This is a genomic window from Virgibacillus indicus, assembly GCF_002266285.1.
Lineage (GTDB): Bacteria > Bacillota > Bacilli > Bacillales > Amphibacillaceae > Virgibacillus_K > Virgibacillus_K indicus.
The window spans coordinates 115344-173014 of the sequence record NZ_NPMS01000004.1 but is presented as its reverse complement, the minus strand read 5'-3'; the positions used below and the strand labels follow the sequence as shown (position 1 = coordinate 173014).

The following is a 57671-nucleotide window of genomic DNA, read 5'->3' as shown; positions in this document are numbered from 1 at the left end:
AACCTTGTTATTGTAAACAAATCGAAAGGATGATTCACTATTAATAGTGGTATAAGTTTGAATTACACTCCCGAAATGGAGAAGGCAATGCAACAATCGCATAAGGTTTGTTATGCGGAATATGGAAGGAAATTAGATACACGCATTGCTGTTGAAAAGAAAAGACAAAGGGAATATGAACAATGCAAACATTTAACCGCTGAACTTGAAAATAACTTACAAAAATAATAGATAAATAACGATACTGGTGCCCATGAAGAGCACCAGTATTTTTTAATGAGCTGGTTCGGGAATATCCGTCATTTCAGATAAAATTTACGGTTTAAGCTAGGTGTCCAGCCAAGTTCCATTATCTGCATTTAATACTTTCCGACCCCTTGTATTACCTATCTTTAACAGCAATCCTAAAAAGTTGATATTAGATTCGAAATGCTTTAAGATTGTAATGAGAATAGATTGAGAATGAATATCCCATTCATTTGAAATAATAATTATAGTATTTGGAGGTATCATAATGGCAGGATCAGTACTGGAAATTAAGAATCTTCATGTTCAAATTGAAGGAAAACAGATATTAAAAGGTGTAGACCTTACGATAAAGGGTGGCGAATTCCATGCAGTAATGGGACCGAATGGAACAGGTAAATCAACACTGGCTTCAGCAATCATGGGTCATCCTAAATATGAAATTACAGAAGGAACTGTCCATCTGGACGGAGAAGATGTTCTGGAAATGGAAGTTGACGAGCGTGCACGTGCAGGGCTATTCCTGGGAATGCAGTATCCAAGCGAAATCAGCGGTGTTACTACATCTGACTTCTTACGTTCATCTATCAATGCACGACGTGAAGAAGGCGATGAGATCCCACTAATGAAATTCATCAAAGAAATGGATTCAGCTTTGGATTTCCTTGAGATTGATAAAAATATGGCACAACGCTACTTAAATGAAGGATTCTCTGGTGGAGAGAAAAAGCGCAATGAAATTCTTCAATTAATGCTTCTGAAACCTGAAATTGCAATCCTTGATGAAATTGATTCAGGATTAGATATTGATGCATTAAAAGTAGTTTCTAAAGGAATTAATAAATTGCGTGATGAAAACTTCGGCTGCTTGATTATTACGCATTATCAGCGTTTATTAAATTACATCACACCAGATCATGTTCATGTCATGATGCAAGGACGTGTTGTTAAATCAGGTGGTCCAGAATTAGCACAACGCTTAGAGGCTGAGGGCTATGAATGGATTAAAGAAGAATTGGGTATTGAAGACGAAACAGTAGGACAAAACGCTTAAGTAGTTAGGAGGGGTAATATGACTGTTGAAATAAAGCTTCCATACGATAAAGATTATATAACTCAATTTTCCAGTGAAAAAAATGAGCCAGAATGGATGAAATCATTACGCCTTCAAGCTTTGGAGCAAGCTGACGTACTTGAAATGCCGAAGCCGGATAAAACAAATATCGGCAAATGGAATTTCAGTCGGTTTAAGCATACAGCAGAAGGGGAAGTTATTTCGTCTTTAACAGATTTACCAGCTGAAATTCAGGACTTCCTTGATCAGGAAAATCCACCGGAAAATTTATTTATTCAGCGTAATCAATCTGTGGCCTATGCAACGTTAAATGAAGAATTAAAGCAAAAAGGTGTTATTTTCACCGATATATTTACTGCATTAACAGAGCATGAAGATTTAGTGAAACGTTATTATATGAAAGACGCTGTTTCGATTGACGAACATCGTTTGACCGCTTTACATGTTGCATTAATGAACGGTGGAATCTTCGTTTATATTCCAAAAAATGTCCAAGTAGAAGAACCTTTGCAAGCTATCTTTTGGCAGGAAGATCCTGAAGTAGCATTGTTTAATCATGTGTTAGTAGTAGCTGAAGAAAATAGTTCACTAACTTATGTAGAAAATTATGTTTCACAGAATCAAGAACAAGAAACGATTTCTAATGTTGTTACAGAGGTTATTGCACAAAATGGTGCGAAAATCTCGTTTGGCGGGGTTGATAACTTTGCAGCTGGAACAACAAACTACATGAACCGTCGTGGTATAGCATATCGTGACGCTACAATTGATTGGGCATTGGGACAAATGAATGATGGTCATACTGTCTTTGAAAATGCGACACATTTAGTTGGAGATAACTCATCAGCTGAAGCAAAAGCAGTTGTTGTAGGCCGTGGAAATCAAATTGAAAACTTTACAACAAAGAGTGTACATTTTGGAAAAGATACTCATGGACACATTCTTCAGCATGGTGTGATGAAAGAAAAAGCTACATCCATTTTTAATGCGATCGGTAAAATCGAGCATGGTGCAACACGTTCAAATGCAGAGCAAGAATCACGTGTTCTTATGTTAAGTGAGAAAGCACGCGGTGATGCTAACCCGATTTTATTAATTGATGAAGATGACGTTACTGCAGGCCACGCAGCATCTGTTGGCCGTGTCGATCCACTGCAATTGTATTATTTGATGAGCCGTGGGATTTCTCAGCTTGAAGCAGAACGCTTAATTATTCATGGATTCCTGGCTCCGGTTGTTACTCAATTACCAATTGCTTCTGTCAGGGAGCAATTGACGAAGATCATTGAGAGGAAAGTTTACTGATGGATGTAAAAGCCATTAGAGAGCAATTTCCGGTATTACATCAGGAAGTTAATGGTCATCCGTTAGTATATTTGGATTCATCTGCAACCTCACAAAAGCCATTGTCTGTTATCCAAGCTGTTGATGAGTATTACCGGCAGCATAATTCCAATGTGCATCGCGGGGTTCATACACTTGGCTCGCGAGCAACTGATTTATATGAAGGTGCTCGTGAGAAAGTACGCCGTTTTATCAATGCGGACAGTACTGCGGAAGTGATTTTTAATCGAGGAACAACCACTGGAATAAATACCGTTGCCCAAAGTTATGCCCGTCAGAATTTAACAGCCGGGGATGAAATTGTGATAACACCAATGGAACATCACAGTAATATCATTCCATGGCAGCAGGCGGCAAAAGCTACTAGAGCAACATTGAAATATATACCATTACAAGCAGATGGTACAGTAGCACTGGAAGACGTGCGCAATACGATTACAGCAAACACGAAGGTCGTTGCTGTTACACATGTATCCAATGTACTCGGAACAGTCAATCCAGTGAAAGAAATTGCGCAAATTGCCCATGAAAATGGTGCAGTTATCCTTATCGATGGTGCGCAAGGTGCACCGCATATGAATGTGGATGTTAAGGAATTAGATTGTGACTTTTATGCTTTCTCCGGTCACAAAATGTGTGCACCAACAGGGATCGGCGTATTATATGGAAAGAAAAAACTACTGAACGAGATGGAACCAGTTGAATTTGGTGGCGAAATGATAGATTTTGTAAATTTATACGATTCAACATGGAAAGAACTTCCTTGGAAATTTGAAGGCGGTACACCAATTATTGCAGATGCCATTGGTTTAGGTGCAGCAATTGACTTTTTGAATGAAGTTGGAATGGACAACATTTTACATCATGAAAAAGTATTGGCTGATTATGCAATGGAAAAAATGAATGAGATTGATGGACTGACAATATATGGCCCGGAAAGCCGTGCTGCACTTGTTACTTTTAATCTAGCCGATGTACATCCACATGATACTGCAACAGTACTTGATGCAGAAGGGATTGCAGTCCGTGCGGGTCACCATTGCGCACAACCGCTAATGCGCTGGCTGGATGTAACAGCAACAGCCCGTGCCAGTTTTTATTTGTATAATACGAAAGAAGATATTGATCATTTAGTTGATGGACTCTTGAAAACAAAGGAGTATTTCGGTGATGTCTTATAACCTGGATACACTATATCGGCAAGTAATCATGGATCACTATAAAAATCCCCGCAACAAAGGGGCAATCGATGGTGATGCATTAACCATCGATATGAATAACCCGACATGTGGTGACCGGATACAATTGCACTTGCAAGTTGAAGATGACATTGTAAAAGATGTTAAATTTGATGGGGAAGGTTGTTCCATCAGCATGTCCTCAGCATCAATGATGACCCAGGCAATCAAAGGAAAAAAATTAGACGATGCATTGAAAATGTCGAAGCTTTTTTCTGAGATGATGATGGGGGAAGATATTGATGCAGGCGACCTGGAACTGGAAGATATTGAGGCACTGCAAGGTGTTTCTAAATTTCCTGCACGAATTAAATGTGCAACCCTAGCATGGAAAGCGATGGAAAAAGGGGTTCATAAAGAATAGTAATGAGAGCCAACGGATTAAAGTACGTAAATGGACAGTTGTTAACGATATGTACAGCTGTTGGGGTACGATTATCTTATAGGAGGTTTTAATAATGGCGAAAGAAATACCTGAAATGGAAGGTTATGAATATGGCTTCCATGATAAAGACGTTTCCGTTTTCCGTACTGAGAGAGGCTTAACAAAGAAAGTCGTTGAGGAAATTTCACGGATGAAGGAAGAACCAGAATGGATGCTGGATCAACGCCTTAAAGCGTTAGATCTGTTTTATAGTAAGCCAATGCCTCAATGGGGCGGCGATTTGTCAGAACTTGATTTTGATGAAATCGTATATTACGTGAAACCTTCCGAAAAGCAAGGAAGAACGTGGGACGAGGTACCTGAAGAAATCAAAGCAACCTTTGATAAACTGGGTATTCCGGAAGCAGAACAGAAATATTTAGCCGGGGTATCTGCGCAATATGAGTCAGAGGTAGTATACCAAAGTTTAGAAGAAGAATTGGAAAAGCAAGGAATTATTTTTAAGGATACTGATTCTGCACTGAAAGAGCATGAAGAACTATTCAAAGAATACTTCGGTAAAGTGATTCCAGCTTCCGATAATAAGTTTTCTGCATTAAACACTGCTGTTTGGTCTGGAGGTTCATTTATCTATGTACCAAAAGGCGTGCAAACAACGTCCCCATTACAAGCTTATTTCCGAATTAACTCGGAAAACATGGGACAGTTTGAAAGAACTTTAATCATTGTTGATGAAGGTGCATCCGTTCACTATGTTGAAGGTTGTACAGCACCAGTATTTACAACGAATTCCTTGCACAGTGCTGTAGTAGAAATATTTGTTAAAAAAGATGCATACTGCCGTTACACTACAATCCAAAACTGGGCAAATAACGTATATAATCTGGTAACAAAACGTGCAACAGTAGATGCCAATGGTACGATGGAATGGATCGATGGTAATATGGGCTCTAAGCTTACAATGAAATACCCATCTGTTCTTCTAAGAGGAGAAGGTTCACGTGGTATGACCATCTCCATTGCACTTGCAGGAGCAGGCCAGCACCAGGATGCGGGGGCAAAAATGCATCATCTGGCACCAAACACTTCATCATCGATTATTTCAAAATCTATTTCCAAAAAAGGCGGTAAAGTATCCTATCGCGGAATTGTCCACTTTGGACGTAAAGCAGACGGCGCCCGCTCAAACATCGAGTGTGACACATTAATTATGGATAATGAATCAACATCAGATACGATTCCATACAACGAAATTTACAATGACAATATCTCATTGGAACACGAAGCGAAAGTATCTAAAGTTTCCGAAGAACAATTATTCTACCTGATGAGTAGAGGACTTGGAGAACAAGAAGCAACAGATATGATCGTCATGGGCTTTATCGAGCCATTTACAAAAGAACTTCCAATGGAATATGCAGTTGAAATGAACCGTTTGATTAAGTATGAGATGGAAGGTAGTATTGGATAAAACGCTACAAGCGTTGATGCTACAACATTTTTAAGCATTTTATAAAGTAAGGAAAACAGCGCGTGCCGATTTCGTGCCGATTCAGATTTTCCTTTTGGTGTAGGAGGCGAACTTTTTAAGTTCGTCTTCTTCTATTTTTTTTGTTATATGCAGGTAAGTATCAGCCGTTGTTTTAATCGATTTATGGCCGAGCCTTCCTGATACATATTTTATATTTGCTCCAGCTTCCAATAAAAGTACAGCATGCGTATGTCTAAATCCATGTGTACCTTTATAGTCCACTCCTGCCTTTTTGCAATAATCTCTAATCGAATCCCGAACTGTAGATGGGGTAAGATAGTTACCCAGATAGTTTTGAAAAATAATATTATCCGAACTTCTCTTAAATGCCTTATATTTTAAAAACATTTCACTCTGGACAATCTTAAACTTCTTCAGCTCATTCAAAATATCCTCTTCCAGTTTGATCGTTCTGTAGGATGAAGTATTTTTGAGTGTTGTTAATTGCAAATTGTTATTGTCATCCCTACTGGTCTGTCTCTCAACAGTTAACCTGTTGCCATTTATATCGGACCATCGAAGCGCCAAGGCTTCGCTTATTCTTAAACCTGTTTGGCTTAAGAAGTACATCAAAACAAAGTAAATACGATATTCCTTGAATCGCTGATGTTTATAAGTCTCCATATAATCGAGCAGCTTATGAACTTTATCAAGTTCATAGAATTTTATCTTTTTATTTTTAATATCAATTTTGTCTTTTACTGGCACCTCTAACTTACTGGAAGGATCTTTGTCCAAAATTTCCATTTCATGAACTGCGTAATGAAAAATACTTTTAAGAACGGATAGATATTTAAGTCGTGATCCAAAAGAATATGAAGCTTCGCCATTTCTATCTTTTATTTCTACATACTTAACTAACCATCTTTTAATTTCTGGGCGTTTAATCCTCATTAAGCGTTTATGCCCGAAATATGGAAGAATATGAAGACGGACAATCACTTCCAGTTGTTCAAAGGTTGAATCTTTAACAGATTCTTTTTTGTGTTCAAATAGCCATTCATTTGCCACTTCACTAAATAACATTTTCCGATCGTTCAAAGTTTGACCATGATAGATTCTTTCTTCGATTTTTCCGGCTTCAATTTCAGCTTCTTTTTTGGAACGAAAAGTTCCAATACTGAATTCCTTCTTGTCATCAGAAACTCGAGCTTGCCATTTTCCGCTTTTTAATTTTCTGAATGTAGCCATTTTACTCCTCCTTGTAGCTTAATTGATAGTTATGGTAATATACCTCCTTTTTTTTGGATGACATTACATTTAGATTATATAATACTCCATTCGTTTTGTTTTGATTTATGGATTTCCAACCTTCTTCTAGAAAACTCATATTCAACATTAAATAAACGCATGATGTTGTGAATGCTGCAATTATATAAATTCTCCAGCATAAAAGTTGGTACACAAAAGTGGTAAGCAAAATAGTCGGCTTGGTATTCTTGAAGTTCAATAAATAATGGGTGCATGCTTGTTTGATTTCCAGAATGGCGTAAGTAATGACACATTTCATGCCCAAATTGCTGCCACTCTCTTTCTTCTGTGGATTTAGTAAGAAATATTGTTTCGTTATAACTCATACTAAAATTAGAGTAATTGACTTCAACACCTAATTCTTTTGCGATTTGTTCTACTGATAGTTGATCCCAACTATCTATAGATAATAATTTGTATAAGTTAAAAATATACTCTTCGATGTAGGTGAAATACATTATATCCCCCTTAGTACGAATATATGTTCTATTATAGGTTATGATAATAGGTGTACAAAATTATGCACACCCTAATATATTTTACTTATTTTTTTTGCTTGCTTTATATTTAATAAAATCATACACTTCTTCAAGTTGTTTTTCACTTAAACTTGCCAAATCATTAAACATTAAATCGGCATCTGGAAACTCATTTGCAATCTTATCAATATATTTTTGACGACTGTCAGTTTCGTTATTATCTATATAACCTGCATGTAACAATAAATCAGCATATGATGTTTTTAAACCTTTTGATAGTTTTCTAATTATTTCTGGTGAAGGAACTCCACGTTTTCCATTCTCCAACTGGGAAAGGTATGAATTAGATACACCCGAATATAATTCCAATTGTCTTATAGAAAGGTCTTTTTCTTCTCTAATCTTCTTAATATAAACACCAAACTGTTTTGCTTCCATTTGTAATCACCCTAAACCTATTTTAAAAGAGTTCTTGATAAAAATACATACAATTTCATAAAAAAGTGCTTGCAAATGTAATTTTATTGATATATAATGATTGCAAAAGCAAGCAAAATAATATTAAACTTACGGAGGTGTTCCAATGAAAATTAAATTAAAAGATGTTTATTTGTTCAAACTAAATCTGATTAATGCTGGTCTTTCACAAAGAAGTTATGCAAGAAAAATAGGTATTTCTGAATCATACGCCAACCAAATTGCAAATGGTAATCGTAATCCATCTCCCTCGGTTGCAAAAAGAACAACGGAGTTACTGGGTCTTGATTTTAATGATATTTTTTTTATTGAAATTGCTTGCAAAAGTAATCATACTATATGATTCAAAATATTGCTATCAAAGATACTTAGTGTAAAGAAGGAGGAATGACATCTTGATTAAAGTTCAAGTCGATGAAGATATGATTAAGCAAATGTATCAGGACGCCATCAATGATCGTATAGAAAAATTGGATGAAGAGTTAGTGTATTGGGATTCCAATGAATTAAAGAGACGTACATGTATGTGTTGGAATACCATTCAAAACAATTTCTTTTTCGATAATAACTTCCCTAAAATTAAAATCGGAGGAAAATGGTACTTTCCAGCAGAGGAAACGAAGCAATTTCTCAAAGAATGGCTAAAAGATAGATAAAGAGGGAGAAGGTATATGGCTAAAAAATATTATTGGTTAAAACTTAAAAAGACTTTTTTTAATCAAAAGGAAATCAAACGATTAAGACGCTTAGCCGGTGGAGACACATTTACAATAATTTATTTAAAATTATTGCTTCTTAGCTTAGAAAATGAAGGGAAAATCTATTTTGAGGATATAGGAGACGATTTTGTCGATGAATTGGCTTTAGAAATTGATGAAGATGATGACAACATAAAAATGACGCTTTCTTACTTGTTTTCAAAGGGATTAATCGAGACTGTGGATGATAAAGAGTATTTTTTAAATGATATCCCTGAAATGATAGGTAGTGAAAGTGAGTCAGCTAGAAGGGTGAGGAAGCACAGACAAAGAAAAAAGCAACAAACGTTACAATGTAACAGCCAAGTAACGAAACGTAACACAGAGATAGAGACAGAGGAAGATAAAGATTTAGATAAAGAAAAAGAACCAGATAAAGAAACAGCAGAAATTATTCAATTTTGGGATGAAAATGGATTTGGTGTGAATAACATTCATGCAAAAAAACAGTTGTTGTTGTGGTTAAATGATTCTTCATTTAAAGAACCCAGAAAAGTTATTTTAAAAGCATTAAATATTGCTTGTGGAAATGGTGCTAGAAGACTTAAATACACTGAAGGAATATTAAAGAATTGGGAAAATGAATCTTTGTTGACCGTTGAAGAAATAAATAATAGTCAAAATAAGCGACAGAAACAAGTAGAGTCCATTAGTAATATTATTGATTATGACCCTGAGCGAGATAGATTCTAGGAGGTGCTGCATGTGAAAGCTATTGATTCGATTTTAAAGACTTCTTTCCCTCTTAAAGAATGTAGTGAAAAGGAATGTGAACAGTGTGGAAGGATATTCAAATTATATGAAACACCTAAAGGCATTAAGGGAGCATGTAAACATTGTATTGATCAACAGCTTATGAGGGATTTAAACATACCAGAAAAAGAAGAAAGAGAAATGCGAAAAGAAAAGAAGTTTATTGCAACCTTTGAGCGAGTTACAAACGATTTGAAGGATGCAACGGTTGAATCTTATATTCCTAAAGAAAAATCACAAAAACAGGCTAAAGAAGCTGCAATGAATTATATCAAATGCTTTGACGGGATAAAGTCACTTGTTTTTAGTGGTGCATGTGGATTGGGAAAAAGTCATTTGTCTTTTGCAATCACAAAGGAACTACGACAAAAAGGATATAAGGCACTGTATATAAAAGTTACTGATTTATTCGATTATATCAAGAACACCTATAATCCCGAGGCGAGAATAAGTGAAACACAGATTTTTAAAATGATAGATACATTGGATTTGTTAGTGCTTGATGATGTAGGTTCTGAATATGTAAAAACTAATGAATATGGTTATGAAAGCTGGGCTTCCGATGTTTTATATAAAGTATTTGACATTCGACTGAATAAAGCCACTGTATGTACGACTAATTATACGGAAACAAAGCTAATTCGAAAATATGGAAACAATGGACAACGTATTATGGATCGGATGATGGATTTAGCAAAAGCTATACGACTTGAAGGTGAGAGCTATCGAAAGGAGAGATTTTAAGTGTGGCATGGAATGAAAAGCGTAATGGTGTTTGATCCAAAGGACAGTCAAAAAGAGACGGAATGCAAGTGGGTTGAGTGGAACCAACATAAAAGTGCTGTTGGCGATAAATATGTACCAACAGCAGAAGAAACAAGAAAATATTTAGCAGTCCAGAAAAACGAAGGTAGAAGATATGCCTAGTATCTTCTGACCTTTTCTGACTTGCTTTATACTATTATAGCATTTCATAAAATGGATAGAAAGTGAATGTTTTTAAGCAGTTTTAAGCGATGGAACACGATTAATATATTGAAATCGATATTAGGGTCTTATATGAATTTTAAGGAGGCAATTTTTATATGAAAGCAACAAATAGCGGAAAGAATAAGCAAATTATAATACATGCAGGCTATTCAGAAGCGAGTATTATCTGTGAAGCACTTTCATCTTATCAACTAGCTATGCAACAACTATACGGAATAAACAGCGAGGAAGAAAAATATATTGGTGAACTATTGCATGCAATTCGAAATCCAGAAGTAATAAAACAGGAGGCATGTGAAAGAGAAAGATAATATTAGATAGATTGAGTGATTGAAGGAGGGACAACATAATTGGTGTGAATGAACAAACTCAAGTTTATGAATATCTTGGTAAAGAAAATGATCCTCTTTATAACAACATAATGCATTTGAAGCTGAATCAATCTTTATCAATTCCGGAAACAAACATACAAATAACGAAAACAAGGTATGAGATGTATGAAATTGTATCTGATGAATATCACGAATGCTATTCATCTCCACAATCTTTATATGAAAGGATTAGTGCTTTATTGAATGCCATTCACTTAGGAGGTAAGAAATGACGTCAAGTATGAAAAGATTTGAGCAAAAAAAGTGGGATCTTTACGATACTAATTTAGGTCAGGCATTAGAATCAGTTGAAAAGGGTGATTTACAATGTGCTTTTGAATGCTTTAAACGAGTAGCTTGGGTACTTCATTCTTTATCTAAGTATCAACCACCTATTGAAAAGGAACAAGAAGTTGAAATGAAACAATATATAAATTTCCATTTATAAGAAAGGATGATGATAAATGAATTTTGCTGCTGAAATAGAAGGGGTTTTTACGAGAGAAGAAATTGAATCGTTTCTAAAAGATGAACAACAATTTTATATCGAATATGCGGAAGAAAACTGGTTAGACCGTTATTTTAAAATAAAGGCAATGTCGCAAAAAACTCATGTTCCTAGTATTACTTCCGTCATATCGGATACACCAGGTGGATCAAATCTTAACAATAGTAAAACAGAACAATTTGCTCTAAAATCTGTTCAAGCGAGTGAATGGCTAGACACATTATTATATGCAGTGGGATCTCTTGCTCCAGCTGAACAAAAGTTAATTGAATTAAAGTACATGAAGAAGCGTAATGACGGTTCCAAATACTGTGATGAAGTCATTTATCCTCAGTTGTTTATCGGAAAGACAAGATACTATGAGTTGAAAAAAGAGGCTTTAGAAATGCTGGGCAGAAAACTATATGGTTTATTTAGTGAAAGAGGTTTTTCGTAATGGTTGCTTTGGTTCGGGCTGTGAAGAAAACAGTATTAGTTATGTTTTTGCTAGTACTGTTTATCACTTTTTCTACCATTTGTGGGATAATATTTTTGGCTGTTTTCCAGTGGTTTATGCATACTGAATTTTATTTGAGCATGGTTGGCTCTGTTGAGTTTTGGATATGGGTGTTAGGAATTCCGTTTATTATTATCTTTCTTGTGTTTTGTGCGAAAATTGCATAAAATAAATTTAATTTAACGTTGTATCGTCATACCCCTTTAGTTATAATTTGTCTAAAGGGAATTTTTTTGGTGAAATGATTGTTATTATTTACCATTGTCAGATTGGGTGGGTTTTCCGGATATAATTGGATATTTACGTAACAATAGGTGGAGTTTGTGAGGAGTTTCACTTAAACTAACTGGCAGGTTAGTTCAAATTCTGTTTTATATAAATAAAAGACGGTGAAAACGCACCGTCTATAATTAGCTATTTATTTTGTGTTAATTCTTTGTAATAAAGGTAATCGACTTTATGCTTGGTAGCCATTAACTGTGAAGCCAAAACCGCCGTATAAACAGTGGTTAGTACAATTGCTCCAACACCAAGACCTGAAAGGTTTATCTTATTAGATGTACTCATTCCATTATTGCTTGTGTTCATTCCATTATTACTTGTAGGTGCTTCTTCCATTTTATTAACCCCCTCATTTGTTATAGGGGTATTATTTGTAACGGCATTTAAACTTATACTCAAAAAATAACAGGCAGGTTCTAAAAACTTTAAACTTGTGAACAAATGTACTTAAACTAATTGGTGCGATAGCACAATAAGAGCAGTCGCCTTTTATTGTGCCATTTGGTAGTTTAGTTTAAGAGTGTGGTCTGATAATCTTTTCAAAAAACGGGAACTAACTCAAAAATACTGTCCGACCAAAGCACGGAAAGACAGGATTAATTGATGATGCTCTGTTAGGATTTTAAATAAGGAGTGAGTGACATGACGTGGGTTGAATCATTACAGGCAGCAATAGACTATATGGAAGATCATTTACTTGATGACCTTCCGATAGAAAACATTGCCCAACAGGCTAACTTTTCGGTTTTTCACTTTCAGCGTACATTTGCGATATTAACTGATATATCTGTTGGCGAATATCTTAGACGTCGTCGCCTAACATTAGCTGCCTATGAGTTAACAAGATCAAACACAAAGATTATTGATCTCGCCTACGAATATGGTTACGACACTCCTGAAGCTTTCTCGAAGGCCTTCAGGCGGCAACATGGTGTAACACCAAGTGAAGCAAGAAAGTACACGGGAAAGCTAAAATCTTATAACCGCCTGGTAGTACAGGTGAGTCTGAAGGGAGCAGAACCAATGCAGGTCAAAATTGTTGAACGTGAGGGATTTCAGATTGTAGGGTTTAAACAGGAATTTTCACTGGTTAATGAGGAGAACCTAGTGGGTATCCCCAAAATGTGGGATAAGATAAACGGAGAGGGCACTGACGAGCGATTGTTTAAATTGAACAATGGTCCAGTTGAAGGTGTAGTGGGTGTATGTGTTGAAATAGATTCCGGGTCCATTGATTATTGGATAGGTACAGCACACGAGGGCAGTGCTCCTAATGGATTATCAACTTTGGAAATCCCCGAATCCAAATGGGCCGTATTTGAGGTTCACGGGCCGATGCCGGATGCTATGCAAAAAGCGTGGAAACAAATTTTTTCAGAATGGTTTCCTTCAAGTGGTTACAAACATGCAGGTGCACCAGAACTAGAGGTATATTCAGATGAAAATCCATCCAGTCCTGATTTATATTCAGAAATCTGGATCCCTGTAAAATAGGAACCTATATAAGCAGTGGATTTCATCATGAATCCACTGCTTCAAGAAATTATTTTAATCTGCAATACGATCGGGCGCGATTCTGAAATGAAAGTCTCTTTTTCATTTTCAACTATATTGGTGCAAAAATTGAAAAGAGCAACGCAATATCTTGTTGCTCTTTAACCTCTAAAAGTATTTTCTATAAAACTCTTGTCGCAGCCTCCCAGTTAATTGAGCATAGATTCGTGTTGTTTCGCTTTTCTCGTGTCCCAGCAAACTTTGTATAACTTCAAGTGGGGCTCCGTTGTTCAATAGATGAGTTGCGTAACTGTGCCTTAATTGGTGGGGGTGGATGATTTTATTAATTCCAGCCCGATTAGAGATACGTTTAATGACGTATCTCATTTGAGCTATGCTCATTCTATGTGGATTGCGCTCCGTGACAAATATAGCTGGATCATTATCATCTCGTCTATCGAGGTATTTTTTTAGCCAAATATCACAACGTATATTGAAATATACCTCTCTCTCCTTATCTCCCTTCCCCCGAACAATTGCGGATTGACTTCCCCAGTTAATACTATTTCGGTCAAGTGTAACAATTTCTCCAATTCGACATCCTGTAGAAAACATATATTCAAATAAGGCTTTCTCCATTGAGGTAAAGCAAGCATCTCTTAAATGTTCAATCTCTCTTTCTGTTAAAAACTTTGGAATACGTTTACCAACTTTTGGTTCTTTTATTTTACTAGCAGGATTAGTTTCAATAATTCCTTCCTCGTGTGACCAACGAAATAAAGATCGAATAAACCTTATTCGATGAGACAAACTCGATGGTTTCAATTCTTTGCTTGATTCACCTAAATACTGCTTTAGATGCTGGGTTGTAATGTGCTTTATTTTGGTGTTGCCAAAATAATTCATTAACAACTTTGCTTGAAGCTTATAAGCAATCAATGTTTGTGGCGAAAATCCTTCAATTCTTTTATCAGATTCATAAGATTTTGTAGCTTCAGACATCAACAATTAAATTCACTCCCATATTGATCTTTGTTATACATTTTCACCAGATAAGTAGAATTAAATAACTATTTTTACAATTACGATGAATGTAATAGAAATTAATGATCAAATTAAATTAATATGAGTTATTCAATAAAGTTGAGAAACTCGCTGAATTGTTGTATTAAGTCGATGATCTCTATGGGAGGACTGATACAAAATGAACCTGGAAGCAAAATAGCAGGGTATTGAGGATTTAGTTGATTATTTTGAAAGACAAAAAATTAACCCCTTTATGCACTAGGGGTTAATCAATAGCAACATCTATTAGATCATTCAAATTAATTTTAGTACGTTCTTCGTTATCAATTTTGATGTATTTATTCACGATATCAATTTTATACAGTTTCCCTTTAGCCATATGTGCGAGGGAGTTAATTACTACGGATCAAAGAGTGATTGACATAGCTATGACCTATCAATTTAATTCGCAGGAATCTTTTACAAGAGCCTTTAAGAAAGTTTACGACATAACACCAGGAGATTATCGGAAACTGCTTAGAAAATTAGTTAGCAAAGGAGAGTTCATTGTGAGTACAAAAAGTAACGCACCTAACGGTTGGATTATGACGGGGGAATCGCCATTTGATTATGAAACTGGTTTAGATAACAGTGTTGTACATAGCGGTAATTACTCGGCATATTTGAAATCAAAGGATGAAAAAGCAAGAAGTTTTGCAACTTTGATGCAACAAATTAAGTCAGATAAATATCGAGGAGAACGGGTTCGGTTTTCCGCATTTGTGAAGAGTACAGATGTTAAAGAGAGTGCTGGCTTGTGGATGCGGGTCGATCATTCTTCTGGAGAAGTCCTTGCCTTTGATAATATGATGAATCGTCCAATCAAAGGAACGAACGAATGGAATCACTTAAGCGTTGTATTGGATATTCCAATAAAAAGTGAAGTAATAGCATTCGGTGTGTTGTTAAATGGATCTGGTCAAATTTGGATGGACAAACTTGGTTTTGAAGTTGTAGACGATAGTGTCCCAGTAACAGAACAAAGCCCCACAGAAGGTTTATCTAATGAACCTGTAAATTTAAATTTTGAAGATAATACTGCTGCCAGATGATAGAAAACCAATTCAGAAAAAGGAGGAATTAATTAGCCGTGAAGAAGTTTTTATCAGTTCTATTACTAATTGTTAATTCGCTCACTTTTCTTATTGGACTTGAATTTTTATTTGGAGAAGATAAGGAAAAAGATAATGATTTAAAACAGGAATAGTGCCGCAATCGGGCGCTAATCAGGAATAAGACTAGCGCCCAACTTGCCATTGTCGGGCCAGATTGTGGTGTAATTCGTATTCTAAATGTAAAAACCTTTTGACACAGACGAAACTTTCCTTTAAGGTTAAATGGAAAGAACTTTTGACATTATTAAGAGGTGATTACTTTGGATTTAATTAGAGCAGTCGTGCCACTTTTAGTGGGCTTAATTATTTTCTTTATTATCGGTTGGGTTACTGGTACAGATGAATATGGTGGGGTAAAAACAAAGGATGATGAGCGTTCACAATTGATTAAACAAAAAGCGATTGTAAGCAGTTGGTTATTACTCCTTATGTTTTTCGTTATTAACTTTGTCTTTGATTTATTTAATCTAAATGATGAGCGTTTAGCATTGATTCCGTTTGTCTATCCAGAATTACTTTATTTGTTGATTGCGGTTATTAGCTATTTTGTATATTACTGGATTTATAGCCGTCGGATGAGTAGCAATGAGAAATAAAATTTTAGAACTTCGCAAGCATAAAGGGTTTACACAAGATCAACTGGCAAAGAAATGCAATGTATCAAGGCAAACAATTAATGCTATTGAAAATGACCGATATGACCCTACTCTACAACTGGCATTTAAAATAGCGAGAGTACTCAATACCACAGTTGATGACGTATTCAATCCATAGCTTGTTTCTTCCAGAATAGGGCGCGATTCTCAAACAAGCATTGGCGCCCAATGTTGAAGAAAAGGACCAGATTGTTAGATACGTTAAGGTGGTGAAATGATGAGTAAAGATGAAGGTATTTTTGACAAATTTATCAGAGATGAAATGATGGATATCGAAACATTTCATCTCATTTATGATTTTGTTGCATTGGATAACTTCCGTCAAGGTGAGTATGAAGGCAATATGTTTGTTGTTAGAAAGATAAATGCAAATCATATACAGTTAGAAGATGAAGTAGCAACAGAAAACACCTCCATTCCAGCGGTATATACATATGCTAAAAAGAAGTTTTTATCGCTTTTACAATCTCATAAGCCAAGTTTGTAAAGTATGCCAGAATAGGGCGCTTTAACCTAAGAAGCGATTAACAATTGGAGTGGTGGCATATTAGTGATAAAAACAATAATAAAAAAGATGATACGACATTAAAAATTGTATCTTACTGGTTTGCGATACCTCGGATATGGCGCAGAAGCTTTTTTTGGGGCGTTATGTTCATATTGGCAGTAGTTGGTTGGGTTAAAATAATAAATAAGTATTTCTAAAGTATTAGATTCAACATATCAGCTAATATCAAAAGATTATTCAAGAAAAGGGCGCGAAACTGGAATAAGAACTGGGCTCCATCCTTGGATTGTTGGGCATTTTGCAGTTAAGGGAGAGAACAATATGGAAGCAGTATATTTTGCGGGTGGATGTTTATGGGGAGTACAAGCTTTTATAAAAACTTTACCTGGAGTTAAGTTTACAGAAGCGGGAAGAGCTAATGGAACAAGTCATACACTTGAGGGTGCTTATGATGGGTACGCCGAATGTGTAAAAACAGGATTTGATCCGACGGTTGTAACAATCAGGGAATTAATGGGATATTTATTTGAAATCATTGATTCATACAGTTTGAACAAACAAGGGCAGGATGTTGGCGAGAAATACAGAACAGGATTATATAGTGAAAAGCCAGAACACTTAAAAGAGGCGAAGGCATTTCTGGGCGAGAGAAATGATTATGAGCTTATAGTTGTTGAAGTATTACCTCTTACAAACTATGTGAGAAGTGCAGAAGAACATCAAGATAGGTTAGCTAGATGTCCGAATGATTATTGTCATATTCCAGAAAAAATATTAAGTAGATATAAGTAAAGAAGAATATTAAAAGATGGTTTATAGACTCTATAGTTCTAAGAAGTGCTTTACTATTATAATAAGGAGAACAGAATCGTTTAATCATTTTCAACAATCTGGCCTTTAATTCAATAAGTATTTATTATAACTCAGGCTTTATATACAAGATTTTAAGCATAACTTGAGTATAAAGCCTTGATTTATATTCAAAAAACATACTGCTGTAAATAACATTTTTTAATTGCCATATACAATCTATTGCTCCTGTTTTCATCAGATGCTCCCTCATAAACATTACTTTGCGGTCTACAGCAGCAACCCTGTGATCATCCCTAATTGAGCAGGATAGTATGAAGAAGATTGGAGGATTGTCAATGAAAATAGATGAGGAAATTTCGATTTTAGAATACAGTCCCGATTGGAAGAACTGGTTTGAAGAAGAAATAATTTCTCTAAAACCGATTTTTGGACCAAACACTACGTTTGAGCACTTTGGCAGCACGTCAGTACCTGGACTCACTGCCAAGCCTATTGTTGATATATTGATAGGACTGCATGGAACATTGGAGATCACTGTTAGCCAAAAAAAGGAGTTAGAACAACTTGGATATGAATGTCTTGGAACAGCTGGTGTTCAAGGAAGGATTTATTGTCGAAAGCGTGGCATACGCTCGTTCAACCTCGCAGTAACTCAATTAAATTCGATGTTATGGAATGACAATTTAAAGCTAAGAGATTATTTGCGTAGCCACCCTGATGAGGCCGAACTTTATGCTCAACATAAATTGGACGCATATCACCAAGGATATCGAAAATTATTAGCATATTCGGATTACAAATCTGATTTTATTGCTCAACTTCTCAAACGTGCAAAAGGCTTCACGAGGTAATTAGTAAAGGACTGTTCCAGAATCGGGCGCTATTCAGTAACAAGGAATGGCGCAAATATCGCATATAAGGGGCAGTTTATCGAACAGTTTTATTGTTTAGTTAGAGGTGATCGTTATGATGAAAACGATGAAGAGAAAAGGTTTTATAATGGTTTTAATTGGTTTTATATTGTTTTTTGCAGGGATTTATGTGTCTACTCATTGGATAGTAATTGGGGCTATTATGGCTGTTGGTGGAGGTAGCTTAATGGGCGGAAGCACTTATTTTTTGGTTGATGTAAAGAAGAATGGTCAAAATTAAACAATCGGGCACAAATCCGAAATAGGCGTTACCCAATTGTTGTTTCATCGGGCGCTTTCCTTGAATAAAAGTAAATTACTTTTCTATAAAAAAGTCCGATTTCCCCGCGTACGAGGAATCGGCCAGAAATGTTATTGAGTCACAAGGTTGTTAATTTCCGTTTTCAATTTTACCTTAATCCAAACCGTCATAAGGGTAGCCAAAGCCACGATGAAACAGGTAAAAATAGAAATAGCGGCGTATAGTCCAATCCATACAGCACCAAAACCAATTCCAATTGTGGGAAGGCCTACACCAATATAAATGACAACATAAAGGGTTGAGACAACGTTCCCCCGTTGATTGGCAGGGGCAATTTCATTGACAAGTTGCATGCTTCCCATAAAGGCTAGCCCCTGACCTAATCCCGTTATGATTGTACTTATGATTAATAACGTTATCGATTGTGATGGAACTGCCAGCACGAAACCAATTAAACCGACAATTAATAGAATGAGTCCGGACATCATTGATATACGAAAAGATAGGTTTTTAAAAGTTAGTTGGGCTACTGCCGATGCCCCCAGCATTAAAAATACAACGCCTCCCGTTATGGCTAAATTATGAATTCCCATCAAGGATGAAACATAGGAAGGAACAAGGGACATGAATAAGGCCGTTACAGACCATGCTGCAAAAGCAGTGATAGCCCCCATTGCAAACGGTGTTCGAATGTCAGATGGTACACTTGGCCGTTGAGGGCGCCAATGCCCGGTCGATTTTGATTTCACCGTTTCATTCATCATAAGAATAGCAATAAACCCAGGGATAAATAAAATTAAATGAACGATATACGGCATTACAAGTGGGTGGGGACCGTATTGTGCAAGAATGCCTCCAAGTATCGGTCCCACGGCTGTTCCACCTGCTGTCGCAATGGAAGTAACGAGCGAAGCGATTTTTCGATGATGGGGGCGAAGCTCAACTAAGGCAGCTGTCGCCGCTCCACTCATCATCCCTGCCGCTAACCCCTGTAAGCCACGAGCGATAAATAACCAAACAAGACTACCCGCAAGGGCAAACACGGCTGAACCAGCAGCCGAAATCAGCAACCCGATAAGCAGAATCTTTTTTCTCCCGATTCGATCAGAAAGTTGTCCAAAAATCAATAGGGAAGGAATGAGAACCAAGGCATAGATCGCGAAAATAAGCGTCAATACACCTGATGAAAATCCCCATTGCTGCTGATAAACGCTATACAAAGGGGATGGAATATTCGCTCCCACCATTAACATGAGGAGTGTATAGCCAACAAACCAAAAAGTTAACGTGTTTTTCCTAACCATTTGAATTCCCTCCCATCAATTTAGTAACTTCTCCATAAGGCAGTACCCCATCTGTCATACGATGAAAAGATTGTTGGTTTATAATTTCTTCACTAATGGCTTTAAGCAATGTAACACTCGATCTGAAAGGTCCTGAACCACAACTAAGCCTTTCAACTCCAATACGCGATAATTCCGTTAAGGAAGGTGTTTCTGGACTGGCTAAAAGGTTGATGGGACAAGCAATTTCATTCCGGAGATTCTTAATGATTTCCCGATTGTTTAAGCCAGGAACAAAAATACAGTCCGCACCAGCTTTTACGAATGACTTTATCCTTTTAACAGTTTCCTCAAATTGCTCCGAAGGGTTTCCAATGTTTAACCAGTACGTATCTGTGCGGGCATTAATAAACAGTGATGACTCTTTATGGGAATCCGAAAGTTCCTTAATAGCCGCAATTTTTTCCTGTTGAAAGGAAATATCATAAAGCGTTTGATTAGAATTACCTGTGCCATCTTCGATGTTTATCGCTACGACTCCAGTTGCTGTAACTTTTTTCATCTTGTCTACAATTTCACTAATCGTTTCGCCATATCCAGCCTCAATATCTGCGCTGACGGGTATATCAACGGATGTTGCAATATTTTTGATGGCTGTAGTCATTTCCTCAAAAGGTATATTTTGCCCATCATCATATCCCAGCGAGGCTGCAATTCCTGCACTTGTGGTTCCAATAGCTTCAAATCCACTTTCTTCAAATACCTTTGCACTGACAGCATCCCAAGCGTTTGGAAGTACAAATGAGGTGGGTTGTTGGTGTAATTGATAAAAGTCTTTTGCTTTTTCATATTGATTTCTGTGATTCATAGTGAACCCTCATTTCATATATAAAATTTGGCTTAATTATTGCCTGGTATTATTGTAACTTATAGACAGTTCAACTATAATCGAAATATGGAATACAAAATGGAGGTTTGTTAGATGGGGGTAAATCCAAATATTGCAGAAGTCGTTTCCCTTATGGGTGAATCATCGCGCGCGGCAATTCTGACCAGTTTAATGGATGGCCGATTCCACACAGCTACGGAATTAGCGAATATGGCGGGAATTAAACCTCAAACGGCTAGCTTTCATCTTGCGAAATTAGTTGGCGGTGAATTTGTTACTGTTGAAAAACATGGCCGTTTTCGTTATTACCAGCTAGCGAATCAGGAAATTGCTAGCATGCTGGAGTCCTTTTTATCCGTTTCCCAACCACCTGAAGTACGTTCTTTGAGGCAATCTTCTCAAGCGAAGGCGCTACAACATGCAAGAACCTGTTATGATCATCTGGCTGGCACGTTAGGGGTGAAACTTACGGAGTCGATGGTGAATTTCGGTTATTTGGAGAAAAAGGAACAGTCATTTATTATGACAACCAAAGGGGAACAGTTCTTTATGGATTTTGGTTTGGACATAAGGGAATTGAAGAAAAAGCGCAGATCCTTTTCACGTGTTTGCTTGGACTGGAGTGAACGTCACCATCACCTCGCTGGTGCGTTAGGTCATGGACTTGTTGAACGGTTTTTTGAGTTAGAATGGATTGTTCGAAAACCATCGACACGTGCAGTAAGCATTACCGAAAAGGGTCAAACAGGGTTTGAAAAACATTTTCATGTATCCATTTGAAGTTATTAAATTCACCAAGATGTAAGTTAATTACACAATTCCGCAAACGGGGTCACTTCAAAATACAGGGCAGCGTCCAAATTGCTATTATAGGGTCATATTACAGTATAAGCTTATAAAACCAATTCGTTAGGGGTGATTTTAAATGAGTGTTGAAAAAGATAAAATATACCCCGAATGCCCAACTATTATTAGAACGGTCGAGGTTGGTGGTTTTACGAAATCGCAGCTTCTTCAAAAATTGCAACAACATTCTATTTTGATGAACAAGCTTGGAGAGAGGCTATTCGCTGATAATAAATTCATCATTTCAGATACGATATACAGTGTGAGGGCTGTTGAGCTCAAAGTTCGTGATCTTGGCTTTCCCGAAGGAGCTACTATACCCCAGCTTTTTAAAAAAGCGAACCAGGTTGGCTTAGAATTATGTCCCCTTGAGCTAGGCCCGCACTTAAGATTGGAGTATCTGGATCAACCCGAAGGCCATTCAGGGAAGCCTTCTTGTCGACATCGAGCTCCGTATGGATCCGTTACAATAGCATCGGAGATATTATCCGATGACGTCTACTTTCCCAAGGGATTCTATTTGAGACGAATTGAAGGTGTGCTGTGGTTGCGCGGATACATTGCTGATCATCTGCACGTCTTGGATCCAGATGATCACTTTGTCTTTTGTCAAAACGAAACCTTGAAGTAAAAAATTCCTTATTCAATCAACGGGCGCGCTTCTGGAATAAAGCTACCCCCGATATTGCTTAAGAAAAGACCATTTTGTGAAAGGGTTACGGCGCACAAAGAATTAAATTACTAATTAACCAGATTCATTTTTATTCTTAAATATCTTTTCTTGCCAAAGTTGATAACAGTAAATCACAAGAGCCATAAAAATAAAGGTAAAGAAAATATTCCAATTTGTATAATTAACGAGTTTGTATAGCCCTAACTTTTCAAACCATTCGTTCATTGGAAAGGCGAATAAAAAATCAATTACAATATTTGTGATTAGATATAACCAAAATCTCCCGAATGTAAAATAGAAGATCCAAATCGTTCCTATTAAAAAAGCTCCATAAACGAATGGGACATATGTAATCACCCATGGGAAAAACGTTTCCTTAACAACCCACCACTTAAATGTATACGAAAATTCATTCTGCAAAGTTGCCAACAAAGATGGCTACAGGCATATAACGTCTAACAGCTTCTTTTTTTAAGAGAAACAATGATAACCAAGGAACAATGAATGAAGACCAAAGTATAAATTGTATAAACATGTAGAAGCTCCTTTCCGTATATATACAGGTTTTCCTACAAGGGTGAACTTATTCACTTTTAGGACTTTGTTAAAAAGCAGGCATTTATGTAAGTAAACAGCAAAGATGTTCCGTAATTGGGGCGCAGTTGCGTAATAAAGACGGACATCCATCTTGCTGATAAGGGCTAGATTGCGGAACGGATAAAGCTCAGTTTCTCTTTAAAGTACAGGGGGAATTGAGCTTTTTAATTTGGAGTTACAACCATTGTAATCCAAAAATGTATACTTTCCGAGAGGGGGGTAAATTCTACTAATCAATATAAAGTGTTAAGGGGGTAATCAAATGACACCAGGAGGTATACCGATAACCTCATCCCGAACTTGGAACCCTTTGGATCGTTTATCAAAAAAACCATGATGGTAAGAGTTATTGATTTTTTTGTCAAAAAATCAAGATCCAGAGACAATTGAAATATTGCAAACATTTAACGAAGAAGAAAGAAATTTCGTCAATGAATTGGCAATAATCATCATACAAGAAGGAGCAGCAGTTCCGATTGGATTCACGGAAAACGAGTTTCCAAACCCCTGTAACTTTGCTACTCTATTTTAAAGGGCAAATTGGTCATTTACTGGTCAATCTTTTTCATTTCGGTAAAACTTGGTATAATATGCTAATAACATTACATTAAAATTTTACATAAGACATAAGGAAGAAGATCATGAAAAACATCTGGAATATATTCTCAACCGACATGAAAAATATATCTAAAAACTGGGTAGCGGCTATTTTAATAGGCGGACTCATTCTGCTGCCTTCATTGTATGCCTGGTTCAACATTAAAGCCTCCTGGGATCCGTACGGCCAGACAGACCAGATTCCGATCGGTATTGTTAACGAAGACGCGGGTGCCAAGGTCCAAGGTGAAAAGATTAATGTTGGGGATGAACTTGTTAAGGAACTGAAAAAGAATGATTCGATGGAGTGGCATTTCAATAACAGAGAAAAAGCGATGGAAAAAGTCCGATATGGTGATTATTTTGCCGTTATTGTTATACCAAAGGATTTTTCTGAACATCTTGCAACAGTCACAAGCGATAACCCAAAAAAGGCAAATGTGGAGTATTATGTAAACGAAAAGATTAACGCCATTGCACCGAAAATAACGGATAAAGGTGCCAGTGTTATCGTTGAGAAGGTGAGCAGCAACTTTGTTTCCACGGTAAATGGTGTTATTTTTGACATGTTTAATGACCTTGGCCTTGAACTGAAGAAAAATCTGCCTGACATTAAGAAATTTGAGGAGTACGTGTTTAGGCTGGAGAAAGACTTGCCGGAGATTCATAAGCTAATGACAGAGTCCCTTGATGATGCGAAACGTGCACAAACGATTATTAATTCAGCGCAAAATATGATACCAAAAGCGAAACAGGTAACCGGTAGTGGATTAGAGACAATTGATGATACGGCGGCAATGTTGTCCAAAGCGGAAAAGCGTCTGAATGAACTTTCTCCAAAAATTAAAGAGGATTTAAAGAAAGCACAGAACATTGCACAGGATATAAATAGTTTTATTCAGGATGCTCAAAATGTACAGGTTGATTTCAGTAACGGAGAACAACTGAAAAAGCAACTGGATGAGCGGGTTAACACTGCGACAGAGCAAATTACAACTGTGAAGCAGGCGCTGGAACAGCTGAAGGAAATGAACAATCAGAGTGAATCAGGTAATACGGAAGGACAGAACGAGAATACTGACACGGAAAAACAGAACAAGGTTATCGATCAAGCAATAAAAGATCTGGAAACAATCCAGGCGGCCTTAGGAGAAGCCCAAGGTACTGTTGATTCAATAGGCAAAATTATTCAGGATAAGAAACAGGAAGTGGATAACATACTTGCCAATTTGGAGGAACTGACGGCAAATACGTCTAACCGAATTGGAGATTTTTTGAAAGAATACAACCAAAATATAGAACCAGTTGTGAAGCAGAAAATCAATAATGCGCAATCAACACTTGTTAACGCCAGGTCGATATTGGTTGGCATACAGTCCACCATTCCGGAAGTTGAGAAAATATTGGGACGAACGGAAGGGAATATCCAGGAAGGTCAGGATATACTGGAATACATGCTCAATGAATATCCGTATGTCTATGATAAAGTGAATCAGCTTGCAGATAAAATCAGGAAAATACAGGGAGAAACTGATATTAATGAGATAATCGAGCTATTGTTGAATAATCCTGAAGCGGAACGCAGCTTTTTTGCTGAGCCGGTTACGTTAAATAAAAATGAATTGTTCCCGATTCCAAATTATGGTTCCGGTATGACACCATTTTACACGGTTCTAGCTGTATGGGTTGGAGCGCTGTTGCTTATATCATTATTAGCTGCTGATGTTCATCGGGAAGTTTATTTTACAAGCAGACAGATTTATTTTGGCAAGTTCTTCACATTTGCATTAATTGGTATTTTGCAGACATTGATTGTGACACTGGGTGATCTATTCATTATCGATGTATATGCTGTACATCCGGTATGGTTCGTGTTGTTTGGGTTGCTAATCAGTCTTGTGTTCATGTTGATTGTATACACGCTGGTGTCGCTGTTTGGAAATGTCGGAAAGGCCATAGTTATTGTTTTGCTTGTACTGCAGATTTCCGGGTCCGGCGGTACTTATCCAGTTGTACTGCTACCAGAATTTTTCCAGGCCATCAATCCATTTCTCCCGTTTACGTATGCTATTGATTTGATGCGTGAAGCTGTTGGAGGCATTGTCTGGGCACGGGTTTATCACGATCTGACTTTCCTGTCTTTGTTCGGATTGGCATTCATAATAATCGGGGTATTTCTGAAAGATCCTGTTAATGAGAAAAAAGACAAACTGATGAAAAAATCGAAGGAATCCGGATTGTTCCACTAAAATTCGGAGGGGTTATGGATGAAATTAAATGAACATGCGCGTTCAAGAGAAAATTGTAGACGAATTTATTATTCAAATTGCTCCTTCAATTATTGGTCTTGGAAATCCGTTATTTATTCCGGGAGAACAAGAAAACTAGTTGCAACTTCTCAATGTAAGGCAAAACAAACAATAGGCAGAATTGCATTATGAATTAAAATGAGAGTTTTAAACAATCGGGCGCGATTGTTGCACAATACAGAACAATACAGATGGAAAATGATCAAACTTTTTTATAAAATTGTATAACTCTTCACATATAAAGAATCCGTGTTGATCAATCTTTTTTCAAAACGGATTCTTTTAATTTAACTTTGAATATGGGTTTGAGTGGTGTTTTTAATCAGACTTTATTTCAAAGCAACAAGGATAAATCATTTTATGTCTCCTCTAATCAAATATAGGACATTTTTATAGAAGATTAACATCTCTTTAGTTAGCTAAGTGGCTTGGGGATGGGAGAAGAATATACAAGAATTTTTAAAAATGCTATTTACGAACTTTTTGCGAACGTTTACCGAACGAACAACGAACAAAATCCCATAAAAACGGTGTTAAAGTATTAGTATCAGGAAGTTTGATACTTCCTATTAACTCTTTTCTTTTACGAGAAAAGGGTTTTTATTTTGCTCTTTTTTGGGAGGTGAAACGGATTGTCTAATCATACACAAAAGGAAGATCAACAAGTCGAAACATTAAGAGATAAAGAGAAACATTCACCTGATTCACAAAAGAAGGCTTCACAATCAAAAAAGAAGAAACCAACAAAACCAACCGGCTTTAAAGAGTTTGAAGCATTGGCAAAAGAAATTGTAGAAGCAAATGGTGAATCTTATTATGAATGGCTTCATATGCAACATCAGGAAATCATCTTGAATTTTAATGTTCATAATCGAAAACAAATTACAGAGGTAGCTAAGCGATCCTAAAGACAGCTACTTGAAAGGAAAGGAGTTGAAAATCTATGCAAGATGCAATTCAAACAATCACAAATATAACTGATGGAATTAAACCAGTTGCGCCAGTATTAGCTGGGCTAGTACTTGTTGTCATTGGTCTACTGTGGACTTTTGCAAAAGATCCTCAAAAGAAGGAATTGTACACTGGTTGGATGGTTAACGTTGCCATTGGTTTTGGCATTGTTTATTTAGCTGCGAGCCTTGTTAGTTGGATGGGAGGGCGAGTTGTTGGGTTTTAATGTCTGAATTATCTTTTGCATTCGGGAGGTGTTTGAACAATGGAGAAAGAGCACAAGTACTTTGTTAGTTATATTTATTCAGAGGGGTGGGGAAACATTGATGTTACCTTAACTGAACCTATTCAAAATATTGATGACATTCGATCCATGGAACAAGCGATTGCTGAAAATCAGGAGTTGGATGAATCGGTTTGTGTGCAAAACTTTATAGCATTATAAGGGAGATAGTTTATGGCTTCTCTTTAATGGAGAAGCCTTGCATGAACAATACGAATAGGATGCAGAAGTTGAAATGGAGGCGTGAGGTGAAATTGGTGGAAGTTAAAGAAGTAACTAAAAAGTACTCAAATACAAAAAACAATACTGTTCATAAAAAATCTGCTGGTCTATATTCAGCATTTGAAAATCGTTTCCATAAAGTGATGTGTGATCCAGCGAAACGAAGGGTTCCATTAGAGTTAAACGATGAACAGTTAAAAGCTCTATACAATGGAATCACTCCTGTAATTGAAACAAGCATCTTTGCAGAAATGGAACATGTGATGACTGCAATACGTACTAGTTTTGATGCTGTTATTGATAGAGAAGGTAAAAATAAGCAGTTAAAGTCATATATGAGTAATGATAAAAACTTTAAAAGGATCATTACTCATATAGTGACCAATTATCAATCATTGCAAGAACAACGTATTAACATATTGATGGTACACAATATGGCGTATCAAAGGCTAGAAAATAATTTGTTTGAGGAACCTTTTGTAGTTGATAATGGATTTCAAAAAGCATACCAGTTCCATAATGAATTAATCCAATCATTCCACAATTGTTATCATGATTTATTGTTTGAAGGCACTATACTAAATACGGATGAAAAAGTAGAAGAGAAAGTCATTGAACCGGTTGTCCAAAGATATGAAGTGAGGATAAGAGAGATGTTAGAGGGTGGTGAAAATGGATAAACAAAGCTTGTACAAACGGTTAGTTTATCAAAATATCGAAAATGCGCTAGATGAGCTGAATGCAGAAGATAAAGGACGTTATTATATCTGTAATTGTCCAGAATGCAATGAGCACGAGGCATTCATCTATAAGAACAACAAAAATTTTATTCAATGCAATCGCGAAAATCATTGTGGAGAACAAATGCTATTACAGTTCCAGGAGAAAAAGAGCTTAGATGCCGAAATAGAAAAGATACAAGAAACTTTTCCGAGCCTTTCAGATGACCAGAAAGAAGCATTAACTTGGTCGATGAGGCTCTTTTCTTTTGCCAAAATAGGCTTGAAAAGCGATACATTAGATAATGGCTACCGAGGATTATCAAAAGAAAACACAAGAAAGCACATTGTCGATTTACAAAATAAAGAGGTGGCAGAATACTTTTTCAAAAAAACAAGTAGCTTGATAGGAAAAGATTACTCTAACAATAGCTGGATGTGTAAGCGAAATTTGGTTTTTCTCCTTTATGATAAAAATAACATTTTAGATCGAGTGTTGTTACGTTCTAGTATTGATCCAACACTGGAGCCCAAAGAAATACAGTTAATCATGAATCCTTCTAAAGATACGAAGGATTTTTTTATTGAGATTCCAGAAGAAATGAAGACGGTTGTATTTAGCGAATCATTATTGGATGCTCTTTCTTTTCGTGAAGTAGATGAACATTGTGGATTTATTGCATTAACAGGTGCATCCAAAACACGGCAAGTGGAAGCATATATCCGTGAGAACAAAGATGCATTTACAGATAAGCATATCCTAGTGGCAATGGATAATGATAAAGCAGGCTGGAAAGCAACGCGAAAACTTGTTGATACGTTAGAAACGGAAGGGCTGGACGAAAATGTTTCGTTATTCAGTTATAGTGACGGCTATAAAGATGCAAACGAATTTTTACAAGGCAACCGAGCGCAATTTAGCAAAAGCTATTTACAAGATACGAATCAGTTACAACAGACTAAACAGATAGAAAATGAAATACCATTTTCATAAAAATGATGATGGTCTGTAATGAAAGGAGTAAAGGATGGAGCATTCCAATAATGAAAAGTCATTAACAGAACGTATAAGCGATTGGAAGATTATCAGTTTAATTATAGTATGTATAACCGTTGTAGGCTTTTTCGTTGCGAATTTCCTGTTACATTTTTTACAACAAGTATTACATCTAGTGGAAGGCTTTGCAACGAATCCCGAAAAGATAAATTTCCATACATTCTCTGTCGATTGGCATTACTTTTTCATTTTCCAACAAGAGTGGATAGAGTTTTATGTGGGATTTTATATATTGATTGGGATCAGTGTATTGAAACTTCTATACAATGTGAAAATGAACTATCAATCTATTAATAAAGGACAACATGGAACCAACGAATTTGAAAAAGTGAAGAACATGAAAAGACAATATTTGAGTATTCCATCTAAAGCGGAAGAATATGAGGGGAAAGGCGGTACTATTATTGCTGGACTACATGAAGGGAATAACTATCAATTATTAATTGATGATGCTCCCGTTCATACGATGGTAATTGGTATTACAAGGAGTGGTAAAGGTGAAACTTTTGTTGTGCCAATGATTGATGTGCAAAGTAGAGCTAGTGAAAAACCATCTATGGTTATCAATGATCCAAAAGGAGAATTGGCTGGTGCTTCTTATGAAACATTGACAGAACGAGGTTATGACGTTCATGTGTTCAATCTTATTCAGCATGACATGAGCATGGGATTTAATCCATTGCAGCTGGTCATTGATTCATGGAAGAAAGGACGTTACAGTGATGCACAAAAATATGCAAACAGTGTTGCGTTTAGCTTATATCATGATCCAAATGCAAAAGATCCTTTCTGGTCAAACAGTGCAAAATCATTAGTAACAGCTATTATCCTTGCATTAACAGAAGATATGGTTAATCAAGGGAAAGAAGAACGAGTGACCATGTATTCTGTGGCAAACTTCCTTTCCACAAAGGGAAGTGACAATGACGAGGAAGGGAACAATGAGCTAGATTTGTTCTTTCAGGCAAGAGATGAAAATAATTCAGCAAGAATGATGTATGCAACATCGAATTTTGCAACGGGAAATACAAGAGGAAGTATATTTAGTGTTGCCATGGATAAACTGCAGATATTTACATTAGAACCGAACGCCAAGGTAACAGGATACAACAGCTTGGATCTAACGGATATTGGGTTTGGCGATAAACCAATTGCATTATTTATGGCAACACCTGATTCTGATAAATCAAATGAAGTACTAGCGAGTATTTTAATTAGTCAACTATATCGAGTTAACTCGGAGAAAGCAACGAAAAGCAAGAGTGGGAAAATGAAACGGAATGTTCACTTTCTATTAGATGAATTTGGAAATATGTCTACTATTGAAGGGATGGCTGGGATGGTTACAGTTGGGGCAGGTCGAGGTTTTCGCTATCACTTAATCATTCAAGCTTACTCACAAGTTAAATCAATGTATGGCGAGGAATCCGATACAATCATTGGGAATTGTTCCAATCAAATCTATATATTAACCGAAGACAAAAGCACTGCCGAGCATTATTCTAGCATGTTAGGTACAAGAACGATAACAGATGTGAGCCGAAGTGGAGAATTACACTCTTTCGATAAATCGCACAGTGAATCAACCAAGGAAAGAGCATTGCTTACACCTGATGAATTGATGAGGTTGCAAGAAGGACAGTCCGTTGTGATTCGTGTGAATAAACGACAAGATATGAAACGCAGAAAGATTGAACCGAAACCGATTTTTAATAAAGATCAAACAAAACATAAATTTCGGTATGAATATCTAGCAAAAGAATTTGATACAAGTAAGTCTATTCTTTCATTACCGATTGTTTCTGATACGTATTACGATATGAATCTAAATCAAATGGTTTATTCAGCCAAAGTACGTGATGACTTATACTTACCTATGGCTGATCTTATGGTAAGAGAGGACTTTATTCGACTGAAACGAAATTTGCTGCAAGTAGAAGGACTGTCGAAAAAAGATAGCGAAACAACACAAAAGCAAATGCAGGAAATGGATAATTGGTCCTTTTTACATTATTTAAGTTATCTTGTCTATCGACCAAATTTTGAAGCACTTCATTTGAAATTGATTGAACCAGTCCATAAATATTTGCAGGAAGATGTCTTATCTGAATGGGAAGAAAAAGTAAAAAAAAGAATGGAACGTCAACTTGAGCAAAGGAAGAAAGAGCAAAGACAGGAACAAAATGAAGACACAGAAGAAGCTAATAAAGAGGAAGCATTAATCAAAAAAGCAATAAGTGCAAATTAAAAAGGGAGGAGGTTGTTATGAAATGAAGGAAAAGAAATATCGTGTAGATTGGGAAGTTGTCGAAGAAATAGTCGTGTTGCATAGGAGCCAAGGGGGATGGGCAAAAGAGTTGAATTTGATTAGCTGGAATGGGGAAGATCCCAAGTTTGATGTGAGGTGGTGGAATGCCGATAAAACAAGGATTGGTAAAGGATTCACATTTACCAAAGGAGAATTAGAAATACTGTATAAAACTTTACCTGAAGCACTTCATATATAAAGATAAATATTTTCTACCTTAGACCATTATTGTTATACTGGAAAAAATGAACAAAAATGGAGTTGATGGGAGAAGATGAAAAAAAGTTTGTTGATTTGCTTTATGTTACTGTCATTTCTGTTGGTTTTGAGTGCCTGTGGAAATAAAGCAGAGGTTGGCATGAATAAAATTAGTTTAAAAGAGTTAGAGGAAAAATTAGATAATGAAGAATCATTTCTTTTGGTTACATTTTCAGCGGGTGAGGAAGATGTTAAAAAGTCTGAACTAGTAGAAGCATTTGATGAATCACTAAATAAAGAGGAGCAGACAGCCTTCTACGTGAATTTTGATGGTGAAAGCCAAGAAACACTCGATCAATTAGGAGAAAAATATACTCCTTCTGAATATAAAGGGGATGTTTGGGAACCGAAAGATGATGGATTGGTTTTGATTGAAGATGGTGGAGTGATGAAGAATCCAAGAGAAACATTGCTTGGCAAGTCTTTAATTGAAGGTACAGCTGACGGCGCTGATGGGTATGGATCAAGCTTCATGGAATATATGGATGGTATAGATGCTGGAATTTCTAGTGCACTAGAGTATGCCCAACAAAACAATATTGAATTAAGTTATTGATTATATTTGGGTTATTTTACTATAATATGGCTGCTTGCTGTATGTTATACAAATTTAAGGAATCATATTATTCAACTAACGAGCCATTTAACTGAATAATCGAACAGATTATCAAGACATATTAAACAAGGAGTTGTAACTTATGGGGAATCAAAACTTATTCAAGATTATGAATGTACCTGGGTTTGATCAACAAATAGGCAAATTAGTTTCTATGATGAACTACGCAAGGTTTACAACCCTGAATGCAGTAAAGGGACTAACTATAGAACAACTCGATTATCTACAAGACGAGAATAGTAACACCATAGGTTCACTTCTCCTACATATGGCAGCTGTTGAGTTTGGTTTTCAGGTTGAAATATTTGATAAGAGGAAACCAAATGATGAGGAAAATAGGGAATGGGGAGCAGCATATGAACTCGGAGATCGAGGACGTAAGGAAATAAAAGGTAATCCACTTGAGTATTATTTGGAAACACTTTATAAAGTTCGTGAAAGAACGTTGAGAGAATTGAAAGATCTTAACGATAAGTGGCTGTATGAGGAAAGACATTGGGATGGGCTACCGTCAAACAATTACTTTATTTGGTTCCACGTTTTTGAAGATGAGGTAAACCACAGAGGTCAAATTCGATGGCTGAGAAGGAGGGTGGAAGAAAACCTATGACCAATTTAAATAATCAATTATAAAGCAATCGGGAGCGATTGTGGAACAAAGAAGACAGACATCTTGAGTAAGTATTAAAGAATCCGATTAATTTCTAATTATAAAGTAAACGTAAGAATCCATTTTTATGGGTTCTTTTTTTACATCTTAAAAGGTGGTGAATACTGTAGATGGATGGTGAAGAAAGAAAAAAACTATACGAGGATTTAGCAGATATCCTCGATTTATCTAGTGGCTGGCTGTATGATGATCTTCTCCGGAATATCGGTTGGGGAATCATACAGCTGTTAGTATGGATCAATGATTGGATAGAAGGGGTTGCTACAAAAGTAGTTACATTAGGTGGTTTATACAACAGCGAAGATATGAGTAGTTTTATAGACATCTTACAACCACTTGCAATTGGATTATTTGTCGTATCGGTAACAGTTCTAGGTTTTATGTTTATGCTGAATAAAGTGGAAAAACGAAATGAAATTCTCATGAACGTGTTAATTGCAGTAAGTGTTATAGTTATTCTGCCTAGTTTAATGGGAATGATGGAAGACTTACTTCATAAAGGGTTGGATGCAGTGAATGTAGATGGGAACATTTCTGATAATGTCTTAAAAAGAAATATTGCCGATTTAAAGTACTATCTGGATAGTGATTTCAACTATGCTGATGGATTAAATAATGAAACAGCGATGGGTGATGAGAATATTTTGCCACTTCCCCCTCATCCAACAAATAAAGAAACTGGCACCAGTAATTATTATTATGCAAATAAATTGAAGAATCCTGATTTGATAGATGTAACCGAAAAACTTGATATCTATGAAGATGAAGGGTGGTTTAGTTGGACAACAGAAGATTGGGTAAAAGAGCTGACTATTGAAGAAAAGGAGTTTTTAAAACACACACTCGTTCAAAACGGGGACGGTACCTCACGCATTGAAAAGTTAAGCGAAAACACGGTTCCAGCAACAAACCTAGGGCAGCAAAGCTATTATCGATACCATGTCAATTGGGCTATCGCAATTACGATATTGGCTGTAACAGGATTTGCCTTGATCATTACGACATTAAAAATTGGTCGTGCTATGTTTGATTTAGCTTTCCACCAAATTTATGCGATGTTTACTGCATCAACAGATATAACAGGTGGTCAACGATTGAAGAAAGTGTTAACGGAAATTGTTAGTACGTTTGCAGTTATCTTTGTAATGATTGTACTGTTGAAATTGTTCATTATATATGCACAATGGGCAAACGATTTAGAACAGGAGATTGGTATTGTTGGTGTAATTATCCTGCTGATTGCTGGGGCATGGGCGCTTATTGATGCTCCTGATATCGTACAACGTACAATGGGAATCGATGCTGGACTACGTTCAGGATGGCAAGCAATGATGGGAGCATATGCTGGAACGAAAATGGCTGGTGCTGGTGCATCTATGGTTGGAAAAGGTGCTGGGAAAGTTGTTAAAGCTGGGGGTAAAACAGCCGGAGGTATTGGGGCTGGAGGAGTTGGTGCGTACAAAGGAATGAAAGATGGTATGCGAAATAACAATGTGAAGCCTATTCCACCACGTGATCCCAACCAAGAAACATCACGTAACGAGCAACAATTTTCAACGTATCCAAATGCCGTGAATAATGGTAAATCAAACATAATGCAAACGGGAGCGAATTCAACAAACAGTAAAAATGCTGGATCAAGTACAAATACCAATGGTACAAACTCAATACCGAAAACAGCAGAAAACCAAGGTATGCAAAATCATTCGAAGGGTTCTCATGCTAATTCCATTCCATTCAACACAAGTGCTGTAACAAGCAGTGGTGGGAGTAATGAAAGTGGTGCAGGTGGCCAAACTGTTTCAAATAGTCAAACCAAACCAGTTGTGAATCCTGGTAACGAGGGACATATTTACCCACAAAGAAAACACACGCTGATTGGCGGAAATCGTACCGTACAACGTGGAAGTCATTTTCTTTCGCGAGCACATAATACAGGATATGACATCGGGCGAAAAGTGAGCCAGTTTAAAGGAGACCTACAACACGCGAAGCAAATCAAAATAGAAAAAAGGGGGCTGAAAAGCAATGAAATACGAGATACCGAAAGAGATTAAATCCAAACCTAAAATCTTAGGATTAGAAATGAGAGAGCTAGTCATTATATTGATTAGCTCTCTTTTATTATTAACGATTTTAAGGGAATTGGTGCATAGCCTATTTACTCTTTTTTATTTTGGTGTGGCAGTCGTGGCAATGATTTATTTGTTTCTGCCAAGTGGCAATAATCCTGGGAAACGAAACTATGAATCTATCGTATTGATGTTCCGTCATAAAAAGGGAACCTATCATACGATGGATCGAAACGAAGTAATGAATGAACAAATCCAAAAAGGCGAGAAGGGATGGAAGGAGGTAAATAACAAATATGGAACCTTTGAAATTGATAAAATCGGAACAGGAAAAACCAGATTATAACTTGCAGGAGGAAGGGACGGAAAAGGTTGTAGAAGCGAAAAATAAAAAACAGAAAAAGAAAATAAATTTGCTTCAAAAGCTTAAACAAAAAAGGAAAGAGAAAAAAGAACTGAAAGACGAAATGATAAAACAAGGAAAGAAGCCAAAGATATTAAAACAGACTTCTGGCATTCTTCCCTTTGTTCAAATCCATGACGATTATATTTTGCTGAAAGAAGGGGTCATGGATATTTTTCAAGTGCAAACGAAAAATATTCATGCTTTAAATGATACAGACTTAAACTACTTATTATTAAATCGAGCGCAATTCCTCAGAAGTTATTTTCGTTCATTCAAAGAAGTCATCTTAAATTTTCCAACCAATACTGAAGTACAACGTGCTTATTGGTTGAAAAAGCAACAACGGGCAACAAATCCTTCACGTCTGAAGTATATTGAACAAAAGCTATTTGAATTTGAGTACCTAGAAAGGGAACGGTATAATCGGGAATTTTTCATGTTTATTTTTGCAGATAATAATGAAGAACTGGAAGATAGAAAACAGGATTGTATCCAGGGAATGCAAAATTCCTTTCCATTACAGAAATTATCAAAAAGTAAAAAAGAACAGATATTGTTTCTATTAAACAATCAGAATACAGAGCTTTGATGAAGGGATGAAATATATGATGAGAAAACAGACACAAGCCGTTATAGAAAATAACCGGAAATCGGGGAAACCAGAACTTAATAAAGCTTTTTTAACTGCTATACAGCCACAAGGGGGTATTAGCTTTAAAGATAAATACATTCAAAAAGGGGATGGGTATGAAGCGTGCATTCATGTATGGGATTATCCTTCCAATGTCAATTTGCTTTGGTTGGATAAGGTGATGTCAATGTATGATGTTACGGTTGTTGCAGATGTTGCAACGATGAACCAGGATGAAACCATCAGTGCTATTAATAAAAGCATGGTGGAACAAGATGTCCGTTTCCGCAGTTCGAAACAAGAGTCTGATCGTATGGATGCACAACGAAGTTATAAAGAAATGGAAGATTTATACCAACAAATTTCCGAAATGGGAGAAGTGATTAAACTTCTTCATATCCGTTTATTTGTGGCTGCCCCGACGATTTGGGAGTTAGAAAAGAAGGTGGAACGCACAATTTCTAAACTCAATTCCATTGGGTTTAAGGGGCAAATCTTTTTGAATGAGTCATACTATGAATGGCAATCCATGTTCCTACCTTATGAACAACAAATTCAATTTCCAAATAAAAGGGAAGGAAAAGGGATGCCAGCAATCACACTTGCTTCTGGTCTGCCTTATCATTTTTCTGAATTAAATGATCGCACAGGCAGTTTTCTAGGCACATCCTTTACTGGTGGAAATGTCCTGTTTGATTTGTTTCATAAAGACAAATTAAGACGTTTTTATAATGCTGTAGTTGTTGGGAAGATGGGTGCAGGGAAGTCTACTACTCTGAAAAAATTATTAATGGACAACGAAGCAAGAGGGAACTTCATTCGAGGATTTGATGTGACTGGAGAATTTAAAACGTTAGTCAGTGCTTTAGGTGGCCAATCTATTAGCTTGGATGGCAGCGATGGGATTATTAATCCATTACAAGTCTATCGGGCAGATGATAAGAGTAACTACAAAGAAGAACAAGTAAGCTTTGAACAATATGAAAAACAATGTTTTATGCAGCATATTTCAAAGGTTGCTATTTTTTATGAGTTTATTGCTGGCAGTCCTTCTACGGAAGAAATTGAGGAATTTAAAAAGATATTACGAATGTTTTATGAGTCGCTGGGATTCCTGAAGAAAATTAAAACAACAGGTATTACGACATTAACGAATGAAGAATATCCAATCTTTAGTCACTTGCTAGATTATATTCGGGAACAGCTATATGATAACTTGGAAAAACGAAGCCTACGACCTGAATTATCTATTTCTCGGGTGGATCGCTTGGAGAAGATTGAACTGGTCATTGATAATGTGGTGAACAGTTATGCTACTTTATTTAATGGTCACACAACGATTCAGGATATTACTGATGAACAGGTGATATTCTTCTCCATTCGTAATTTGACAAAGTTAGAAAAGAATGTGTTTCAAGCACAGATGTATAATACGTTAAATTTAATTTGGGATAACCTGATTCAAGTAGGGTCAAGGCAAATGAAACAAATGTATCAAAATGAACAGTTTGATCCCGATGATGCAGTCCGGTTCTTAATTATGATTGACGAAGCACATCGTTTAGTCAATGCTGATAATTTGTTAGCTGTTTCATTTTTAACAGACTTTGCAAGAGAAGCACGTAAATATTTTGGTGGAATGATTTTAGCAAGTCAGTCTATCCGTGACTTTGTTCCAGATAACAAAGATACTGCAACAGTTACTAAAATACGTACCTTGTTCGAATTAACTCAATATAAATTTGTCATGCAACAAGACTCAAATACATTGGATTCTTTGCGAACGATTTTTGAGGGACAGCTTACAGAAAGTGAATTGGAACATGTTCCCCAACTCCATCAAGGAGATTGTTTATTAAGTATTTCAGGTGTCGGAAATATCATGTTATCCATTGAGGCAAGTGAGGAAGAATTAACGCTATTCAGGGGAGGACTGTAAAACATGAGAGAAGAAAACCCTGATAAGCGAATGTTTTATAAGTTGATCTTTCTTATGGTGGTGTCATTGTTAATTGTTATTGTTTATATATGGAAATGGACTACTGATGATCCAAAGAAACAAGAACCGGAAGAAATGTTTCAAAAAACTGAACAACAAGAGAACATGAACGAGCCAGATGATTTAGATAGGGATAAAATTAATGATGTATTAACTGATGATGAAGATAAGAACACAGAAGCACAGGAAACTGATACAAAAGAAGAAAGAAAGCCAAATGAACATGTGGAAAACAATCAGGAAGAGATAGATTTAGAACAAAAATATATAAATCAATATAGTGAACAAGAAGTGGAACAAGCGAAAGAGCAAGCGGAAAAAGTGCTTGCTCTTTATTTATTGCAAGTGACCGATTGGAGTAAATGGAATGGGGCAGTCACATTAAGTTATCTGGAAAAAGTAAAAAAAGAAATGACAAAGTATGAGGATGAAAAGACAAAAAGAGAGCTGGAAGCAATTGAACTATTTGCTTCTCAACCTGTAAAAGGTGGAGAAATAACGTATGGTGCCTTTGCCACATGGCATGTGACAGTGAAAGGGAAATCTACCTCTAAGCCGATGCAGCTTTATTACATTGCATTGCAAAAGGAAGGTGACAATTGGGTAGTCAGTGACATGATTACACCGAACAATCAAAACATGGAAGGAGAAGGGAAGGGGGAGAAGTGAAGCAGTTAAAACAATTAGCAAAACATATGTTAAGAAAGAAGCTGCTTGTGGGAACAGGTAGCTTTTTAGTTGCCAACATAATACCTATTCTTATCTTCCTAATTCTTTGTACGTTGTTACTTGCGATTATCGGTGCAATAAGTGGGAGTGTTGATCATCAGAATAGTGAGCAAGGGAACGATGATGAAATTGGTTTTATATGTTCTCCAAGTGGTGAGTTGGATCAAGAGAATTGGAATCGTTATTTTAAACATAACAATCGTTCGGGTGCCCTCTCGGGATATGGTGATGACATTATCGAACTATCCAAAGAAAAAGGAATTGATCCGATTCTTTTTGGTGCTATTGCTTTACATGAAACTGGCTATGGAACATCTGATGGAGTAGTCAAAAAACGAAATCCAGGTGGGTTAATGGATCCAGCAACAGATTGGCAAACTCTTCAACGATTTCCGACATTGAGAGAAGGATTAGAGGCAATGGCCGTGACATTGTACAATCGAATCATAGTTGATGGCTTGGTAACAATTGATCAGCTTGGGGAAGTGTATGCGCCAATTGGTGCAGAAAATGATCCGAACAATTTAAATAAACACTGGATACCAACCATGAAAAAATTAACCACAAATTTAGGTGGATTAACCATGAATTGTGAAGCTAAGGGTCATATTGATATGGAATTAATTGGTGGCAAGTCTTGGATTTCTCCATATACAAAAACAATCACATCAGGCTTTGGTTATCGTTCAGGATGTGGAAATTGTACAACGTTTCATGCTGGAATAGACATTGCAAGTCGTGGTATACGAAATACTCCAATTGTGGCTTTTGCTGATGGAAAAGTTAGCCTAAGTAAATCCAACGGAACAACATTTGAATCAACTTTAGAAAACATGGGAAGGGGTTATGGCTGGTATGTCGAAATTGATCATGGGAATGGAATTAAAACTCGTTATGCTCACATGAGTAAAAAAGGTATTCCTGTTGGTACTGAAGTGAAGGCCGGTGATGTGATTGGTTATGTTGGTTCTACAGGAGGATCAACCGCCCCGCATATTCACCTTGAAATTATAATTAATGGCGAGAAAGTAGATCCAATGCCACATATCAAATCATTTTTAACGAGTGATAAATAAAAAGGAAAGGAGCACGTAAAGCGTGAAAAGTAAATTTGGGAATGGAAGGGAAAACAAAGCTTATATTGGCATGATAATCACACTAAGCATATTGTTTGGTGTTTTTTTTACGTCTAAATCATGGATGTATGACGACAGTGCAATTGCACAAACAGCATATAACGAATCCATCAATGGATTAAATCAGTCCACGCTAATATTAAGAAACTGGGAATATAATCCAAATAATCAACTCATGGAAGTAACGATTGAAACGGTTCATACAGGAACAGATGCAGTAGAACCGACATTTACGTTTGAAGCAAAAGGAAAAGAAACAAAGGAAACCTATCCAGCAAAAAAAGTTTATGAATCCGATAATATAATGGTGGTTCAAATAGAAAATGTTCCAACCGAATATCATGTTATTGGTTTATTTGTAACGGAACATCGGGATGAGAAAATACTCAAACAAGAATACAAACGCCAACTGAAGAATGATAGTGATGTGGCTACAACTGCATTGGATGAAATTAAAGAATCCGATTTACCGAAGCCGGAAGAGGTAATCATCGTTGGTGATTATCGTGAAATTGAAGTTAATAAAAACCTTGTAACAAAATCGGATAGAGCATATCAAAAAGAAACAATTATCGCAGATATGAACCGAATTAAACAAGAAATCTCCGTTATTATCCATGAAAATATTCCTTTCCAAGAGGAATTAATGGCTACTTTATCAAAAGAAAAAACTGCTCTTCAAGGTGAAATGGAATTTGAAACGGAGGAAGAACAAGATGAAACTAATAAAGAAATAGAGCAAAAAGATAACGCAATTTTTCGTGCAAAAGAAGAAATTGAACAGCATAAAACGAAGGTAAAAGAACTCCGGGAGAAGTATAAAAACCGGGAAGAAAAACTCAATGCATTACTTCATCCTGAAAGGCAATTGGAAAAAGAAAAGCAACAAATGAAAGAGCAGAAGCAGCAACAGCAGGAAGAGAAAAAGAAAGATAAAGCCCCGAAAAAAGAAGGGGAATAAGCTTTTTGAAACCTATATGAAACCTATATATTCAGTAATCAAATGAGATGCAAAACCTATATGAAAGGTATATTTTCAATTGAAAGAATGGGCTTACTGGAAAACTAGGCTCTGCCTAGTCACCCACGCAATGTGGGTACACTTTCCCCTTATCCTGTTCAACAATCCCTGTTCTTGTGAACGGGGATTTTCCTATTTATTCATTTTGCATTGAAGGAGATGGTCTAAATGGAAATAAAAATTCGGGATCTAGATGTTCGAGCGGTAAAAGTGTTAGATGAGGAAGCAAAAAAACAAAGGGTATCAAGGAATGTATTTTTAAAAAGAATGGTAGAAGACACGGTAAAGTTTGATGGAATTAAATTAGCGGAAAAAGAGTTAGATGTGACAGTAAGTCGAGTTGCTGATGGACTGGAAATGACATTCAAGCGATTAAATCAATTGGAAAAACATACGCTGAAACTTTATTTATTATTATGTGATGCAATTGGATTGGATCCGAAAGAAGCAGATTATATTTTAGAGAAAACATTTGGATTTGACGAAAAGGATGGTGATTAAATTGAACATGACAGAAGAGAAAAAACAGGGAACCTACTTTATGTTAAGCACTGAAACAAAAGAAAAAATTAAAGTGGCAGCAAATGAAAATCACATGTCACAAGCAAATGCCATTGCCTTGATGGTGGATGCATATTTTGAAAACAGGGAAGAAGAACACATCCTTTTAAAAAATACCATTTCTAATTTGCTGGATGAAAAGTTAGCATTCATGAAAGACGAAATGAATCGTATTCAAGTAGCAACTAATGTCATTGATCGTGACACAAAGATTATTTTGGAATTCATGAACCATTACTACCTTGTGAATAAATTTAAAAACTTAATTACTACGGAAGAATTTAAAACGAATGGAATGGACCAGGCAGAACAATTAGTACAAAAACGAATTCATAAACAGCGGAAAAAGAAATTAGATTATGAGCGACAAATAGAATTGAAGAAACAAAAGCATTCGGAAAGTCAGGAATAAACAATGAGTCCAGCTGTTGTATTAAGAAGTAAATTTGTTACCCCCGGGTCGAGTACATTTAATAATTATATCAGTTATATGGATCGTGAAGATGCGAAACAGAATGTGAAAATTGATGCTTCATCTGATAAGGAAAATGACTTTGATGTATTCTACAATTTCATGGATTATATGGATGATGACGATAAACAAGGTGAATTATTTACTTCCAGTAAAGACAAATTGGATGATATAGAAAAGCTGAAAGTCAAAGAGCAGTTTCAACTAGCACAACAAAATGAATCACCTATGTGGCAAGATGTTATTTCTTTTGATAATGAATGGTTGGCAAAGCAAGGATTATATAATCCTATTAATGCTACTGTAGATGAATCGAAAATGAGAAGTGTTACTCGTGAAACGATGCGGACAATGTTACATGAAGAAGGAATGCAGCAATCAGCAATTTGGACTGCATCCCTTCATTACAATACAGACAATATTCATGTTCATGTTGCAACGATAGAGCCGTATCCGACAAGAGAACGAATGCAAGTATCGGACAGAGAGTCGAATACTTGGCATGAAGAATATCGAGCAAAACGAAAACCAAAAACGCTAGATAAAATGAAGTCGAAAGTTGCCAACGTGATCCTAGACCGTACCAATGAACGAAATAAGATAGATGAATTGTTGCGAGGGACCATACTTCAAAAAAAAGAAAATAATATTTCGTTATACAACTTCCGTAAAACAGATAAATTATTTCAAGAAGCAATGAGTAGTTTGCCTGATGAACGAAAACAATGGCGATATGGTTATCAATCTGTTAATGCAGCTAGACCCTATATAGATGAGATAACAGAAATATATTTAGAACAATTCCATCCAGAAGAGATACACGAGTTAAAGGCAAAATTAGATGAAGAAGTATATGTAATAAAAGAAATGTACGGTGAAGGAAGTGATTATCAAAAATATAAAGAGACGAAATTAGATGATTTAAAAAAGCGTATGGGAAACGCAATTCTAACGGAAATGCGAGCTGTTGACAAAGAAGAAAGAGTATCCGTTTTTAAACAAAAAATTGCAATGAGAGAGCTTCATGTATTAGGAAAGGAAAATCAGAAATCATTTTTTCAACGATACCATGCAAAGAGAAACCATAATTTGCATGTGTCTGTTATTCGATTGAAGCAAGCTATGCGAAAAACATTTCATGATTATAAGCGAGAAAGAGATATGGATGAATTTGATCGGATGATGGATAGGTAATAAGTTAATGAAACATTATCGGAGAGACTTCCCCGAAAAATAATCAGTCAAAGGAACAAAAAATCAAGCTACAATTCTGGAAAGGATGATATTGATGGATATGTATGTAGATGGTGAATATAAGATGGTTGAATTGGGTTATGTAAAAGAAATTAAAGAAAACAGTATTGTCTTTATTGTTGATACTGGAGAAGTAGAAATTAATGTAGATGAAATCACAAAAGATGCAATTGAAACAATTTATCAGGCTAATGAGGAAGCATTGATTCCATTGGATGTAAAAGAGAAAATTGTCATCTTGGATGGGGAACCGGCATAAATAAATCTTTTTATTAACCAAGGACTTTCATTATTTTATGAGAGTCTTTTTCTTTTGTATTTAAGGAGGTGAAATCGAATGAATGGGAAGTTTATTGTTTTTGGTGGGCTGGATCAGACTGGAAAAACAACACAGTCTAAGAAACTAGTAAATTATTTAAATAATAATGGAATACCAGCAATTTGGACATCCGAGCCGAAAGGAACGAATTTTGGAAAAGAAGTAAGTGATTTATTGCAGTCACATACTTTGTCATCAAAGGCACAGCTTTTGTTGTTCCAGGCTGCTAGGGAAGAACATTTACACAATGTTATCCTTCCAAATCTAATTAAGGGGAAGTGGGTTGTGTGTGACAGATATTTTGAATCATCCTTTATTTATCAAGGGCAGATGGGATTATCTGATGAACTCTTATATGCTTCCCACAGATTATTTGACCATGATGCAGTCAAACCAGATAAGACTTTTCTTTTTAAAGGAAAGATAGGAGAACGAGATTACTTTGATAAATTAGATCAATTTTGCGAGTCGAACAGAAAGGAACTGGAAAAACGAATAGATTTGTTTTTTGAACAGAGTGAGAATGATTGTGTCATTCTGTCTGCAAGAAAGTCAGATGAAAAAAGAATGTTTCAAGAAGTGTTACAGCATTTAAAAAAGGATTTACCCTTTCTTATGCTTATGAAAAATAATTTAAAAGGATGATATTGATTGTATCCATATAAAGCAAGAATTGAAGAAAATAATGAAAATGTTGTGGGAGTAGTTGCCGATTTTTATATTGCCAATTCTATTACAAATGAAGAAGTTTCACTTTGGGTTTTGAATGGTGATTATGATGATAAAGAAGATTTATATATCTGTCCGACTGATTCTAATTCAGAACATAACGAATTGATGGTTGTTTATATGTATGATGTGCTTTCCGATGAAAAATTTCATGAATTTCAGAATAATATTTTTCATCAGACCGACTTTACGGCAATGAACTTAGAGACTGCTGATTTACAAATTGATTTAAAAGAATACTTCTATGATGAGGAAAAGAAACAAGTAAAAACGAAGAATTGTGAAATGGAAATGTGAGGGCTTCCTGATGGGGGTCCTTTTTATTTTATAAGAGGAAGGGTGAGTGTAATGAATAACGACCTAGCAAAATCTCAAGTTTATGTTGGAGAAAGTGATGTGTATCTGATTGAAGGATTAGAATTAGATGTTGAATTTGACTATTTGTCACCAGAGGAACGCACAAAAGCGATTCTTGAATTGGAGGAGAATACATTCAAACAGAGGAATTACAGCCAATTCAGGGTGAAAATGGGTTTATAGAAGTGAATGAAGATACGCTTATTTATGTTGTAGATATGGGTGAGATAGATTATGCTCCAGGATTTGAAATGGTAGAAAATCGATCAAAGGATCATCGAACAGAACGTGTTTTGAATGATTTTTACAAAGATTGTCTCTCTTTTTGGAACAGAGAAAAGGAACATGGAACAGTGCTGGGAAGAAGTCCTGAACTACTAGCTATAAGCGATGTATCTTTTATTAAACATGACCCAAGCGTACCAAACGGAGGTTTATTAGATGAGGAAACAAAACAAATATGGTTAAAAGAAAAAAAGAATCAATTATTGGATAACAAGTTGAAAGAACAAATAGCTGAAATGGAAATGTAGTTGAAGGGCTTCTTGATGGAAGTCCTTTTTATTTTGATAAAAGGATGATGTTTCATGAAAAGAAAAACATTTGAACAAAAAAGAGAAGAAGTGAAGCTATTAACGGAAACAATGAATCAATCGATTGAATCTTATTTTGAAACACCTGAACAAATGGCTGAACACTTAGCGTTTATGATGCAGTTTTATCAATACTCTTTACGAAATACAGCTCTTATTCAGAATCAATTTAGGGGTGCACAAGCAGTCGGTAGTTATAAGTTTTGGCAAGAAAAAGGCTTTCAGGTGCAAAAAGAGGAAAAAGCAATCCAAATTTTAGTGCCAAACAAAACACAACCGAAATTCAAGGATGAAAACGGAAAATGGAAAAGTATTAAAAAGGCGACTGAACAGGAAAAAGAATTGGTAAAAAAGGGAGACTTAGAGGAAAAGAAAAGTGAGTTGTACTTTGCTAAAGGAAGTGTTTTTGATGTATCACAAACCGATGCAAAAGCTAGCGATCTTCCGGGTATTTTCCCGAATAAGTGGATGGAAGGTGACATTGCAAACTATCAGGATATGCTAAAAGCGATGAAAAAAGTAGGAAATAACTTAGATGTAACAATTGGTGAGCCATTGGAGGAACTTGGAGCTGCAAAAGGTGTTTTTTATCAGGGTATAGGCGATAAAAAGAATCATATTGGTTTAAATCCACGGAATGGTGAATTGCAAAATGTAAAAACGTTGATACATGAATTGGCTCATGCTAAGCTGCACGGTGCACTTGAAAAACATTTCAGCCTCTCATCTGAGAAAAAGGAATTTCAAGCAGAGATGACGGCTTATGCAGTTGCATCTTACTTTGGCATTGATACGAGTGATTACTCATTAGGCTACATTGCTAATTGGACACAAGGAAAGGAGTTAACAGATAAAGCGAAATTATTGGAAGAAGTAAGGGAAGCGGCAGTTGAGTTTATTGACATTATGGAGCCTGAGTTAATGAAAAAACAGGAGAAAAATATGGAAAATGGAAAAGATTCATTCCTGCAAGCTATTCAGGATAGGAAGGAACCATCAGAATTAATAGAAGTCAGTCAAGAAGCGATGGATTATGTGATTGATAATATGGAAAAAGAACATACAAAAGGATTGTATTATCTTTTAGATGGTGATGCAGTGGTCGGGGTGGATAATTCATCGAATGGGGCTTGGGAGGAAGAGTTTGATCATATTGTAAAGTGCAAGGCGTGGTTAAAGCGATATGATTTAGATGTTGAAAAACCACAGATGTTTATTGAATGGTCGGAAGCACCAGAGTTAAAGTCTGATTTAATGATGGACTTTGCTAAAGGCAATGCAATGATGGAGAAGCTGGAAGAAAAGTATCAAGATGACAATAGATACTATAAAACTCGTTATCATATTGTGTTTCCTGATACCGACAATTCGGAGATGAAAATTGTTGGTATAGATCGGTTAGACGTTGGGGATGGTGAATTTTTGAACCCTCATCATCAGGTACGAAAAGAAAGCAATCTTACAGAAGAACAACAAATGGTGCTTGATGATACTGTTTCTAGTCTTTTACTTGAAAGTGAAAAAAGGGATGTTAAAAGTAAAGGCGGAGAAAGAAAACTACAAAAAATTGACATGGAGATGATGTGAAAAGCTTAATAGTTTGTTATAATTACTATTAGTGTAATAGGGCTTTCATGGGTGGTAGTTCACCCCTTTTCTTGAAAGGGGGTGATAATATGACAGTATTCGAAGTATTGGTTCTGATGATCTCGTTTGCAACCTTAATTGTAGCCATACTGTCAGAACAAAAAAAGTAACCACCCGATGAATGCCTAGCGCGCATTTTGGTTGGTTACTTTTTAAACCAAACATGTGAGCTACCCCCTTGAAGGGCTTTTACACATGAGACCGTTCCATGTTACAGCATGGTCGGTCTTTTATTATCTTATGACTATCTATACATAGTATACCTCATTTTACACTCAAAATAAACATATACAGACTTATTTTAATCATTCGTTAATTTTTGAACCTCATAAGCTAGTCCATTTGTATTATTTCTGTCATTTCTGTGTTATCTTTAAATAAAACCCTAAAACGTATTTTGTTAGAATTTGTAGAAAAAGAGCTGCATGAAAATATTATGACAGCGGTTGCAATAAAAGAAGTTTACAAGGACCTAAGAAGCGAATAGAAAGTAGTGATTTTAGAGATTAAAGGGTTTAAACATAGGTATGAGAAAGTTAGTTTATTTCTAAGTTATGCAACTAGGGGTGAGGAAGGTTGAATAACTGAGTAATAGATGTTTTAAAAGAGAGTTTAATAGAGAAAAATATAGCATTTCTTCTTGGTTCTGAAGCATTAGCTTCATATTTGGGAAACTTTTAGGAAATATTATCTAGTGAAAATATAGATAATTGTGCTTAGGATTTAGTGAAAGCATTTTTTTATTATCGAATAAAGATAACATATATTTGACTAACCAAAAAGGGAGGGTGATTAGTATATGCTACAAGACAGGGTGAATGAATTAAAAAGTGGTATTTTAAATATAAAAGGAAATAAAGCTTATGTAACGGGGTTTATGAGTGAAGAAATGTTACAGCTTCATTTGACAAAAGGGCCAAAAAACTGGAGTTCAATGGGATTATACGATAATGAAGATTTAAAATTTCATAATATCAAAAACAATGCGTTGTTCATTGTTAAGAAAAACGGTACTGAAGTTGGCAGGTATCAGTATAAACCTGTATTTAGAGATGCGATTCAGTATAAAGATGAGGATGGAAAAAGCCTTTCCCTTACAATTAATATCAGAAAAAGTCAATATAGTGCTCATTATCATCTCTTAACTACAAAAGAATCCTTGCTGTTTAGCGATAAAGATGGTTTGGATAGTCATCTGCTTGAAAAATTCGGTGTTAAATATTCCTATTAAAATACTAAGGGGTGATTGAATTGCAAAATATGATTCTGTTGGATATAGAAACAATGGATTTTGGTGTAGAATCGGGCATTTATGAGGTTGCTTTAATGGTCATAGAGAATGGAGAAGTCGTTTCAACCAAGCACATTGCAAAGGTCGAAGATAAAACGTTGATCCATTTGGGCATGGGGGAAGGATACGCAGATATTTCGGAAGATGCATCAAAAAAAGATCAGTTTCGCAGTATTATTGATAGATATAATTACCCTGTGGTCGCTCATAATGTCTCCTTTGACCGAAAATTTCTTGTTCATTATGGCTGGTTGGACGAAGATCATAAATGCTATGACTCTATACGAGCTATAAAGTATGCAAATTCAGATTTGTTTTCTTATTCACTTGAATATCTATTATCCTTCTATAATATTGATCGACCACTAACACATGCTGCTTTAGACGATGTAAAAGCACTTTATGAAGTCATATTAAAAGCAAACCCTACATTATGGGTACCTTTGTATAAGGTTGCTCCAAGTAAGCTCAAAAATTTTGTGGAACTCACTGCCAATGTGGAAGGACAAAGTACGATTTTCCAAGAAAAACGCATTGTTTTTACTGGTGCAAGTCCTTTCCCGAGGGTCCTAATGAAAGAAATTGCAACGAAATGTGGGGCAGTCGTAACTGGAAGTGTGTCGTCTAAAACGGATCTGCTTGTTTGCGGTGAAAATCCGGGAAGCAAATTAGATAAGGCTAGGGAATTGGGGGTCGATATTCAGACAGATGAATGGTTTATTGATGCTGTTTCAAAGGATTTGGATTTAGAGAAGGTTTCGGTCACGCGTCAAAGTATAGCTGCAACTAATGAAAAACAAGAAAAAGTTTTTGCTGACATTTCCGAATGGAAGGGAAAGTCTATAAATATTGCCCTACTTCCTGTTAGAATACAAAGCAAAGTTGAAGAAATTCTAATTCGTCAAATAAAAGTAGGAAAGATAAATAAAGGAACAAATGGCTATAAGGTTGATGTCATTATTCATTCAGATGATGGTGATTACGCTCTAGTGAAAAAAGCAGAAGAATTGCTGATTGAAACCGTTCCATTATCAAAATTTAATCGAATGATTTTAGGGTATTAAGGATGATTATTCCAATTCGGAGTTCTTTTTGTTTAAGATGGTAAAAATAATTTATTCCGGAAGCGTGGTATCTTTGAAGAAAACAATATAACATATCTTGATAGAAATTGAAAAATGAGGTAGTGGTGGTTTTGGAAAAAAGATCGATTATTTATAATAAAGTTTGATTCAATTATGTCAATATACTGGAATCAATAAATTCAACAATGGGCCCTGTAACGGAATACTGAGTAAGAGATTGGCATAAATCCTTTTTTATGCAACTGTCAGGAGAGCTCAAAACATTAAGGGCTTCCTGATGGGAGTCCTTTTTATTTTATGTAAGGATGATGTTTCTTGAAAAGAAAAACATTTGATCAAAAAAGAGAAGAAGTGAAGAGATTAACGGAAACAATGAATCAATCGATTGGATCTTATTTTAAAACACCTGAACACTTAGCGTTTATGATGCAGTTTTATCAATATTCATTACGAAATACAGCTCTTATTCAGAATCAATTTAAAGGAGCACAAGCAGTCGGTAGTTATAAGTTTTGGCAACAAACTGGAAATTGGACGGATTGGTTGAAAGATGTATTAGGAAGGAAAGATTACATTAGAGGTGGCGACAGCCGAATTAAGCAGCTCGCCTTTAACGATACGGTATAAAATAAAGGTATTTAATTCGAAGAGGTAATATAAAATAGTACGATTAAAAAAACGCTCAGTTTGGTGAGCGTTTTAGTTTGCATTAAGGTTATTATTATTTTAATATTAACACTCTATTACTTGCTGAAGGGTCTTGTGGAAGAAATGTTTTTTCTTTAGATACAGGTTCGAAAGGGGTTGGGATCATTAAGACTTGAAATGAATTGCTTTCTTCTTTTAACGGAAGATTAAAATCTAAAGAGATTGATTTTTCCTGATCGGTTTCTAACGTATCATAGAGAAAGTCATCGGTCCCTAGTTGTGTTTGCTGGTAATTAAGCAAAGCAACGAGATAAAAATCTATTTTCTCTGAATGTGAATTCCCATAAAATAAGGTATATGGAATTTCTTTTTCACCCATATCTTCTTTATATAAGGTTTCGTATGGAACTTCTTTTTTGCTTAGAAATGCCCCATGAATTCTTCTTTCTTCACTTTCTATCCCTTCAGTGAATAAATTGGGTCTTTCCTCAGGTATATTATCAATATTCTTTAATAAATTCACCCTAATTGAAAATAAATCAGCTAGTTCCATTGACGTTTCATAATCATTGGGAACTTCCTCAGGATCATTTAAAAGAACATATGTAATGGAGTGAAAACCATCTTCGAGATTAAGTAATGTTACTTCTAAATCCTTGTATTTTTCTTTTTTTATATCAAAACGATAGTTGTTAGATACCTTTCCGTCTCCTACCTTAAAATTCATTTGTTCCCCATGATTAAAAATTAAGAGAATAAATGAGCCCTCTTTTGATGTTTTATTTCCTAGAACTATATTTCTTTTAAAAGATTCATGCTCAATTTCGAAAGTACGTTCATATTCAAAATCACCTTTGTTATAAAGACCTAGCGTGTAAACTTCTTCTAATTCTGCAATAGGTTGTTCATGAGACTCATAGGTTTCATCGTTATCAATTTTAGGTTCTTCTGTAGATTCTTCATTGAAACAACCGCTTAAAATTAATAGTAGGGTTACAATACATGATATAAATAATTGCTTCAAAATTAACACCTCTTAAAGCATGAAAGCCCTCAAGGGCTTTCATGCTCAATGTTTTGAGTCTATTTAGACTATTATCCGCGGCTTGCTTCAGTGCTGTGGTAAACACTATTTGTGCCGCTATTATGGTAAGTATGACTACTCCTAGAATATTGGGAATGTGTAGGGATCATAAAACTTTGTTGCTTGGCACTTGCATTTGCAAAAGACGATGATGTCCTAGAATCTGAATCCTGATCTTCCACTGATGCGTTCATCATAAGAGTGGTATTTACAATAATTCTATCAATTGATTTTTTTGTGCTCTTACTGCTATTGGTATATGAATCTGAAAAACCATTAGAGTAAACCCTTATTTGGGGAGCGCCCGCCCAGGCTTCGAATCTTGCGGTAACACTACTTCGAGAGACTGCATAGTACGATCCGTAAGATTTCGTAGAATTATCTGTGCTTACAGGTTCTGCATATTCCCCTTTTTCTACTGAGACTTTAACTATCTTCCCTTCGCTATTGTAATAAACTTTTTCTTGTACTTTATCTCCTTCTTTGTCAATGAATTCATCTTTAGATACTTTATCGATTTTTGTGTCGAAAACTTCAGTTTCTTCTGCGCCTACAGGAGCCACTAGTACCAATGTGGACAAAAATGAAACGGTTATTAAAGAAAACAATATCTTTTTTATATTCATATTAAAATCCCCCTAATTATATTTATATACTTTTGTTTCTGCAAGGTATTAGCTTCACCATATGAAAATAGAAAGCACTAATACTTCGCTAGTAGAATCTTAAAAACTTTGTATCAAAATTTTATTTTTGTACTGCAGCCCTCCTTACACTTTTAATAGAATTTACCACTGACTTTATTTTTATATCACCTCTTCCATGTCCAAAGGTTTAAAACAAGTTAGAAAATCTTATTATCTCCTTGTTTTAATTGTGTCTTAATAATAAAGTTCTACAACTTATCGTATTATCCTTTCAAATATATATTGTGAAATAAAATCCAATATATTTAGATTAAATCTATATTTCCGATTGATTTGAAAAAATCAAAAAAAAAAGAATAAGGATCTTTTTTCCTTACTCTCTGCTTTGTACCCATACGCAATTTTATATAAGCTCTTATCTTATCTCGAATGTAAAATTAGTCACCATCAATAGGTGGTTCGTTTAATGGTTCCGGATAATCGTCTTCAGCAGATACAAAGGGTTCCTTGGTGCTGTACATAAAAATTGCAATAATTAAGATTGATAATAAAATTTTTAACGACTTCATTTTATCGTCCCTCCTCGTTTACATTTTAAATGGTTAATTTTTTTTAACATTAAATATGAGTTTTTATATTGTCGTTTATTTTCGTAATAAATAGACATTTTGTGAACGTATTCTGATAATGTATGCCCCTCTTGCCGTTTTTCAAAGAAAGGAATAGCTACATTAATCATATAATTTTTGAACTCAAGTGTATTGAATTTTTCATTTATTTCATAATTTAATACATTGAACATAATTAAATATTTCTTATTATTCTGTTTAATTGCAGAGTTTCTTCCTACTTCACTCCATTTTCTTGCATTCTTAAAATCTTTTAATTTTACATATTCCTGGGATAAGACATATAAGGTATTGATTTTTGAATCTGCCTTTTTTACTTTTAAACTTTCCTTATAAAAAAAATTGATTTTGTTGAGTCACCCTCATCTGAATAAATAAGACCTAGATTATGGTGTACTTTTCCTAAGGTTTCCTTATCTCTTTTCGGCGATAAATTTTGTGTTATTTTAAAGTAATTTTCTTTAGATTTCTGTAGTTCACCCATCTTCCTATAGTTAATACCCAATAATAAATTACAATTAGTACATAATTCATAATCCATTTTTTTAACAAAAATATCGTACGCTCTGATTAAATACAATGTTGATAATGAAAAATTCCCAAGACGACTATATACAAGTGCCAATTGATAATAAACTTCTTCTTTGTTCGCTTGTACGCCTTTCTCAGCTTTTTTATAAAAAGATAATGCCTGTTCTAAACTATCAATCATGTAATGATAAAGTCCACAAAACAAGTAATAATAGGGCTCAATCCAGTTTGGTTTATAATCACGGTTTTCTATAATTTCATTATAGATGGCTGTTGATTTTATTCTATCTGATGACAATAAGGTGATTCGAAGTTCAAATATTAATTTAATAACATTTGCTTGTGGTGAGTTTAGAGCTTCATAACGTTTTAGTATCTCGCTAAATTTGAATACAATATTAGTCTCTTTCCTACGAATCAAATGATTCAGTTCAGTTAATTCACACTTCATTTTAAGCAAAAGTTCTTCTTCAGTCTGTAGTTCGTGTAAAGATATTCCTATTTTTTTGCATAAAAGGTCTATAATTTCCCTATTTGGTTTAACTACATTATTTTCTATTTTACTTAAATATGATATAGAACAAATTCCATTAGATAGATCTTGTTGATTCATATTCTTTTTAATACGTAAGTGTTTAATTTTGATCCCATAGCTCATCTTATTCCCCCTTCTCTTATAGCTTTTTATAAAACTAGCAACTTATAAGTTATTATAAGGAATTTGACGTGATTATAAATTTCCACTAAACCAAATATATATTTTTAAGAATATACTGTCATATTTAATGTTATGAGATTTTTCTATAGATAATTACTGTAATGAATCAGTTAAGTTAAGGGAGGAAGGATAAGCATGCTGGTCACATAGTGTGAGATAAAATAGAAAAGTCTAGAGTTAAAATAAATAAAAGTATGATCTTACCTGTCCCTTCTCCTACACAACAAACATAAAAACCCATATAATTATTTGTAAGTAATATAAAAACTTTACTGTTCAAATAAAGAAATTATCAATACCAAATTGTTCTGGCTCTTCTTCATTATCAAAAGGATCTGGCTCTTCTTCATTTGCAACTATGAATTGATTCTCCAGCTTTATTTGCTCACCAGTTAGTCCTACATAAGAAAAAATATAATTAAATAAGAATAATGACAATAGTATAACAGAACTAATTTTTTTCATAATTAACACTCCTATTTTAATATGTTTTAGATAAAACATTATTTGCATAGTTGTAGTAAATAGCAGACAACTTGTATTTTCTATTATTAAAATAATAATTAGCAAGAGTTTTTAAATAATATACCTTTTCATAATTCAGTTGCTTTTCCTCTAGAAAAGGTAATATTTTTTTGGTTATTAATGACTCTAAGGCATCATCAGTACCATTAATCAAATGATTAAATACTTTAAATTCGTAGATATAAACTGAGTCTGATTGTTTTAATGCATCAGTTAAGTTAAGACCTTCTAATAACCATTTATTTGCATTGGCTATATCATTTGAATGATAATATTCTTTCATCAAGCTAGATACTGGTACTATTTTTTTGATAGCCGCATTATTTAATCTGAGCTGAAAACTTTTATGAAAATATTCAATAGCTTTATTTGAATTATTCCTTAACGAATTCAATTTACCTAAATTTTGGTAACACAGTTTAAGTATATCTTTATTATTTGTACCACTTGCTATAGTAGATGCTAGTTCATAATTTTCCATTGCTTTATCGAACTCATTGATCCGTTGATATGAAATTCCTAGCAATATATGACACTCCGCACACCTTTTCATATTATATTTATTCTGGTAATAAATAAGTGCTTTATTTGAGTACACCAATGTAATATGTACTTTCCTTATTTTACTAGCAGCTAATGCAATAGCATAAAACAGATCATTAAACTCTTCACTAGAAACTTCAATATGCCTATTTAAATATTTTTCTGCTTTTTGGAATGAAATAAGAGCATTTTTATATGATAACTGAGAAAAATAATAATTTCCGGAGAACTTCAACCAATAATATCTTTCTAGTTCTGTGAGATTTTTAGATATCTTCAGGAGGTATTTATACTGCTCTTCAGCTTTTTTGGTTTGACTTAATAATAAAAAGTAACGTAGTTTATGTATTTCAATTAACGTTACGGGTTGCATATTTATGATGGGTTCATTTTTAATAAATATTCTATTAAAAACTTTACTAGAATTTTGCTTATCTCCATTTAATAAATATATAAACCATTCCTGAATTAATTTTGTTATCTCAGCATTTTTAGCTATTTGATTATCAATTTTCAGTTTCTCATTAAGTAAGCTAATTGTTTCTTCAGTAGGTATAATTTTACTATTTTCTATTTTGGATAAGTGTGAAACGGAAACAATACCTTTTGACAGCTCGGATTGTGTCATTTTCGATTGTAATCTATAATATTTTATGATTTTTCCTATGTTGCTTTCCATTACTACCCTCCTTTTTACTTATTATAAAAGAAATGGGACATTATATCTAATTAAATAAGGGCAATATACCTCATTTTTCAATATATGAATAAATAAATGGAAATTTAATCAAAAACATTATATTACAAGAAAATTTTCGTGGAAAATGGAAATATTCAACTTTCCATTTAGTTAATAAGAGGAGCCTTAAAAAAGTACGATGCTATATGTACAGCGCGGTCCTCCCTAACCTAATTAAAGGCAACTGGGTAGTATGTGACAAATATTTTGAGTCACCCTTCATTTATCAAGGGCAGATGGGAGTTTCTAATGATTTATTATATGCTTCCCATAGATTATTTGGTCACGATGTAGTAAAACCAAATAAAACCTTTCTATTAATGTAGAACAGAATAAAGGGAGCCATGGAGTATATAAGATGCCTATACAAAGCATACGACAGCAAATAGTCGGAAACTGGTTCATGTTTTGGGCAAAGGCTATAACTATGTTCGAGGAACATCGGATCTTCGATAATACTAGGGCAACGGCTTGTTGAATCAAACAGTCTGTCACGGTGGGAATACCAAATAACCGAACACCGCCATCAGGTTTCGGGATTTTGACTCTTCGGATAGGCATTAGCTCATAAGCCCCGTGAGAATCGACTCATTAATGAAAGTTATATATAAAAGAAGGGGCAAGCAATTAAATATTGTCAAATCAATGGGATCGTTTAGTGGCGTTTTGGAGAGTGGCCGTTTAGAAATTGATAACAACCGTGCAGAACGATCAATTAACTCGTTTATTATTGGAAGGAAAAACTGGCTTTTTAGCAATACTTCAAAGGAAGCTAAGTCCAGCGCAATCATATTATTGTAGAGACGGCAAAAGAAAATGGATTGAAATCCATTTAATTAGCTTAAATATTAATTTGAAGAGCTTCCCAATATTGATACAATGGATTAAACTAAGCTAGATTAACTCCTACCATGGTCGCCGACTATTCAAAAGAATGTCTGGTTTCAAAGAAATCATAATAATAGTCCACAACTAAAAGTAGATGTGGACTATTTGACGTTTACCTTTAACAAATATTTTGTATTCCGATTCTATTAAGATATTTAATGTTTAGGTGCCTTCAATATATTCATTATTATAGGTATCATTATTATTGTTTTTATTTACAAGGTTTTGTGCCATACTCTTGGTCACAACTAAGATGTTTAATCGGAATAAACTACAAGAAAATCGTCTGGTGAATGATAATTGACACCATATTTCACAAAAAACTCAGCTTCTCCACCATCAACATAGCCGCCAATACCCCGGTATATCACATGCACTGCGAATTGTTGATTAGGGGAAGCAATTTTTTCACCTCCAACTTTGTCTGAACCAAAAGTGTCTTTTTCATACATTTGTAATCGCATTCCTGCATCAGGTGCTCCATATGGAACTACTTGGTGAGGATACACTGAAATCATAAAATCTCCACCTGTTGATTTAACAACCTTGTCTTGGGTGTTTAAGTTAGCATTCACTGTCATTCCATCAGTATTCCAATATGAATTAGCAACCCAGTCCCATCGTCCATTATTCATTATGTCTATCAATGAATAACCTGTCATTTTTTCATGGTATATTTCAACCATGGTACCAGTTTCTTCATCTACCGAAACCTCTATTAACTCCCAAGAAGGATCTACTATAATATCTTGTTGAACTTCACTTTTACTATCTTTACTAATTTCTTCTGCTGAAACAGTAGTTGCAAAAAACACTAGACTAATGAATACTACAAAAAACAATGATTTTTTCATTTTATTGCCCCCTTTTGTTAAAATAAATTCAATCAAGGAGTATTTTAACAATTATAAATTTTATTTACAATATTGGGATAATAGCTCTGAATATGGCTACTTATAAGGTAGTAGCCAATTTTATGAAAATTTTCCTCTGATTAAAAGAAAAAGTATATTTTCCTTCGAAATTGAATTAGTTTTGAGGAAAATATTATTTTTCCCTATTTAGCAAAAATAATATTTATATCTCAATTAGTAAGCTCTAAAATTGTAACTAAATAAAGTTTAAATTATA

At 35.3% G+C, this 57671-nt stretch carries 69 protein-coding genes and 3 pseudogenes; 57 read left to right on the top strand and 15 right to left on the bottom strand.

Annotated features, from left to right (window positions below; all coding sequences use genetic code 11):
- Positions 1–75: 75 nt before the first annotated feature.
- The 6 genes from CIL03_RS20430 to sufB all read left to right on the top strand — a co-directional run bounded on the left by CIL03_RS20430 (position 76) and on the right by sufB (position 5759).
- On the top strand, positions 76–228 hold the full coding sequence (locus tag CIL03_RS20430; protein WP_476756176.1) for a YuzK family famiily protein: 153 nt from the start codon (positions 76–78) through the stop codon (positions 226–228).
- 286 nt (positions 229–514) lie between these two features.
- On the top strand, positions 515–1300 hold the full coding sequence (gene sufC, locus CIL03_RS10365) for a Fe-S cluster assembly ATPase SufC (protein WP_094885774.1): 786 nt from the start codon (positions 515–517) through the stop codon (positions 1298–1300).
- 18 nt (positions 1301–1318) lie between these two features.
- Positions 1319–2626 (top strand): Fe-S cluster assembly protein SufD, encoded by a 1308-nt coding sequence (gene sufD, locus CIL03_RS10360; RefSeq protein WP_094885773.1) that lies wholly within the window; start codon positions 1319–1321, stop codon positions 2624–2626.
- Positions 2626–3846, top strand: a complete 1221-nt coding sequence (locus CIL03_RS10355; RefSeq protein ID WP_094885772.1) for a cysteine desulfurase — start codon at positions 2626–2628, stop codon at positions 3844–3846. Before sufD ends, CIL03_RS10355 begins: the two co-directional genes overlap by 1 nt.
- A complete protein-coding gene (sufU, locus tag CIL03_RS10350) occupies positions 3836–4267 on the top strand; it encodes a Fe-S cluster assembly sulfur transfer protein SufU (RefSeq protein ID WP_094885771.1) in 432 nt (143 codons plus the stop codon). The genes CIL03_RS10355 and sufU overlap by 11 nt, the downstream gene beginning before the upstream one ends.
- 94 nt (positions 4268–4361) lie before the next feature.
- Entirely contained in the window at positions 4362–5759 is a 1398-nt protein-coding gene (gene sufB / locus CIL03_RS10345; RefSeq protein ID WP_094885770.1) for a Fe-S cluster assembly protein SufB, read from the top strand.
- Between the two features lie 81 nt (positions 5760–5840).
- Here the strand turns inward: sufB and CIL03_RS10340 are convergent, their stop codons facing one another.
- The 3 genes from CIL03_RS10340 to CIL03_RS10330 all read right to left on the bottom strand — a co-directional run bounded on the left by CIL03_RS10340 (position 5841) and on the right by CIL03_RS10330 (position 7987).
- Positions 5841–7010: a tyrosine-type recombinase/integrase gene (locus tag CIL03_RS10340; RefSeq protein ID WP_094885769.1), complete on the bottom strand. Its 1170-nt coding sequence runs from the start codon at positions 7008–7010 to the stop codon at positions 5841–5843.
- 74 nt (positions 7011–7084) lie between these two features.
- A complete protein-coding gene (locus CIL03_RS10335) occupies positions 7085–7528 on the bottom strand; it encodes an ImmA/IrrE family metallo-endopeptidase (RefSeq protein WP_094885768.1) in 444 nt (147 codons plus the stop codon).
- An 81-nt stretch (positions 7529–7609) separates the two neighbouring features.
- Positions 7610–7987 (bottom strand): helix-turn-helix domain-containing protein, encoded by a 378-nt coding sequence (locus CIL03_RS10330; protein ID WP_094885767.1) that lies wholly within the window; start codon positions 7985–7987, stop codon positions 7610–7612.
- 145 nt (positions 7988–8132) lie between these two features.
- Here CIL03_RS10330 and CIL03_RS10325 point away from each other — a divergent pair, with 145 nt between their 5' ends.
- From CIL03_RS10325 to CIL03_RS10285, 8 genes are all read left to right on the top strand, one after another.
- Complete coding sequence (locus CIL03_RS10325) at positions 8133–8369, top strand: helix-turn-helix transcriptional regulator (RefSeq protein WP_094885766.1); 237 nt, start codon at positions 8133–8135, stop codon at positions 8367–8369.
- A 52-nt stretch (positions 8370–8421) separates the two neighbouring features.
- Entirely contained in the window at positions 8422–8682 is a 261-nt protein-coding gene (locus tag CIL03_RS10320) for a group-specific protein (protein WP_094885765.1), read from the top strand.
- A gap of 15 nt (positions 8683–8697) precedes the next feature.
- Entirely contained in the window at positions 8698–9477 is a 780-nt protein-coding gene (locus tag CIL03_RS20115; protein ID WP_094885764.1) for a phage replisome organizer N-terminal domain-containing protein, read from the top strand.
- A 12-nt stretch (positions 9478–9489) separates the two neighbouring features.
- The gene (locus CIL03_RS10310) at positions 9490–10281 is read left to right on the top strand and encodes an ATP-binding protein (protein WP_094885763.1); all 792 of its coding nucleotides are present in this window, start codon (positions 9490–9492) and stop codon (positions 10279–10281) included.
- Positions 10282–10464: a hypothetical protein gene (locus tag CIL03_RS10305; protein WP_094885762.1), complete on the top strand. Its 183-nt coding sequence runs from the start codon at positions 10282–10284 to the stop codon at positions 10462–10464. It abuts the gene before it with no gap.
- Between the two features lie 158 nt (positions 10465–10622).
- Positions 10623–10838, top strand: coding sequence for a hypothetical protein (locus CIL03_RS10300; RefSeq protein WP_094885761.1), 216 nt, complete (start codon positions 10623–10625; stop codon positions 10836–10838).
- Positions 10839–11127: 289 nt separating this feature from the next.
- A complete protein-coding gene (locus CIL03_RS10290) occupies positions 11128–11346 on the top strand; it encodes a hypothetical protein (RefSeq protein WP_094885759.1) in 219 nt (72 codons plus the stop codon).
- Between the two features lie 16 nt (positions 11347–11362).
- Positions 11363–11842, top strand: coding sequence for an ArpU family phage packaging/lysis transcriptional regulator (locus tag CIL03_RS10285; protein WP_094885758.1), 480 nt, complete (start codon positions 11363–11365; stop codon positions 11840–11842).
- Positions 11843–12316: 474 nt separating this feature from the next.
- Here the strand turns inward: CIL03_RS10285 and CIL03_RS10275 are convergent, their stop codons facing one another.
- Entirely contained in the window at positions 12317–12520 is a 204-nt protein-coding gene (locus CIL03_RS10275; protein ID WP_078989028.1) for a hypothetical protein, read from the bottom strand.
- Positions 12521–12826: 306 nt separating this feature from the next.
- Here CIL03_RS10275 and CIL03_RS10270 point away from each other — a divergent pair, with 306 nt between their 5' ends.
- The gene (locus tag CIL03_RS10270) at positions 12827–13678 is read left to right on the top strand and encodes an AraC family transcriptional regulator (RefSeq protein ID WP_094885756.1); all 852 of its coding nucleotides are present in this window, start codon (positions 12827–12829) and stop codon (positions 13676–13678) included.
- A gap of 168 nt (positions 13679–13846) precedes the next feature.
- Here the strand turns inward: CIL03_RS10270 and CIL03_RS10265 are convergent, their stop codons facing one another.
- Positions 13847–14686 (bottom strand): tyrosine-type recombinase/integrase, encoded by an 840-nt coding sequence (locus tag CIL03_RS10265; RefSeq protein ID WP_094885755.1) that lies wholly within the window; start codon positions 14684–14686, stop codon positions 13847–13849.
- Between the two features lie 350 nt (positions 14687–15036).
- On the opposite strand from CIL03_RS10265, the pseudogene CIL03_RS20250 reads away from it, so the two are divergent.
- The 8 genes and pseudogenes from CIL03_RS20250 to CIL03_RS10230 form a co-directional block, all read left to right on the top strand.
- Positions 15037–15204: pseudogene (locus CIL03_RS20250) on the top strand (helix-turn-helix domain-containing protein); the annotation flags it as partial.
- A gap of 48 nt (positions 15205–15252) precedes the next feature.
- Positions 15253–15795 (top strand): hypothetical protein, encoded by a 543-nt coding sequence (locus tag CIL03_RS10260; RefSeq protein ID WP_240508056.1) that lies wholly within the window; start codon positions 15253–15255, stop codon positions 15793–15795.
- A 323-nt stretch (positions 15796–16118) separates the two neighbouring features.
- Complete coding sequence (locus CIL03_RS10255) at positions 16119–16454, top strand: hypothetical protein (protein WP_019376598.1); 336 nt, start codon at positions 16119–16121, stop codon at positions 16452–16454.
- The gene (locus CIL03_RS10250; protein ID WP_019376599.1) at positions 16444–16632 is read left to right on the top strand and encodes a helix-turn-helix transcriptional regulator; all 189 of its coding nucleotides are present in this window, start codon (positions 16444–16446) and stop codon (positions 16630–16632) included. Before CIL03_RS10255 ends, CIL03_RS10250 begins: the two co-directional genes overlap by 11 nt.
- A gap of 99 nt (positions 16633–16731) precedes the next feature.
- On the top strand, positions 16732–17001 hold the full coding sequence (locus CIL03_RS10245) for a hypothetical protein (RefSeq protein ID WP_019375754.1): 270 nt from the start codon (positions 16732–16734) through the stop codon (positions 16999–17001).
- Between the two features lie 342 nt (positions 17002–17343).
- Positions 17344–17814, top strand: coding sequence for a peptide-methionine (S)-S-oxide reductase (locus CIL03_RS10240; protein WP_094885754.1), 471 nt, complete (start codon positions 17344–17346; stop codon positions 17812–17814).
- 356 nt (positions 17815–18170) lie between these two features.
- Positions 18171–18686, top strand: coding sequence for a GrpB family protein (locus tag CIL03_RS10235; RefSeq protein ID WP_165767932.1), 516 nt, complete (start codon positions 18171–18173; stop codon positions 18684–18686).
- A 115-nt stretch (positions 18687–18801) separates the two neighbouring features.
- Positions 18802–18987, top strand: coding sequence for a hypothetical protein (locus CIL03_RS10230; RefSeq protein WP_133087827.1), 186 nt, complete (start codon positions 18802–18804; stop codon positions 18985–18987).
- A gap of 131 nt (positions 18988–19118) precedes the next feature.
- Here CIL03_RS10230 and CIL03_RS10225 read toward each other — a convergent pair whose 3' ends face one another.
- Both CIL03_RS10225 and CIL03_RS10220 read right to left on the bottom strand, forming a co-directional pair.
- The gene (locus tag CIL03_RS10225; RefSeq protein WP_094885751.1) at positions 19119–20312 is read right to left on the bottom strand and encodes an MFS transporter; all 1194 of its coding nucleotides are present in this window, start codon (positions 20310–20312) and stop codon (positions 19119–19121) included.
- Complete coding sequence (locus CIL03_RS10220; RefSeq protein WP_094885750.1) at positions 20305–21159, bottom strand: isocitrate lyase/PEP mutase family protein; 855 nt, start codon at positions 21157–21159, stop codon at positions 20305–20307. Before CIL03_RS10220 ends, CIL03_RS10225 begins: the two co-directional genes overlap by 8 nt.
- 114 nt (positions 21160–21273) lie before the next feature.
- Here CIL03_RS10220 and CIL03_RS10215 point away from each other — a divergent pair, with 114 nt between their 5' ends.
- The 33 genes from CIL03_RS10215 (at position 21274) to CIL03_RS10060 (ending at position 50215) form a co-directional block, all read left to right on the top strand.
- Positions 21274–21960 (top strand): ArsR/SmtB family transcription factor, encoded by a 687-nt coding sequence (locus CIL03_RS10215; RefSeq protein ID WP_094885749.1) that lies wholly within the window; start codon positions 21274–21276, stop codon positions 21958–21960.
- A gap of 145 nt (positions 21961–22105) precedes the next feature.
- Positions 22106–22657 carry a helicase gene (locus CIL03_RS10210; RefSeq protein ID WP_094885748.1) on the top strand — a complete coding sequence of 184 codons (552 nt, stop codon included), beginning with the start codon at positions 22106–22108 and terminating at the stop codon, positions 22655–22657.
- Between the two features lie 997 nt (positions 22658–23654).
- Complete coding sequence (locus CIL03_RS19825) at positions 23655–23828, top strand: hypothetical protein (protein ID WP_165767931.1); 174 nt, start codon at positions 23655–23657, stop codon at positions 23826–23828.
- A gap of 109 nt (positions 23829–23937) precedes the next feature.
- The gene (locus CIL03_RS10200; protein ID WP_206207691.1) at positions 23938–26142 is read left to right on the top strand and encodes a YhgE/Pip domain-containing protein; all 2205 of its coding nucleotides are present in this window, start codon (positions 23938–23940) and stop codon (positions 26140–26142) included.
- Between the two features lie 692 nt (positions 26143–26834).
- Positions 26835–27110 (top strand): hypothetical protein, encoded by a 276-nt coding sequence (locus tag CIL03_RS10195; protein ID WP_094885746.1) that lies wholly within the window; start codon positions 26835–26837, stop codon positions 27108–27110.
- 35 nt (positions 27111–27145) lie between these two features.
- Positions 27146–27379, top strand: a complete 234-nt coding sequence (locus tag CIL03_RS10190; RefSeq protein ID WP_066189364.1) for a pilin — start codon at positions 27146–27148, stop codon at positions 27377–27379.
- A 39-nt stretch (positions 27380–27418) separates the two neighbouring features.
- A complete protein-coding gene (locus tag CIL03_RS10185) occupies positions 27419–27598 on the top strand; it encodes a hypothetical protein (RefSeq protein ID WP_094885745.1) in 180 nt (59 codons plus the stop codon).
- An 86-nt stretch (positions 27599–27684) separates the two neighbouring features.
- Positions 27685–28338 (top strand): hypothetical protein, encoded by a 654-nt coding sequence (locus CIL03_RS10180; protein WP_133087826.1) that lies wholly within the window; start codon positions 27685–27687, stop codon positions 28336–28338.
- On the top strand, positions 28331–29371 hold the full coding sequence (locus CIL03_RS10175; RefSeq protein ID WP_094885743.1) for a toprim domain-containing protein: 1041 nt from the start codon (positions 28331–28333) through the stop codon (positions 29369–29371). Before CIL03_RS10180 ends, CIL03_RS10175 begins: the two co-directional genes overlap by 8 nt.
- 34 nt (positions 29372–29405) lie before the next feature.
- Complete coding sequence (locus CIL03_RS10170; RefSeq protein ID WP_094885742.1) at positions 29406–31682, top strand: VirD4-like conjugal transfer protein, CD1115 family; 2277 nt, start codon at positions 29406–29408, stop codon at positions 31680–31682.
- 22 nt (positions 31683–31704) lie between these two features.
- Positions 31705–31941, top strand: coding sequence for a YdbC family protein (locus CIL03_RS10165; protein WP_094885741.1), 237 nt, complete (start codon positions 31705–31707; stop codon positions 31939–31941).
- A gap of 159 nt (positions 31942–32100) precedes the next feature.
- Positions 32101–32556, top strand: a complete 456-nt coding sequence (locus tag CIL03_RS10160) for a hypothetical protein (protein ID WP_165767930.1) — start codon at positions 32101–32103, stop codon at positions 32554–32556.
- 142 nt (positions 32557–32698) lie between these two features.
- Entirely contained in the window at positions 32699–33226 is a 528-nt protein-coding gene (locus CIL03_RS10155) for a DinB family protein (protein ID WP_240508048.1), read from the top strand.
- A gap of 170 nt (positions 33227–33396) precedes the next feature.
- On the top strand, positions 33397–35343 hold the full coding sequence (locus CIL03_RS10150; protein ID WP_094885739.1) for a pLS20_p028 family conjugation system transmembrane protein: 1947 nt from the start codon (positions 33397–33399) through the stop codon (positions 35341–35343).
- The gene (locus CIL03_RS10145; protein ID WP_165767929.1) at positions 35315–35704 is read left to right on the top strand and encodes a DUF5592 family protein; all 390 of its coding nucleotides are present in this window, start codon (positions 35315–35317) and stop codon (positions 35702–35704) included. Before CIL03_RS10150 ends, CIL03_RS10145 begins: the two co-directional genes overlap by 29 nt.
- Complete coding sequence (locus CIL03_RS10140) at positions 35655–36353, top strand: hypothetical protein (RefSeq protein WP_240508047.1); 699 nt, start codon at positions 35655–35657, stop codon at positions 36351–36353. The genes CIL03_RS10145 and CIL03_RS10140 overlap by 50 nt, the downstream gene beginning before the upstream one ends.
- A 19-nt stretch (positions 36354–36372) precedes the next feature.
- The gene (locus tag CIL03_RS10135; protein WP_094885950.1) at positions 36373–38334 is read left to right on the top strand and encodes a VirB4 family type IV secretion system protein; all 1962 of its coding nucleotides are present in this window, start codon (positions 36373–36375) and stop codon (positions 38332–38334) included.
- Positions 38335–38337: 3 nt separating this feature from the next.
- On the top strand, positions 38338–39063 hold the full coding sequence (locus tag CIL03_RS10130) for a hypothetical protein (protein WP_094885738.1): 726 nt from the start codon (positions 38338–38340) through the stop codon (positions 39061–39063).
- Positions 39060–40199 carry a peptidoglycan DD-metalloendopeptidase family protein gene (locus CIL03_RS10125; protein WP_094885737.1) on the top strand — a complete coding sequence of 380 codons (1140 nt, stop codon included), beginning with the start codon at positions 39060–39062 and terminating at the stop codon, positions 40197–40199. Before CIL03_RS10130 ends, CIL03_RS10125 begins: the two co-directional genes overlap by 4 nt.
- A gap of 22 nt (positions 40200–40221) precedes the next feature.
- On the top strand, positions 40222–41220 hold the full coding sequence (locus CIL03_RS10120; RefSeq protein WP_240508046.1) for a hypothetical protein: 999 nt from the start codon (positions 40222–40224) through the stop codon (positions 41218–41220).
- 228 nt (positions 41221–41448) lie between these two features.
- Positions 41449–41781 (top strand): hypothetical protein, encoded by a 333-nt coding sequence (locus tag CIL03_RS10115; RefSeq protein ID WP_094885736.1) that lies wholly within the window; start codon positions 41449–41451, stop codon positions 41779–41781.
- Positions 41782–41788: 7 nt separating this feature from the next.
- Entirely contained in the window at positions 41789–42253 is a 465-nt protein-coding gene (locus CIL03_RS10110; RefSeq protein WP_240508054.1) for a hypothetical protein, read from the top strand.
- Between the two features lie 3 nt (positions 42254–42256).
- Positions 42257–43507 carry a MobP2 family relaxase gene (gene mobP2, locus CIL03_RS10105; protein ID WP_094885734.1) on the top strand — a complete coding sequence of 417 codons (1251 nt, stop codon included), beginning with the start codon at positions 42257–42259 and terminating at the stop codon, positions 43505–43507.
- 94 nt (positions 43508–43601) lie between these two features.
- A complete protein-coding gene (locus tag CIL03_RS10100; protein WP_094885733.1) occupies positions 43602–43826 on the top strand; it encodes a hypothetical protein in 225 nt (74 codons plus the stop codon).
- A 78-nt stretch (positions 43827–43904) separates the two neighbouring features.
- Positions 43905–44531: a dTMP kinase gene (tmk, locus tag CIL03_RS10095; RefSeq protein ID WP_094885732.1), complete on the top strand. Its 627-nt coding sequence runs from the start codon at positions 43905–43907 to the stop codon at positions 44529–44531.
- Positions 44532–44537: 6 nt separating this feature from the next.
- Complete coding sequence (locus CIL03_RS10090) at positions 44538–44912, top strand: hypothetical protein (RefSeq protein ID WP_094885731.1); 375 nt, start codon at positions 44538–44540, stop codon at positions 44910–44912.
- Positions 44913–44963: 51 nt separating this feature from the next.
- Positions 44964–45155 carry a hypothetical protein gene (locus tag CIL03_RS10085; protein ID WP_094885730.1) on the top strand — a complete coding sequence of 64 codons (192 nt, stop codon included), beginning with the start codon at positions 44964–44966 and terminating at the stop codon, positions 45153–45155.
- A 2-nt stretch (positions 45156–45157) separates the two neighbouring features.
- Positions 45158–45505, top strand: coding sequence for a hypothetical protein (locus tag CIL03_RS10080; RefSeq protein WP_094885729.1), 348 nt, complete (start codon positions 45158–45160; stop codon positions 45503–45505).
- Positions 45506–45559: 54 nt separating this feature from the next.
- Entirely contained in the window at positions 45560–47152 is a 1593-nt protein-coding gene (locus tag CIL03_RS10075) for an LPD25 domain-containing protein (protein ID WP_094885728.1), read from the top strand.
- 47 nt (positions 47153–47199) lie between these two features.
- A complete protein-coding gene (locus CIL03_RS20390) occupies positions 47200–47322 on the top strand; it encodes a putative holin-like toxin (protein WP_420855408.1) in 123 nt (40 codons plus the stop codon).
- Positions 47323–48011: 689 nt separating this feature from the next.
- On the top strand, positions 48012–48443 hold the full coding sequence (locus CIL03_RS10070; RefSeq protein ID WP_094885727.1) for a hypothetical protein: 432 nt from the start codon (positions 48012–48014) through the stop codon (positions 48441–48443).
- 29 nt (positions 48444–48472) lie between these two features.
- Positions 48473–49567: a BRCT domain-containing protein gene (locus CIL03_RS10065; protein ID WP_165767941.1), complete on the top strand. Its 1095-nt coding sequence runs from the start codon at positions 48473–48475 to the stop codon at positions 49565–49567.
- 336 nt (positions 49568–49903) lie between these two features.
- Positions 49904–50215: a hypothetical protein gene (locus tag CIL03_RS10060; protein WP_206207690.1), complete on the top strand. Its 312-nt coding sequence runs from the start codon at positions 49904–49906 to the stop codon at positions 50213–50215.
- A gap of 94 nt (positions 50216–50309) precedes the next feature.
- Here CIL03_RS10060 and CIL03_RS10055 read toward each other — a convergent pair whose 3' ends face one another.
- From CIL03_RS10055 to CIL03_RS20105, 7 genes and pseudogenes are all read right to left on the bottom strand, one after another.
- Positions 50310–51269: a hypothetical protein gene (locus CIL03_RS10055; protein ID WP_420855407.1), complete on the bottom strand. Its 960-nt coding sequence runs from the start codon at positions 51267–51269 to the stop codon at positions 50310–50312.
- Positions 51270–51331: 62 nt separating this feature from the next.
- Positions 51332–51946, bottom strand: a complete 615-nt coding sequence (locus tag CIL03_RS19980) for a hypothetical protein (RefSeq protein WP_206207689.1) — start codon at positions 51944–51946, stop codon at positions 51332–51334.
- Positions 51947–52404: 458 nt separating this feature from the next.
- Entirely contained in the window at positions 52405–52536 is a 132-nt protein-coding gene (locus tag CIL03_RS20245) for a hypothetical protein (protein ID WP_276282946.1), read from the bottom strand.
- 379 nt (positions 52537–52915) lie between these two features.
- Positions 52916–53785, bottom strand: a complete 870-nt coding sequence (locus CIL03_RS10040; protein WP_094885723.1) for a helix-turn-helix transcriptional regulator — start codon at positions 53783–53785, stop codon at positions 52916–52918.
- Between the two features lie 336 nt (positions 53786–54121).
- Positions 54122–54310, bottom strand: a complete 189-nt coding sequence (locus CIL03_RS10035) for a hypothetical protein (RefSeq protein ID WP_094885722.1) — start codon at positions 54308–54310, stop codon at positions 54122–54124.
- Between the two features lie 16 nt (positions 54311–54326).
- A complete protein-coding gene (locus CIL03_RS10030; RefSeq protein ID WP_094885721.1) occupies positions 54327–55592 on the bottom strand; it encodes a helix-turn-helix transcriptional regulator in 1266 nt (421 codons plus the stop codon).
- Positions 55593–56061: 469 nt separating this feature from the next.
- Positions 56062–56228 (bottom strand): annotated as a pseudogene (locus tag CIL03_RS20105) (group II intron reverse transcriptase/maturase); the annotation flags it as partial.
- Positions 56229–56269: 41 nt separating this feature from the next.
- Between CIL03_RS20105 and CIL03_RS20100 the strand changes: the two are divergent.
- Positions 56270–56476 (top strand): annotated as a pseudogene (locus CIL03_RS20100) (IS66 family transposase); the annotation flags it as partial.
- Positions 56477–56797: 321 nt separating this feature from the next.
- On the opposite strand, the gene CIL03_RS10015 reads toward CIL03_RS20100, so the two are convergent.
- Positions 56798–57394 (bottom strand): hypothetical protein, encoded by a 597-nt coding sequence (locus CIL03_RS10015; protein ID WP_094885720.1) that lies wholly within the window; start codon positions 57392–57394, stop codon positions 56798–56800.
- Positions 57395–57671 lie beyond the last annotated feature (277 nt).

Coding starts and splice junctions, on each gene's coding strand:
- CIL03_RS20430 (WP_476756176.1), top strand. CDS start 76: ATGGAGAAGGCAATGCAACAATCGCATAAGGTTTGTTATGCGGAATAT.
- sufC (WP_094885774.1), top strand. CDS start 515: ATGGCAGGATCAGTACTGGAAATTAAGAATCTTCATGTTCAAATTGAA.
- sufD (WP_094885773.1), top strand. CDS start 1,319: ATGACTGTTGAAATAAAGCTTCCATACGATAAAGATTATATAACTCAA.
- CIL03_RS10355 (WP_094885772.1), top strand. CDS start 2,626: ATGGATGTAAAAGCCATTAGAGAGCAATTTCCGGTATTACATCAGGAA.
- sufU (WP_094885771.1), top strand. CDS start 3,836: ATGTCTTATAACCTGGATACACTATATCGGCAAGTAATCATGGATCAC.
- sufB (WP_094885770.1), top strand. CDS start 4,362: ATGGCGAAAGAAATACCTGAAATGGAAGGTTATGAATATGGCTTCCAT.
- CIL03_RS10340 (WP_094885769.1), bottom strand. CDS start 7,010: ATGGCTACATTCAGAAAATTAAAAAGCGGAAAATGGCAAGCTCGAGTT.
- CIL03_RS10335 (WP_094885768.1), bottom strand. CDS start 7,528: ATGTATTTCACCTACATCGAAGAGTATATTTTTAACTTATACAAATTA.
- CIL03_RS10330 (WP_094885767.1), bottom strand. CDS start 7,987: ATGGAAGCAAAACAGTTTGGTGTTTATATTAAGAAGATTAGAGAAGAA.
- CIL03_RS10325 (WP_094885766.1), top strand. CDS start 8,133: ATGAAAATTAAATTAAAAGATGTTTATTTGTTCAAACTAAATCTGATT.
- CIL03_RS20115 (WP_094885764.1), top strand. CDS start 8,698: ATGGCTAAAAAATATTATTGGTTAAAACTTAAAAAGACTTTTTTTAAT.
- CIL03_RS10300 (WP_094885761.1), top strand. CDS start 10,623: ATGAAAGCAACAAATAGCGGAAAGAATAAGCAAATTATAATACATGCA.
- CIL03_RS10290 (WP_094885759.1), top strand. CDS start 11,128: ATGACGTCAAGTATGAAAAGATTTGAGCAAAAAAAGTGGGATCTTTAC.
- CIL03_RS10285 (WP_094885758.1), top strand. CDS start 11,363: ATGAATTTTGCTGCTGAAATAGAAGGGGTTTTTACGAGAGAAGAAATT.
- CIL03_RS10275 (WP_078989028.1), bottom strand. CDS start 12,520: ATGGAAGAAGCACCTACAAGTAATAATGGAATGAACACAAGCAATAAT.
- CIL03_RS10270 (WP_094885756.1), top strand. CDS start 12,827: ATGACGTGGGTTGAATCATTACAGGCAGCAATAGACTATATGGAAGAT.
- CIL03_RS10250 (WP_019376599.1), top strand. CDS start 16,444: ATGAGAAATAAAATTTTAGAACTTCGCAAGCATAAAGGGTTTACACAA.
- CIL03_RS10245 (WP_019375754.1), top strand. CDS start 16,732: ATGAGTAAAGATGAAGGTATTTTTGACAAATTTATCAGAGATGAAATG.
- CIL03_RS10240 (WP_094885754.1), top strand. CDS start 17,344: ATGGAAGCAGTATATTTTGCGGGTGGATGTTTATGGGGAGTACAAGCT.
- CIL03_RS10235 (WP_165767932.1), top strand. CDS start 18,171: ATGAAAATAGATGAGGAAATTTCGATTTTAGAATACAGTCCCGATTGG.
- CIL03_RS10230 (WP_133087827.1), top strand. CDS start 18,802: ATGATGAAAACGATGAAGAGAAAAGGTTTTATAATGGTTTTAATTGGT.
- CIL03_RS10225 (WP_094885751.1), bottom strand. CDS start 20,312: ATGGTTAGGAAAAACACGTTAACTTTTTGGTTTGTTGGCTATACACTC.
- CIL03_RS10220 (WP_094885750.1), bottom strand. CDS start 21,159: ATGAATCACAGAAATCAATATGAAAAAGCAAAAGACTTTTATCAATTA.
- CIL03_RS10215 (WP_094885749.1), top strand. CDS start 21,274: ATGGGGGTAAATCCAAATATTGCAGAAGTCGTTTCCCTTATGGGTGAA.
- CIL03_RS10210 (WP_094885748.1), top strand. CDS start 22,106: ATGAGTGTTGAAAAAGATAAAATATACCCCGAATGCCCAACTATTATT.
- CIL03_RS10200 (WP_206207691.1), top strand. CDS start 23,938: ATGAAAAACATCTGGAATATATTCTCAACCGACATGAAAAATATATCT.
- CIL03_RS10190 (WP_066189364.1), top strand. CDS start 27,146: ATGCAAGATGCAATTCAAACAATCACAAATATAACTGATGGAATTAAA.
- CIL03_RS10185 (WP_094885745.1), top strand. CDS start 27,419: ATGGAGAAAGAGCACAAGTACTTTGTTAGTTATATTTATTCAGAGGGG.
- CIL03_RS10175 (WP_094885743.1), top strand. CDS start 28,331: ATGGATAAACAAAGCTTGTACAAACGGTTAGTTTATCAAAATATCGAA.
- CIL03_RS10170 (WP_094885742.1), top strand. CDS start 29,406: ATGGAGCATTCCAATAATGAAAAGTCATTAACAGAACGTATAAGCGAT.
- CIL03_RS10165 (WP_094885741.1), top strand. CDS start 31,705: ATGAAGGAAAAGAAATATCGTGTAGATTGGGAAGTTGTCGAAGAAATA.
- CIL03_RS10160 (WP_165767930.1), top strand. CDS start 32,101: ATGAATAAAATTAGTTTAAAAGAGTTAGAGGAAAAATTAGATAATGAA.
- CIL03_RS10155 (WP_240508048.1), top strand. CDS start 32,699: ATGGGGAATCAAAACTTATTCAAGATTATGAATGTACCTGGGTTTGAT.
- CIL03_RS10150 (WP_094885739.1), top strand. CDS start 33,397: ATGGATGGTGAAGAAAGAAAAAAACTATACGAGGATTTAGCAGATATC.
- CIL03_RS10145 (WP_165767929.1), top strand. CDS start 35,315: ATGAAATACGAGATACCGAAAGAGATTAAATCCAAACCTAAAATCTTA.
- CIL03_RS10140 (WP_240508047.1), top strand. CDS start 35,655: ATGGAACCTTTGAAATTGATAAAATCGGAACAGGAAAAACCAGATTAT.
- CIL03_RS10135 (WP_094885950.1), top strand. CDS start 36,373: ATGAGAAAACAGACACAAGCCGTTATAGAAAATAACCGGAAATCGGGG.
- CIL03_RS10130 (WP_094885738.1), top strand. CDS start 38,338: ATGAGAGAAGAAAACCCTGATAAGCGAATGTTTTATAAGTTGATCTTT.
- CIL03_RS10115 (WP_094885736.1), top strand. CDS start 41,449: ATGGAAATAAAAATTCGGGATCTAGATGTTCGAGCGGTAAAAGTGTTA.
- CIL03_RS10110 (WP_240508054.1), top strand. CDS start 41,789: ATGACAGAAGAGAAAAAACAGGGAACCTACTTTATGTTAAGCACTGAA.
- mobP2 (WP_094885734.1), top strand. CDS start 42,257: ATGAGTCCAGCTGTTGTATTAAGAAGTAAATTTGTTACCCCCGGGTCG.
- CIL03_RS10100 (WP_094885733.1), top strand. CDS start 43,602: ATGGATATGTATGTAGATGGTGAATATAAGATGGTTGAATTGGGTTAT.
- tmk (WP_094885732.1), top strand. CDS start 43,905: ATGAATGGGAAGTTTATTGTTTTTGGTGGGCTGGATCAGACTGGAAAA.
- CIL03_RS10085 (WP_094885730.1), top strand. CDS start 44,964: ATGAATAACGACCTAGCAAAATCTCAAGTTTATGTTGGAGAAAGTGAT.
- CIL03_RS10075 (WP_094885728.1), top strand. CDS start 45,560: ATGAAAAGAAAAACATTTGAACAAAAAAGAGAAGAAGTGAAGCTATTA.
- CIL03_RS20390 (WP_420855408.1), top strand. CDS start 47,200: ATGGGTGGTAGTTCACCCCTTTTCTTGAAAGGGGGTGATAATATGACA.
- CIL03_RS10070 (WP_094885727.1), top strand. CDS start 48,012: ATGCTACAAGACAGGGTGAATGAATTAAAAAGTGGTATTTTAAATATA.
- CIL03_RS10065 (WP_165767941.1), top strand. CDS start 48,473: ATGATTCTGTTGGATATAGAAACAATGGATTTTGGTGTAGAATCGGGC.
- CIL03_RS19980 (WP_206207689.1), bottom strand. CDS start 51,946: ATGAATATAAAAAAGATATTGTTTTCTTTAATAACCGTTTCATTTTTG.
- CIL03_RS20245 (WP_276282946.1), bottom strand. CDS start 52,536: ATGAAGTCGTTAAAAATTTTATTATCAATCTTAATTATTGCAATTTTT.
- CIL03_RS10040 (WP_094885723.1), bottom strand. CDS start 53,785: ATGAGCTATGGGATCAAAATTAAACACTTACGTATTAAAAAGAATATG.
- CIL03_RS10035 (WP_094885722.1), bottom strand. CDS start 54,310: ATGAAAAAAATTAGTTCTGTTATACTATTGTCATTATTCTTATTTAAT.
- CIL03_RS10030 (WP_094885721.1), bottom strand. CDS start 55,592: ATGGAAAGCAACATAGGAAAAATCATAAAATATTATAGATTACAATCG.
- CIL03_RS10015 (WP_094885720.1), bottom strand. CDS start 57,394: ATGAAAAAATCATTGTTTTTTGTAGTATTCATTAGTCTAGTGTTTTTT.